Origin of the sequence: Novosphingobium sp., assembly GCF_036733805.1 — a bacterium.
GTDB lineage: Bacteria > Pseudomonadota > Alphaproteobacteria > Sphingomonadales > Sphingomonadaceae > Novosphingobium.
Genome location: NZ_DAIMZT010000007.1, coordinates 1 through 56399 on the forward strand (window position 1 = coordinate 1; position 56399 = coordinate 56399).

A 56399-nucleotide genomic window follows, 5' to 3' on the forward strand; every position below is an offset into this window, starting at 1 on the left:
GCCGATGCGCCGGAGATTGACGGCAACGTTTTCCTGCGCAGCGTCAGCAAGGACGTGCAAGTGGGCCATATCGTGGAAGCGATAGTGGAAGACGCCGATGAGCATGACCTTTTCGGAGTGATAGCCTCCTAATAAGTTTACGGACGGGTCCGCATGGGATTGCAAGATATGCAATTGCGACAAAGTTTTTCGCATTTGCACAATCGAGCCTCGGCGCGCATATGGAGCGGGCCTTTCAGGCATCCTCTCCCAAACACTTCAGGGCTGGTCTTCGGACCAGCCCTTTCTTTTTGCCCGTCGAAGCGCGGATTCGCGCCGGGGCGGGAACCCAGGCCCTTTTCAAAGCATTCCTTAACAGTCGCGTCGATGAAAGGCGCGTTCGGTGCGAGGACCGGGTCGATCGGACATCCCCACCGTCGCCATAAACACACGCATGGGCTGCATGCTCGAATAGGACCCGGTCGATCGCACATGGGACTGCCCATGCCACGGGTGACGTTTCACGTCCGCTGGACGAGGGATCCGCAGCCCGGTGGTAGAATCGCTGGGACCGGTCGCTTGCCCCGGCAATCAGGAGGAGTTCAAGCCATGAACGAACTTCGAAGCACCGCGACAATCAACGGGCATCCCATCCATCCCGTCCTGGTGACGATACCGATCGGCCTGTTCATCGCGGCTTTGGTCAGCGACCTCGCCTTCGTGGCGGATGGTTCCCCGGCTTGGGCTGTCGCTTCGCGATGGCTGCTGGGCGGCGGTCTTACGGGCGCGCTTCTCGCGGCGCTCGCGGGTTTCACAGATTTTCTGGGAAATGCACGCATCCGCGAATTTCGAGACGCCTGGTTGCACATGTTCGCCAATCTGACGGTTGTGGTGATCGAAGCCATCAACCTGGTCCTCCGATTGCTGAACCCGGCCATCACAGGCTCACTGGGCATCGCGCTGTCCGTCGTCGCCGCTCTCTTGTTGCTGTTCAGCGGATGGAAGGGCGGGGAACTGGTCTTCCGCCATGGGGTCGGCCAGATCGAGCGATGATTGCACCGGCGCTGCGAAAGGCATTTTCCTGACAGCGCGGTTCGCATGCGGCATGCAAGGGCAGGCCACCACGCTCAGTCAGTCCCGCCATAAAGCATTTTCCTACAGATATGCGGGCGCGCTATCCTCCAGCCATGTCCCTCACCGCATCGACTCCTATCCGCATACAAACCGCGCCGATGGTCGAAAAACGCATGCGCGAACCGTATGCAGCCGGAGTGGCTATTTTGCTCCTGGACTGTGTAAACTGTGTCAACCGCACGGGTTCGCAATGCGCCTCGGCGCTTCTGCCGGAGGCAGTAATTGCAAGAAATGCAACAGCTATCACTCTTTTCGCGTTTGCGGCATCAGCCTTTCCAAAGCATACGGGGCGGGCCTTTCAGGCATCCTCTCCCAAACTTCTACGGGCTGGCCTTCGGGCCGGCCCTTTCTTTTTGCACGGCGCATCGCCGCTGCGAGCGCGAGGCTCTGGCACGCCAGACGCAATTGTCCTAGCGAGGCTCCATGGCCAGCTCCTCGCGAATCTACACAGCCGCCCTGGTCGTGATCGGCGACGAAATCCTTTCGGGGCGCACTCATGACAGGAATATCGCGCAAGTCGCATCCTGGCTGCAGGTACAGGGCATACGCCTGCGGGAGGTGCGCGTGGTGGCCGATGATACGGCGGCGATCGTGGAAGCCGTAAATACGCTGCGGGCCCGCCACGATTATCTCTTCACGACCGGCGGAATCGGCCCGACTCATGACGATATCACCGTCGACGCCATTGCCGAGGCGCTGCAGGTTCCGGTGATCGTTCATCCAGAGGCTCGCGCGATTCTCGAAAACTATTACCAGACGCGCGGCGGATTGACGGAAGCGCGGCTGCGCATGGCCCGCGCGCCTGCAGGAGCCAGCCTGATTCCGAACCGCTATTCCGGCGCGCCTGGCATACACCATGGCAATGTGTTCATCATGGCGGGCGTGCCTAGCATCACCGCCGGAATGCTCGATGCGCTCTCCGGCCAGCTTGAAGGCGGGGCCATGCTGCTGTCCGAAACGATCGGCTGCTGGGTGGGCGAAAGCGAAGTCGCCGACCTCCTGCGCGAGACGGAACACGCCTTCCACACCTGCCAGATCGGCTCTTATCCGTTCTGGGCAGAAGGCAGAACGGGCGCGAACTTCGTGATCCGATCCGTGGATGCGGACGATCTGGCCGCTTGTGCACGTGCGCTCGTACAAGGGCTCGAAGCGCTGGGCAAACCGGCGGTGGCAGGAGGTATCTGATCGCTTGCCGCTCTTCGCCGGCCTATTTTTCGCCGCCTCGGTCAGTGCGGTTGTTTCTTCCACACCGACTCTTGAAGAATTTGAAGCGGTGCTGCGCCGCCATGACAGCGCGACACGCGCGCTGGAGGAATGGTGCGCGGCCCGCGGCCTTGCCGATCCGGCGCGGATCACGGCAAGCAATCTTGGCGCAGACGACAGGGATATGCCCAGAGATGCTCGGCGCGGTCTCCGGCTGAAGCAGGGCGATACCGTCGCCGTCCGCCATGTGGGGCTGAGTTGCGGGCAGACCGTGCTGTCAGTCGCCTGGAACTGGTATCTGCCTGCGCGCCTCACGCCGCAGATGAATGAGACGCTGCGCTCCGGCAATGCGCCGTTCGGCAAGGTCGTATCCTCGCTGCGCTTCCGGCGTCGGCCGCTGGAGACAATGCGCGGACGCGCGGACATTTGCCCGGACGGCACGATCTCCACGCATCGCGCCGTGCTCGTCCTGCCCGACGGCCGGCCGCTCGCATATCTGGTCGAGTGTTACACGCAGGCGAACTTGCGATCAGGCGATAACCGCCAATAAGAAAGGGCCGGGAAAGTTCTCCTTTCCCGGCCCTTCTCTATTCGGTGCAGTCCTGAAAGGATCAGGCGCCCGCCAGTTCCGCCGTATCGATCTTCAGGCCGGGGCCCATCGACGAGGACAACGTGACTTTGCGGACATACTTGCCCTTGGCGCCCGATGGCTTCGCCTTGACGATGGCATCGACGAAGGCGTTGAAGTTCTTCTGCAGGTCCTCATCAGCGAAGGACATCTTGCCGATACCAGCGTGAATGATGCCCTGCTTTTCGACGCGGAACTCGATCTGGCCGCCCTTGGCGTCCTTCACGGCCTGAGTCACGTTGGGAGTGACGGTGCCGAGCTTCGGGTTCGGCATCAGGCCCTTGGGGCCCAGAACCTTGCCGAGACGGCCGACCACGCCCATCATGTCAGGGGTGGCGATCACGCGGTCGTAATCGAGGTTGCCGGCCTGCATGTCTTCCATGAGATCCTCAGCGCCCACCTTGTCAGCACCGGCCGCAAGAGCCTCTGCGGCCTTGTCGCCCTTGGCGAACACGGCGACGCGCACGGTCTTGCCGGTGCCCGCGGGCAGCGACACCATGCCGCGCACCATCTGATCGGCGTGGCGCGGGTCAACACCCAGGTTCATCGCGATCTCGACAGTCTCGTCGAACTTGGTGGTTTTCAGATCACGCAGGGTCTGCAGCGCTTCATTGACGCCGTAGAGCTTCTGATTGTCGCCCAACTTCTCCGTCAGCGACTTCTGCTTCTTGCTCACCTTGGCCATGGAATCAGCCCTCCACCACTTCAAGGCCCATGGCGCGCGCCGAGCCTTCGATGATCTTCGTTGCGGCCTCGATGTCGTTGGCATTGAGGTCAGCCATCTTCACCTGAGCGATCTCTGCAAGCTGCGAACGCTTGATCGAGCCGGCCTTCACTTTGCCCGGCTCCTTCGAGCCCGACTTGAGGTTGATCGCCTTCTTGATGAGGAAGGTGGCGGGCGGAGTCTTGGTTACGAACGTAAAGCTACGATCCGCATAGACCGTGATGATGGTCGGGATCGGCATGCCGTTTTCAAGTTCCTGCGTGGCGGCATTGAACGCCTTGCAGAATTCCATGATGTTCACGCCGCGCTGACCCAGAGCCGGACCGATCGGTGGGGAGGGAGTCGCCTTGCCTGCAGGGACCTGCAGCTTGATATAACCTTCAATCTTCTTGGCCACGATGGCCTCCTTTCACACTTTCACATCCGCGCTGGCGAATGCTCATGTTAAGCGGTCGAACAGACGCCAAAGCGTCCTCCCGCGCGGGAATCGCACTGGCGGTGCCAGCCCGAAGGCGGCGGCCCTAATCGAATTGGCGAAAAAAGGAAAGCGCGATCGCACCATTTGCTCGCTATTCCCTCCCAGGCCGCTTAAGGCGGCGCACCACTTCAACACGCTTGCCTTGACCGGGGCAGAAAGGCTAACGCGCCTGCCATGGGAATCCTCGGCAAGATCTTCACTTGGTGGAACGGCGCCACTGTCGGCACTTCGCTCTTCAGCGCGATGAACGGCGAACATGTCGGCACGGACGCGCAGAGCAATAAATACTACCGGTCCAAGAAAGTGAAGACCATCGAAGGCTATGAAAAGCGCTGGGTGATTTATGCTGGCGCCAATGATGCCAGCAACGTCCCGGCCGAATGGCATGGCTGGCTGCACCATTCTTATGACGGGGTGCCCGAAAGCCACCTGCCCCCGCCCCGGATCTGGGAAGTGGATTATACGCCCAACGCCACCGGCACCGTGCGCGCCTATCTTCCGCAAGGCGCGCTCGAACGGGGAGGCCGCCGAGCTGCGGCAACCGGCGATTACGAAGCCTGGTCGCCGGACGGCGACAACCTCATCACCTCGCCGGAACGCTGAGGAACGGTCCCGTGAAGCGGGCCTTCGCCTTTTTAACGATGCTCGCCCCGCTGTCGCTGCTGACGGCTTGCGGTCGAGGGGAGCCTCCACCGGAACAGCAGGATACAAGCATTCCCGATGCCATCGCGGGCATGCAGGCCGGGCCGGCTCAGGCCGCGCAGGGGCAGCAGCTCGGCACGCCGAACAAGGACCGAGTGGTCACGCTAGGGGTGCTGAACAAGCGCAATAACCTGACTCAAGACCTGGTCATGAAGCCCGGCGAATCGAAACGTCTGGGCAACCTTGTCGTGAAAGTGGCGACATGCGAAAAAACCTTGCCGTGGGAGCAGCCTCAGGAAGAAGGCGCTTTCGTCCAGGTCTTCGTGGAAGAGCGCAACAGCCCTGCCGAAAAGCTGGCCTGGCACAAGATTTTCTCCGGTTGGCTGTTCAAGAACGCCCCCGCACTCAACGTTGTGGAGCACCCCGTCTACGACGTTTGGGTCAAGGCGTGCGCGATGAATTTCCCAGGAGAAGAGGCAAGCCCGGCCGACGCGGCATCGCCCAAGAGCGCGGCAAAGGCATCCGGCAAGGCCAGCACTCCGCCATCCCCCGCGCCATCGCCGCTGCCTTCCCCCAGCGCCGCCGCCTCCCCTGTGGAGACGCCCCCTGCTGAGGCAGCAAACGGCAGAGACTGAGCCTCCCCCGACCGAGCTGCGCGCAGCAACGCCAGATAGCGCTTCTGAGCGATCTCCACTGCCCCCAAAGACATGAGGTGGGGCGTGATGAACTGGCAATCGAGAAGGACGCCGCCGCCCCGCCGCAGCGCCGCCACCAGCCAGGCAAGTGCCACTTTCGAAGCGTCAGGCACGCGGCTGAACATGCTTTCGCCGCAGAACACGCGATCAAAGCCTACGCCATAAAGCCCGCCCACCAGACGCCGGCGACCGTCAGAACCTTCCTGCCAGCACTCCAGCGAATGGGCCCGCCTCAGACGATGCAAGTTTTCATAACTCGCCTGAATGCGATGGCTGATCCAGCTGCGCCCGTTGTCGTCGCCCTCCTCCTCCGCTTCGACTCCGCGGCGCGGCGCGGCGCATTCGTCCATCACGCGCGAAAATGCCGCATCGCACGTTACGGTAAACCGGCCGCGCCGTAGCGTACGCGCAAGCGAGCGGGACAGCCGAAAGCCGTCGAGCGGCAGGATCGCCCGCAGCCGGGGCTCGACCCAGAATATCTCCGGATCTTCGCGATTGTCCGCCATAGGGAATATCCCGCTGCGGTAAGCGAGCATGAGCATTTCAGGCTCGATCACGTCGGAGGATCGCGGTGCATGCATGCCCACAATGTAGCAGAAGCTGAAGGCTGCGAATATTGTCGGCGTGCCCTTGTAATCCGCTTCATCTCCATTTAGAGGCACCGGCGCCCGCAGGAGTGTAGCTCAGTTGGTAGAGCATCGGTCTCCAAAACCGAGGGCCGCGGGTTCGAATCCTGCCACTCCTGCCAGCTTCCCGATGGTGAATTGGCCCGGTCCGTCCGGGATTGCGACGAGTCGAGAGGACTTGCCTCTGGCGTAAGCCTTGCCAATTGCCTGTGGCGAGCTAGGACGGCCGGGTGGACGCGTCAGGAAAGTCGCGTCCGGTGTCAGCGGGGAAAGATTCAGTCGCTCATGCACGGAACGGCCCAGCCTGAGATAAGCGAACCAGGCGAAGCGCATCGCGGAAAGAATCACGAAGCCTTCTGGCTGGGCATTGTCCTTTCGTGCCTGGCCGCGCTGCCCGCGCTCGTGGCCTGGGCCCCGCAAATGACGGACTATCCGTCGCATCTGGCCGGCTTCAAAGTGATGCTGGATCACGGCTACGATCCCTTCCTGACGCATTACTTCCTGTTCAAATGGGAATGGACCGGCAATCTCGGGGCCGAGATGCTGATGGTTCCCTTGGCGCCGATCTTCGGACTGGAAGGGGCCGGTCGCCTGATCGTCGCCTTGATTCCCTTCCTTACCGGCCTTTCGATCGTGGCGGCGGCCTGGAGCCTGCGTAAACGCATCGGCGTGGGTGCGATCCTGGCTTTCGCGATGATCTGGTCGCCTTCACTCCTGATGGGCTTCCTCAATTATTCGCTTTCGCTGGCCATGGCGCTTTTCGCCTTCGCTCTGTGGGTGCGCATGGAGGCATCGCCGTGGCGGCGCGTGGTGTTCGTGCCGATCAGCTTCGGTGTGTGGCTGTGCCATGTCTCCGGCTGGGGCATCATGGGCGTGCTGATATTCGGCTATGAATGGACGATGCGGCGTGGTTGGCGGGACTGGGTCCCGTTTACCAAGCCCTGGCCACTGGCTTTCCCGCTGGTGCCCATGCTGGCCGGAATGGGCGCCAATTCCAAAGTGTCATACGGAAGCTGGGGCGTTCTCGACTATAAGTGGGGCATACTTTACAAGGCGATGCGCAGTTACGATCGCCCTTTCGACATCGCCTGCCTGTGCGTGGTGCTGGCGGTGATCGCCTTTGCGCTCGTGTCGAAACGCTTCGACGGTCGGGTGGGGTGGGCGGCGCTGATCCTGCTTGTGCTGACAATGATCGTGCCCCGCCAGATTTTCGGCGGCGATTATGCGGACTATCGCCTGAGCACCGCCGCTCTTCTCGTCGCCTGCCTGGCGATCGACTGGCAGGTGCCCCGCTGGGGCCTCGCCGTGGCGAGCCTGCTGTTCACCTCTCGTCTCGCAATGACGACAGTCGCCTGGTATCAGGACGCTCAAACCGCGCGGCAGATGATTACCGCACTCGATCTGGTGCCCGTGGGCTCGCGTATCGCCACAGCTGTCGCCATTCCTCGCACGCAATGGATCTTCGGCCCGTTCGAGCATTTCGGCAGCTATGCCGTGGTCCGCCGCAGCGCCATGGAAAATTCGAACTTCGCCCTGCCTGATGTGCATATGCTGTCCATGCGCGAGACGAAATATCGCTTCAATGACCCGACGCAGCGGATTCTTTACTCGCCCGAACAGCGGATCGACTTGCGCAAGTTCAAGCCCGCGCGCCACGCCGATTACCTTTGGTTCATCGGCAATGTGCGACCGGTGGCGCTGCCCGACGGCGCTCGAATCGTCTACGGCGCGCCCAACTCGTTCCTTGCGCGCCTTCCCGATGCGGTGGACCTTGCAAATCCAGCGGACGGAAGCTAAATCCCCCTTTCCTTCCGACAAGCGGACTTCATCTGCCCCTCCCGGCTCCGGCCGGGGCGGCGATGACCCCTAGCCGGAAACCACGACGTTTTTGCACAGGCATCAGAGATACGAGAGCGACTGACATGGCCAAGATCAATCCCGGCGAGTTCATGCGCCAGGTCCAGGCGGAAACGCGCAAGATCTACTGGCCCTCGCGCCAGGAAACGGTGACGACCGCGATCTTCGTCGGCATCATGACGGTGCTGCTTGCCGTCTTCTTCCTGGGTGTGGACGCGCTGTTCGGCTGGGTCGTCAGTTCGCTGCTGTCGCTCCTCTGATTGCCTGAAAACCGATAAAGAGAGAACCATGGCCCGCTGGTATATCATCCACGCCTATTCCGGTTTCGAGAACAAGGTAAAGGAATCCATCCTCGCCGAGGCAGACCGGATGGGCCTGTCACAGCTTGTTGAGGACGTGCAGGTTCCTTCCGAGACGATCACCGAAGTCAAGCGTGGCAAGAAGGTGCAAGTCGAACGCAAGACCATGCCCGGTTATGTGCTCGCCAAGCTCAACATGAACGACGATATCTATCACCTGGTCAAGAATACACCGAAGGTGACCGGATTTCTCGGTTCGAGCGGCAAGCCGCAGGCAATCAGCGAAACGGAAGCTGCACGCTACTTCGGTGCCGCCGAAGCGGCCGCCGCCGCACCGCGCAAGACCGTCAACATCGATTACGAGATTGGCGATCAGGTTAAAGTGCTCGACGGACCTTTCGCGAGCTTCAACGGTATTGTCGAAGAGCTCGATTTCGACAAAAACCGCGTCAAGGTGTCAGTCTCGATCTTCGGCCGGGCAACGCCGGTGGAGCTTGATTTCGAGCATGTCGAACTCAGCAAATAGTTTATGGCGCCGGGTTTTTCCGGCGCCTGCTTTTTCTAGTCCTGCCTGGTGACCGCTACTCTTGCCAGGGAGGTGGAAATTAGCCCAAGCGCTACCATTCCACCTTGTCACCGGGCTCAATGCCCAATGCCGCTGCGCGGCCCCCATTCAGTTCCAGCACTCCGCTTGCCAGGCCCGCGGCCGGTAGCGGCGTCTCATCGTAAGGCGCGGCATTGGCCGCGATGTTAAGGATGCGATGGTCCGTCCCGACGAAGATGATGTCGAGCGGGATAACCGTGTTCTTCATCCAAAAAGCCGGACGGCGCGGCGGATTTTCCGGGAAGATCATACCTTCGTCAGCGCCCATCTTCGTGCGAAACATCAGGCCCTTTTCCTGCTGCGCATCAGTGGCGGCCACTTCGACCCGGAACGTATGAACCCCGCCGCGCGACCTGATCCTCAGTGGGATGACAGGCAAACCGGATTCCGGGTGCAGCGCAGGTTGCGAGCGGGCAACCGCCTTGCCCGCGGCCTCGGGCGCTCCTCTGGAACATGCCGCCGCAGGAAGCAGCGTCGGCGCGAGCAACACGGCGGCAACGAAAGTCCTGGTCAGGCGCACTCAGTCTTCTCCGAAAGCCGAATCGGCCCATTCTTCAACCGTTTCGGGATCGCTGGCATTGACGATCCAGCGCGCGATGTCGAGCGTATGGCCGGCCCGCAGCATCGCCCCGATCTGTTTTTCACGCATCGGCCGATCCAAAGCCTGCATCGCGAAAGGGCCGAAACGTCGCCGCCGAGCCATGACGAGCGCGGCGCGGCGCTGCGCGCCTTCCAGCGGGCGCATCTGCAGACGTACCTGGTCTTCGATACCTGCCTGACCGAGCGCTTCGCTGACGCGCCGGGCGCCGTAACCCCGTTGCAACAGGCTTCCAGCCTTGAGGCGTGCCCAGACTGCATCGTCGACGTAGCCCAGATCGGCATATCGGTTCACGAGCGCTTCGACCGGCGGAGTCCCTTCTCCCTCCCAGCCCCGTTCCCGCAGCTTACGCCGGAGATAAGCGCCGAGCTTCGCTTGCGTCGTGGCAAAACGCGCGACATAGGCCAGCGCCAGTTCCTCAAGGCGGGCCGACGTAAGAGGGTGCGGATTGCGACGCTTAGCGGACATCTTGCCCTATTCGTGCCACACTCGGCTCAGAATGGGGAGAGTGCGATAAAGAAAGGCGGAAAACAGCTATTCTCGGTTCATGTTAGGGCCGTTAGAGCGGCCTACTCCGCAAACAAAAACGTTATAACAGCAACGGGTTAGATAAAAAATGGCCGACACCATCAGTATGGTGCCGAATTCGGGCGAGGCACTTGCTGCGACGCCGAACGACGATGCTCTGCCCCGTCGTTTCGCCGATTTCGACACGTTCTGCGAGGCGCTCGACTACGCCGCCGCCGGTAAACGCGGATTCAATTTCCATGATCCACGCGGCACCCTGACGCGCGTCTATACCTTCCGTGAACTGCGCGAGGATGCCCTCGCCGCCGCCCACGCGCTGGTTGCACGTGGGGTCAAGCCGGGCGACCGCGTGGCGCTGATCGCCGAAACCGGGCCGGACTTCGCCGCCTTATTCTGTGGCACAGTCTATGCCGGCGCATGGCCGGTGCCGCTGCCGTTGCCCACCAGCTTTGGCGGCAAGGAAAACTATATCGAACAGCTTGCCGTCCAGCTCACCAGCTCGGATCCGGTCATACTCGTCGGTCCGGACGAAATCGCGGAAATGACGGCTTCTGCCGCTTCGCGGCAAGGCTGCGGTCATGCAACCTGGGCCGATTTCGCGGCTAAGGACGCCCCAGCCTGCCAGCTGCCAAAGCCGAGCGCGGACGACATCTGCTATCTTCAGTATTCCAGCGGCTCCACACGCTTTCCGCATGGGGTGGCGGTTACGCACCGCTCGCTTTTATCGAACTTGGCCGCGCATAGCCACGGCATGCAATTGAGGGACGGCGACCGCTGCATTTCGTGGCTCCCTTGGTATCACGATATGGGCCTGGTCGGCTGTTTCCTTTCGTTGATCGCCAACCAGGTATCGGGTGACTATCTCAAGACCGAGGATTTCGCCCGCCGTCCGCTCGCCTGGCTGGATCTGATAACCCGCAACAAAGGCACGTCGATCTCGTACTCGCCGACTTTCGGTTATGATATTTGCGCTCGCCGCATTTCCAGCCTCAGTTCAGTGGCCGATCGCTTCGATCTTTCCCGGTGGCGGCTTGCAGGCAACGGCGCTGACATGATCCGGCCAGACGTAATGCAGAACTTCGTCAACGCCTTTGCCGAGGCGGGTTTCAAGGCAAGCGCCTTCCTGCCCAGCTATGGCCTTGCCGAGGCGACGTTGGCCGTTACCATTATGCCGCCGGGCGAAGGGATCCGCGTCGAACTGGTCGAAGAAGAGCGCCTTTCGGGCAGTCCGCGCGATCTTTCCCGCCCGGCCCGCTATCGCGCCATTGTCAACTGCGGTAAACCGGTGCTGGGGATGGACGTGGTGATCCGGGGCGAGCATGAGGAGACTCTGGGCGATCACAAGATCGGCAAGGTGTGGTGTCGGGGCAGCAGCGTGATGCACTCCTACTTCCGCGATCCCGAAGCGACTGCGGCCTGCATGGTCAACGGATGGCTCGACACCGGCGACATGGGCTACATGGCCGACGGCTACCTGTTTATCGTCGGCCGCGCCAAAGACATGATTATCATCAACGGCAAGAATCACTGGCCGCAGGATATCGAATGGGCTGTCGAACAGCTTCCCGGTTTCAATCATGGTGATATCGCCGCCTTCTCCATTGAAATGGAAAACGGCGAAGAAACACCGGCGGTGCTCGTCCACTGCCGCGTTTCCGATCCGGAGGCCCGTGTGGTCCTGCGCGATCAGATTCGCGACAAGGTACGTTCGATCACCGGCATGAACTGCGTGATCGAACTTGTCCCACCCAAGAGCCTGCCACGCACCAGTTCAGGCAAGCTTAGCCGGGCCAAGGCAAAAAAGCTCTATCTCTCGGGCGAGATCGAGCCGTTCAAGCTGGCGGCCTGAAACAGCGCCGCCAGAAGTGCTTAGATATTGCGGTGGAGTTCCAGGTAATCGCGGGGGATCCTCAAGGCCGCCGCCGCGACCTGGGTTTCTCGCAGAAACATGACCAGCGCGGCGAGCAATAGCACCACTGACGCGAGGAACATCACGGCCGCCGGGATGTGCAGGTCGACACCGAAGATCCCCTGCACGAAGAGGACCGCCACGGTGATGCCGATGGACAGGCCGGAAATCACCAGCACGCGGATCGCCTGAGCGATGATGGCGATACGTCGGTCAACCACGCGGATTTCGAGGACCACCAGGTCATGGGCCTGCCCCTCAGTTTCATTATGCAACCGTTGCAACGCTCGGGCGCGATCCACAACGCGCCCGAGCCGGGTGGAAAGAATGTTGAGGATATTGCCGATCGCCACCAATACGAAAACAGGGGCGAGGGAAAGCTGAATAGTCTGGCCGATCATGTGGCTCTTGTTACCGGAACACGTGCGGTTGCCAATGGGCAGAAAACGCCGTCGGTTCAAATCGCGCAAACTGCGGCCAGAAGGCAAACGCCATTGTCGGCAAATCGCACCGCCCCGATGCTGTCCGCCAGGGCGCAGCTGCCCGGTGCCAGGGCATGGCCGGCGACTTCCACAGGCCCTGTACGCGGAATCACCAAGAGATTGCCGGGATAGCGCGCCGCGATCGCCGCTGACGGAGCGCCTTGAACCTGATCGAGCAAAAACAGGGGACCATTGACGAGAGTATGGGAGCCCCTCTCCGCCACTCGTTTGTGCCATCGCCCCGTCGCGTAAGGCTCACCTTTCGATACCGCCACTCCGTCTTCCAAATGCAACTCTCGCGGGCGGCCGTAGTCATAAAGGCGATATGTGATGTCGCTGTTCTGCTGCACCTCGATCAGACTGACCCCAGCGCCGATAGCGTGCACGGTATTGGCCGGGATATAAAAGAAGTCGCCGGGTGAGATCTCATGCCAGGTCATCAGCGCCTCAATCGAACCGTCGAGCGCGGCTTCGCGCATGGCCTGAGCGGTGATGGGCCGATCGAAACCGATGCCGAGCGTCGCGCCGGGCTCAGCGGCGAGGATCAACCAGCATTCTTCCTTGCCCTGACGGCCGAGGCCCTTCGCCAACGTCTGCGCATCCGAGGGATGAACCTGAACCGAGAGCTTTTCACTGGTGAAGATATATTTGACCAGCAAGTCCGGCAATTGCGCGGGGGGTTCGAACCAGATCTCGCCGATGCGCTGCCCGGCAGGCGCCACGAAAGGAACCGGAAGCGAGTCCTTGCCCCAAGGCTTCTCGACCTGCCGGATCGGCAAAACACCGCTCATCGTCTGCTTCCCTTGGATCCGCGTCCTACTGGTTGACCGCTCCAGAGAGCTTGCCCACCTTCTGCACATCCGAAACGGCGGTAATCATGATGTCGTTCCCGTCTACGACCACGATCACGTCCTCCAGTCCGACCACGGAAACCCGCGGTCCGTCGCTGTCAACCAGAACATTACGGCAATCGACCAGTTCGACCGGGCCCTGGCATCGCACGGCATTGCCGTTCGCATCCCGCGCCAGCGCCAGATGCAAGGCATACCAGTTGCCGATATCCGACCAGTCCATGTCAACCGGAACCATCGCGGCGCGATCAGTATTCTCCATCACCGCGTAATCGACGGAATCGCTGTCCACACCGGCAAAAATTTCGGCGTCGGGATGGAAACGCCGTCCATCGACCGCGCCCTGCGCCACTGCTTTGGCCACCACAGCCGCGATCGCCGGACGGTGCGCCTTCAGTTCATTCAGGAAATCCTTGACACGGAACGCGAAAATCCCGCCATTCCAGGCATAGCCGCCGTCCGCGAGGAATGCCTTCGCCCGCTCCAGGTCCGGCTTTTCAACGAACTGTGCCGTCCGAAAGCCCTTGTCGCCAATAGGTTCCCCTCGTTTGAGATACCCGAAGCCGGTCTCAGGTGCGGTTGCTTCTATCCCGAAGGAGACCAGCCAACCTTCGCGCGCCAATTCGTCGGCGGCGCAGGCCGCTTCAGCGAAAGCCTGCGGATTGCCGATATGATGGTCGCTCGGGCAAACGAGCATGACGGCATCTTCCGGCAGTCGATATGCAGCCAGCGCAATCGCCGCCGCCGTGTTCTTAGCAGCGGGTTCGACAATGACTTGCGCGTCCGCCACATCGCCGAGTTGCTCTTCCACATGCTCGAGGTGTTGGCGACCGGTCACCACCACAGGCGGCGCAAAACCAGCGTGCGTGGGACAGCGGGCCAAAGCCGCCTCGAACAGCGTGCAATCGCCGACCAGGGGCAGGAACGGCTTGGGCTTGCTGGTTCGGCTTCGGGGCCACAGACGCGTACCGCTGCCCCCACACAAGATTACTGGAACGATTTCGGGCATGTCTTCCGCTCAATTGTGCAGGTTTGCCCCGCAAGGTTAATACCGGCAAAATGCTGCATTGCAACGGCAGCTTGGCTCAAATCCGGTGCTGTTCGTACGCTAATAGAACCAACGCTGCCGCCAGCGATAGATGGCTTCACGCGGGCGCCCGGCGGCATCCTTGGCGGCACGGAAGCGGAAACGCCTTGTCGCAAGGTCACAGGTGATCCGATCTGCGGCGGGATCCGGACTGGGTTGGACGACCTGACATCCCGTCACGCGCCCATCCGTTCCGACCGTAAGATCGATCGTGACCGCGGCACCAATCCGGAGATCCCGACTTGCCCTTGGGTAATCCCTGGCAGAGTTGATGTCGCCTTCCATCTTGACCGCCGAACTGCCTATGCCACCGCCCAACCCTGCACCTCCTTCGCCGGCGCCAATGCCCGCGCCCATACCAGAAGCCCCTGTGTTCTTCCCCTCTTCACGCGCACCAGATGCGTTCTCACGCCCGGTGCCAGCGACCGGCGGCGCCTGCGTGGGTTTGATGACGATTTGCGCCAGGGGTGCCTCTTTCATTTGCGGGGTTGCCCTGCGGCCCGGAGGTGCGGCGGCGCCTCTTTCTGCAACGGTCACCGCGGGCGGCAATGACGGCGGCGCAGTCGCCAGTGGCGGCGCGATCGGAACGGTCACGGCGAATGTCTGCGTGACATAGCGGACCACCCCAACCCCGAACTGTGGAGTAAATGCCCGGATGAGCCCGATCATCAGCACGACGTGAAGCAGAACCACAAGGGCCGCAGCCACCCATCGCGTCTCGCAACTGGTCCTGAGATCGGCCTGTGCCATTCCCGATCCATGCCATGCGCCGCTTTGCCAAAGCAACGTTTTCGTCAGCTTTCAGCGAAAGCGTAAGGCTGAGCCGTTCGGAGATAATCATCGGCCAGCACGTCACGTCCGATCGGCGGCACGGCGCGCGCAGTGCAGGCAGTGCGATGACATAGACGGCAAGTGACCCCGATCGGGGTCGTAGCCGCCGTTTTTGGATCGATTCCGGCGGCATATACCAGGTTCCCAACTTGATCGGCAGAGCAGGCCAGTGCCACCGCCCGCAAAACCCGGAGCTGACCGAAGCCAGTCCCACCGCCCGTAACGGTGCGCGCGATGGAAAAGAAGCGTTCGCCGCCTGGCAGTTCCAACCATTGCGTCACGATCTCTTCCGGTCTGCGGAACACCTGATGCAGATTCCACAAGGGACACCCCCCTCCATGAGCCGCAAAAGGAAAGCCCGCTCCATCAAGTCGCTTCGAAACGTTTCCTGCCTCATCCACTCGGATGAAAAAGAAGCCCACCCCTTCCTGGCCCGGCCGCTGCAAGGTGGTAAGCCGATGCGCCACCTGCTCGAAACTGGCGCCGAACAAGCCGCACAGCGCATCAATATCATACCCACGTTGCGCGGCCGCGCGAGCGAACTTGCCGTACGGCATGCGGATCGCCGCCGCGGCGTAGCCCGCCAACGCGCGTATCAGCAAAGTGGAGGTGGCACTCCCCGCAAAGCTTTCTTCGCGCACGATCTGCTTGATGTCGGTACGCATCGCCGCGTGCGCGATATGTGTCGCGATCTGGAAGGCGCGACTTGCGCCGTCGAGCGTGTCGGCAATCAGAAGTTGCTGGTTGTGTCGATCGAACCGTCGCAATGACTCCATCAGGACATCGGGGGGCAGAAAGCGCACGCGCACGCCCTTTGCGGCAAGCCAGTTCACCGCACCTCCGTTCGCTTCAATTTCGGCGGCAAGGTCCTCCGCGCGGCTGTCCAGCGCGTGAAAATAATTGCGGCGGGCGGCAAGGAAGCGCTGCGCCTCACGTACCGGCTCGTTCTCGTCGGCGCCCGGCTCCGCCGTCCGCCGCTCCGCCAAGGCTTGCTGCTCGCGCACATAAGCACCGTGCAGGCGCAGGAGCGCTTCCGATATGCCGGGAAAGCTCATGGCCAGATCAGCAACTTCCAACGCGGGCAGATCGATATCGGCAAAGATCGGATCGCGCAGCACAGCTGCAAGCCGTCGCGCATAGTCCTCACCCTCGTCGCCGGCGATATCGGCGATCTCAAGCCGGTAAGTCCGCGCCAGGCGCAGGAGCATGTCGGCCGTTACCGGCCGTTGATTGCGTTCCAACAGAGCCACGTAGCTGGCCGAGATTTCCAAATCATCAGCCATGGCCTGCTGCGTGAGGCCCAACTCGCGGCGAAGCCGGCGTAGCCGGGGCCCTAGGTAAAGCGGGCGGTTTTCTGCCATGGGCGTTACTCTTGTCTGAAACACACAACTTTACAATGAAATTCTGTAAAGTTTTACAACGCGACTTCGGAAGCCGTTCCGGTGCGGGAAATCAGGAGCTACCTCAGATCCATAGCACAGCAATTTCTTCCGCGAGGGATACGAAACGTGACTTACCAGAGCCAGATTATCGAAGCCGACAAGACCATCGGCAGCGAAGCCACCTGGAATGGCATCGAAGCGGAGTCCGTTGCACGGATGCGGTTGCAGAACCGCTTCCGCACCGGCCTGGACATCGCCCGCTACACCGCACGGATCATGCGTCAGGACATGACCGCGTATGATGCGGATCCGGCCAGCTATACTCAATCGCTCGGCTGCTGGCACGGCTTTATCGGCCAGCAGAAGATGATCTCTATCAAGAAGCACTTCGGCTCCACGAAACGCCGCTACCTCTATCTTTCCGGGTGGATGGTGGCCGCTTTGCGCAGTGAGTTCGGACCGCTGCCCGATCAGTCGATGCACGAGAAGACCAGCGTGTCGGCGTTGATCGAGGAACTCTACACATTCCTGCGTCAAGCCGATGCTCGCGAGTTGGGCATGATGTTCCGCGACCTCGACAAGGCGCGCGTCACCGGGGACGAGATCGAGGTCCAGCGCATCCAACACGCCATCGACAACCATGAAACTCACGTGGTGCCGATCATCGCCGACATCGACGCGGGCTTCGGCAATGCGGAGGCCACTTATCTTCTCGCCAAAAAGTTCATCGAGGCGGGCGCTTGTTGCATCCAGATCGAAAACCAAGTTTCGGACGAGAAACAGTGCGGCCACCAGGACGGGAAGGTCACAGTTCCGCATGAGGATTTCATCGCGAAGATCCGCGCTGTCCGTTACGCCTTCATGGAGCTTGGCGTTGATGAGGGTCTGATCGTTGCCCGCACTGACTCGCTGGGCGCCGGTCTGACCAAACAAATCGCCTTCACCCGCGAAATCGGCGATATCGGCGACCAATACAACAGCTTCCTCGATTGCGACGAAGTGGCTCCGGCTGCCCTCGGCCACGGGGACGTCCTCATCACCCGCAACGGTAAGCTGTTGAAGCCGAAGCGGCTGCCCAGCAACTTGTACCAGTTCCGTCCCGGAACCGGGGAGGACCGTTGCGTGCTCGATTGCATCCAATCGTTGCAGAATGGAGCCGATCTCTTGTGGATCGAAACTGAGAGGCCGCACATCGGCCAGATCGGCGGAATGGTCAGGCGCATTCGCGAGGTGATACCCCACGCCAAGCTGGTTTATAACAACTCACCTAGCTTCAACTGGACACTCAACTTCCGTCAGCAGGTTTTCGATGCCTGGGAAGCGGAAGGCCGTAACATGAGCGCTTACGATCGGGCCAAACTGATGAGCGTCGATTACGACGGCACCGAATTGGCGGCGGAAGCCGACGAACGTATTCGCACTTTCCAAAGGGACGCGGCGCGCGAGGCCGGCATCTTCCATCACCTGATTACCTTGCCGACTTATCACACCACCGCGCTCAGCACGGACAACCTTGCGAAGGAATACTTCGGCGAAGCCGGGATGCTGGGCTACGTCAAGAACGTCCAACGCCAGGAAATCCGTCAGAACATCGCCTGTGTGAAGCATCAGAACATGGCCGGGTCCGACATCGGCGACGATCACAAGGAATACTTTGCCGGCGAGGCCGCCCTGAAGGCGGGCGGCTCCGCGAATACAATGAACCAGTTCGCTGCTTGAACAATCGGGAACACCCAGGATTGCCGACGGGCGCGCTTTTAAACTTTCTAGACTTTCGTTCCGCTCGGCAGACAACCCGCTCCCGGTCCAAAGCACGCGAGCGCAGAAAGGAGACGTCAAAATGAACGCCACCACGACCGAACCAGCCCGCGCCCGCGCGGTGCTTTCCAGCGAGGACTTCAAGCTGCTGCAGGAAGCCGTCTTGTTCTACCTGAAGGCGCATGAGGACGACCCGGTCTCGTCCAAGTATTCCAACCTCTACCATCGCTTGGGTTCGGCCGGCCGTCGCTGACGCATCGCCGGAGAGCTTCTGAGGAAATGCGTGCCCGCCGCGCCACGAATGCGGCGGGCATTAGATCGGCCATCAATGCCGAGGCAGATAGCGACCCAAATCGAAACCATACGTAATCGTACGCTTTTAACACGAGGGCGAGCCTTCCTCTCTGCGCTCATCGGATCAACTGCCTGCAAAAAATCGCAATTTTTGTCTTTGTATTAGCAAGAAAATTAACATTCGGCCCATACCTTACCTAAGTGAGGGCAGGACATGCATCATCCATTGTTTGAAGAGCGATCGGGAAGAGCGGCTGCCGAACAAGTTCGGCAATCGCTGGAGTTTGCGCTTCAAGCGGCCTCGCAGGCGGAGAAACGCCTGCGCGAAGGGATAGAAGCACTTCCGCAAGGCATCGTCTTTCTGGACGAAGAAGGCCGCTATATCCTTTGGAATGAGAAATACGCCGAGATCTATTCCCGGTCAGCAGACCTCCTGAAGCCAGGCGTAAAGCTGATTGACGCTCTTCGCACAGGCTTGGAGCGGGGCGACTATCCAGACGCCACGGGCCGCGAGGAAGAATGGCTGGCCGAGCGCCTTGAGCGGCTGATGGAGCCGGGAACGCGTCACGAGCAATGGCTCTCCAACGGGCGTTGCATCATGATCGAGGAGCGCAAGATCGAGGGATGCGGCACCATCGGCATCCGCGTTGACATTACTGATCTTAAACAAAAAGAGGAAAACTACCGACTGCTTTTCGAGCGTAATCCTCTCCCCATGTTGGTCTACGATGCCAAGAGCGGACTGATCCGTTCCGCGAACGAAGCGGCCAGTGCGTTTTTCGGTTATTCACAAGATCAATTGGCCGGCCTTCCAGCAAGTGTTCTCTTTCCGGAGGTGCTGAAATCGCAAGCTCGGGAGATGTTGGCGGCCGACCATTCCGATACGGACAATTGTTGGAAGATGTTGCGACGGGACGGCTCGTCGATCGAGGCGGTCATCACTACGCGCCTCTCGCAACTCGAGAGCTACGCCGAGACGATCGTTTCAATCTTCGATATTACTGAACGTCGGCGCATTGAGCAGCAATTGACGCATATGGCGCGTCATGACGAATTGACCGGCCTTGCCAACCGAGCCTTTTGCCGCGAGCATCTGCATGAGGCGCTGGATAACGCCGGGCCGGGCGATACCGTGACGATTGCCCTCGTCGATCTTGACCATTTCAAGGCGATCAACGAAACCTACGGATACCGATTCGGCGATTCCCTCCTGACCGAAGCGGCTTCGCGCATGCTCAAAGAAATTCCGCCGGACACGCTGCTGAGCCGGATCGGCGGCGATGAATTTGCGATCGTGTTTCGCCACTCCAGCATCACACAAGCAGAACTGGTCGCCAAGGCGATCATTGGCACGCTGTCCGAACCCTTTTTCGTATGCGGACACGTTATCCATATCGGCGCCACCATCGGCTTGGCATCGTCCCCCCGCGATAGCCGCGATGCCGAAACCCTGGCTCGCTACGCGGACCTAGCCCTCTATACCGCCAAAGGTGAACAACGGGGCACCTGCAGGTCTTTCGAAACGCAGATGAACACGGCTGCACAGGAAAAGAGCCAGCTTGAAAAGGATCTTCGTGTCGGCCTGCGCCAAGGCGAGCTGGAGGTGCATTACCAACCGCTGGTCAACCTCTCGACCGGTGAGATCGAGTGTTACGAAGCACTCCTGCGCTGGAACCACCCCACGCGCGGCTTAGTGCCGCCGGACGTCTTCGTGCAGATTGCGGAGGAAATGGGCCTGATCGACCAGATTGGCCGGTTCGTACTGCACCAGGCATGCACCGACGCCATAGGTTGGCCGCGGCATGTAAAGGTTGCCGTCAATGTTTCTCCACTGCAGTTCCGCAGTGGAAACCTGCTCAGCACTGTTATCAATGCGCTCTCGAGTTCGGGCCTGAGCGCCGATCGGCTTGAATTGGAAATCACGGAAGCCGTGTTGATGGAACAGGGGCCCCGCCCGGCTGCGATCATCCGCAATTTGAGAGCTTTCGGAATAGGCATCTCTCTCGACGACTTCGGAACGGGTTATTCCTCGCTTAGCTATCTGCTCAATTATCCATTCACAAAGATCAAGATCGATAAGTCTTTCATTCGCAACCTGCATAATGAGGCGAGTTCGCGCGCTGTGATCCGCGCGGTGATCGGGCTCGGCAGAAGTCTGGGCCTAACGGTGGCGGCGGAAGGCGTAGAAAATGAAATCGAGCGCGACTATCTGCGCGAGGAAGGCTGCACTCAGGGCCAAGGCTATCTATTCGGCAAACCCAAACCGCCGGGTGGCCTTATCGCGCTTCACAGCCGCGCCGCCTGACAAGGGCGCCAGGGCCTGTTGACCCGGCACGAGAAGCTGCCGAAATGGGCAGGCGAATTTCCAGCCGCCGGTTTCCGGAGCCTCTTCTCATGAAAACCATCGCCACGCTGACGATGAACCCAACGATCGACGTATCGTACGACGTCGCAAAGATGCGTCATACGCACAAGATGCGCACCGACAACGAATGGTATGCCCCCGGCGGAGGTGGCATCAACGTGGCCCGCGTTTTCGTGCGCCTGGGCGGCAACGCGCGATGTTATTACCTCTCGGGCGGCGCGACGGGGCCGGCGCTGGATGGGCTGATCGATCTACACCAGCTTGTCCGCACCCGCATAGCTATCGCAGGCCCAACACGGATCGCTTCCGCTGTTCTCGAACGCGAAACCGCAAAGGAATACCGCTTCACGCCGCAGGGACCTAGAATTGCCGAGCCCGAATGGAGGGAATGTCTTGATCGTCTGGCCGAGACCGATTGCGACATCATGGTGTTAAGCGGATCATTACCTCCCGGTGTGCCAGACGATTTTTATGCCCGCGTCATCCGGATACTGCGCCCCCGCGGGATCGAGATCGTACTGGATAGTTCTGGCGAGGCGCTGGCGCACGGCATCAACGCCGGGTCGCTGCTGCTGGTCAAGCCGAGCCAAGGAGAACTGCAGCAATATGCAGGGCATAAGCTCACCTCGCGAGGGGCGATTAGCAAGGCTGCAATGGCCATTGTCGAAGCAGGCAAGGCACGACTGGTCGCCGTAACTATGGGTGCCGAAGGTGCAGTATTAGCCCGGGAGGAAGGCGCGATATTCCTGTCGGCGTTGAAGATCGATGCAGCCAGCGCCGTGGGCGCCGGCGACAGTTTCACGGCGGGCATGCTTTACCAGCTTTGCCGAGGCGACAACGAGGTGGCGGCGTTCCGCTTCGGCATCGCGGCCGGTTCTGCCGCGGTGCTGCGCGCGGGCACCGGACTCGCGCACCCGGCAGACATCGATAGGCTGCTGAAACTGACCCCGCCACTGTAGCTCAGGATGGATGAAGTGTTGCCGACGGAGCACTTCCCAATCGTGTGAACAACCGCACTTTTCATGCAACCGCAAATGCTGCAATTCTCGCTTTGCCAAACGCGGTTTATGTTGCAAGATGTTCTTGAAAGGTCATCGCGACCTTACCGGCGTTGGGAGAGAGCGCGCCGGGGAACTTCACCCCGGCGCGCCGATCTTCTCGCAATCGCAACACAATTCCGCTGCCACCTTCGCTCTCATTACGCCCGTGATTACGCGAATTTCACAGCAGCCAAATCTCTTTAAATGGATCGTAACGCCAAAACATTGTGCAATGCAACATCGGTTTGTGAATTATTGTGGACTGAAAGTCGGCTAACGGCCGATTCGGGATAGCAACGTTGCGATCAGTCGCCACCTCCGGTAGGACCTGTAGAAAGCGAGTCCCTGTCCTCTCTCCTGCTTATCTTGTGAACCCTCCCTATCTTCCTGCTGCGACCCGGCGGCTCATGTCATTCTTCGTAATGGCTGCGGCGATCATGAATCAGATCGATACCACGATCGCCAACGTCGCGTTGCCATATATCCAGGGAAGCACCTCGGCTTCGCGTGAGCAGATCACCTGGGTGCTCACTTCCTATATCGTAGCATTGGCGATTTTCACGCCACTGACGGGCTGGCTCGCCGGGCGCTTCGGCCGAAAGAGAGTGGTGCTGGTCTCTATATTCTTTTTCACCTTGACCTCCGGCCTGTGCGGCGCAGCGATCAATCTTGACGAGTTGATCGCATTCCGCATCCTTCAGGGCATTGCGGGAGCTGCACTGTTGCCCATGAGTCAAGCCACCCTGCTTGACGCCTATCCGCCTGAAGAGCACGGCAGGACCATGGCCGTATTCGGCCTTGCCGCGATTACTGGACCCTTGGTTGGCCCCCTTGCCGGCGGATGGCTGACCGAACACATGTCATGGCGGTGGTGCTTCTTCATCAATCTCCCGATCGGCATCATGGCCTGGCTCGGTCTTGCCGCAACGATGCCGGAATACCCCGGAAAGCGAGGGACAAGATTGGACTTCCTTGGCTTTGCATTGTTAGCAGTCGGCATCGGCGCACTGCAGCTTTTGTTTGACCGCGGGCAAGTGCAGGACTGGTTTTCCTCTACCGAGGTCTGCATCTATGCCGTGGTGGCGGCCTGCGCATTCTATCTTTTCGTAGTCCATTCGCTGACGACGCAGCACCCTTTCGTCAGCGCAGCCGTATTTGCGGATTGGAACTTCGTAGTGAGTTCGATCGTCGGATTTTTCCTGGGGGTGCTGATCTTCAGCCCTATGGCAATCCTGCCGGAAATGCTCTCAAGCCTGTTTGGCTATCCAATTATGGATGTCGGCTTCGCCCTGGCTCCGCGCGGGTTGGGGGTGATGATCGCGATGTTGGCGATGGGGCAGCTTATCAATCGTGTCGATGCGCGCGTGCTGATCGGCTTCGGCATGCTGCTCTCGTCCTATTCGATGTGGCGTCTCTCGCACATGACATTGCAGTCGAGCAGTTGGATCATCGTCTCCACCGGCGTGATCCAGGGCATTGGATCAAGCTCTATTTTCGTACCGCTCGCCATGATGACCTTCTCCACTCTGCCCGCCCATCTGCGCAATGAGGGCGCCGCCCTCAACACGCTATTGCGCAGTTATGGCGGCGCTGCCGGAATCGCTCTTGTGCAGGTGCTCCTCTATCGCAACGAGGCGCGTGTGCAGTCACGACTTACGGAAGGAGTGCGTCCAGACAATCCAGTGGTCCAATGGGCTATGCCCAATGCTGACTTTTCCCTGCCGTCCTCCGTCGCAGCGATCGAAAACGCGGTGGTCCGGCAGGCGACCATGGTGGCCTATATCGATGCTTTCTGGGCTCTTTCCATCCTAGGGATCGCCGGGTGCGCAATGGTGTTCCTGCTGCGCCGACCAAGCCGCGCCCAGGCGCCCGCGGAACAGATGGTCATTGAGTGACCGGTTCCGACCTGGCGTAGCTTTCAGTTCTTCCTGAACACGACAGAGAGATTATTCGCGGGCATTTCGATCACGCGATCAAGCTCAAGCCCTTCGGAAAGAGCGCAGGCACACACCTCGTCCAGCTCTCGCAGACCCCAGCGTGAATCGCGGCGGCGCAAGTCTTCGTCGAAGATCTGGTTGCTTGGTTCAATCGGGTGGCCGGAACGACGATAGGGACCATAAAGCACGAGCGGTTGGCCGAACGATAACAGACGGCCAGCCTCAGCCATCAGCCCCTCCGTCGCTTCCCAAGGGCTGATGTGGATCATGTTGATGCAAACGATGGCATCCACACCTTGGACCGGCCACGGTCGCTTGCGCGCGTCAATAAGGATTGGTTCCCGCAGATTGGGGAGATCTTCCGCCTCCCGCCACGCAGCGATGGACGCCCGTGCGCCATCATCGGGGTCGCTCGGCTGCCAAGCCAAGTTTGGCAGCGCACGAGCGAAGTGGACGCCGTGCTCACCCGTTCCACTTGCCACTTCCAACACCACGCCCACCGGTGGCAATATCTCGCGCAGCACGGTCAGAAGCGGCTCGCGATTGCGAGTCACCGCAGGCGCGCATCGTCGTTTATCCAGAGCCATAGACGGGGCCTACGCGTCGCTTTTCAATCCCACAAGCTTAGAGCGTCGGCAGAACCGGGCTTCTCGATAGGCACCTCGCACGGCACGTTCCCGGTTTCATCGATGAACCCGGAAAAGCGGCCACGCAGGGCGTCAAGGCTGATCCGGTTCATCTCCACCGCGCTGAAGCCCGCCGCGATGATCGCCGCCAGGGCACGCTGCTTCTGCGCGATTAGATCGATCGCCTGGAGTTCGCGCATATGCCTTGCGGCGAAATGCTCGTCGCGGCACAGCACTTCGCCCAACGCCTCGATCTCGCAACCGAGTTCGCCCAGCACTTCGGCCATCGTCATGAATTTGGGTTCCTGGATCATGCCGATCAGGCCGCGATCGCATGACCTTCGGATGCGCTAAGCGCCTGCAGATCAAGCACCATAACCATGCGATCCTCAATCGCGGCAAGCCCTTCGAGAAACGGTGTCACGTTTTCTTGGCCCGTGGTCGGTGGCGGCTGCAGGTTGTCGGTATCGAGCGCAACGATATCGCTGACGGAGTCGACGATGAGCCCCTGCGACTGGCCATTCACCTGGCATACGATGATGGCGTGACGGGGAGTGGCCTCCGTCGGCGTCCAGCCAAGCCGGGCGGCAAGGTCAATCACCGGCAACACAGTGCCACGCAGATTAACGACACCGGCGACGTAATGCGGCACCCGCGGCATGGGGGTAACCGGAGTCCAGGCGCGGATCTCGCGGATCGCCATGATGTCGAGCGCGAAGATCTGGCCGGCGACTTCGAAGGTGATGAGCTCGCGGTGCATATCCTGAACCTCCTTTGCGGCAATATCAGTGAGCGACGCGGCGCACAGCCGCGACGAGCTTGTCGGTATCGAACGGCTTGACGATCCATCCGGTCGCACCCGCGGCGCGGGCGCGTGCCTTCTTCTCGTCCGAGCTTTCCGTGGTCAGCACGAGGATCGGCCGGTCACGATGGCGGGTGCCGCCGCGCACCTGCTCGATCAGACCGAAGCCGTCGAGGCGCGGCATGTTGATGTCAGTAATGACAACGTCGACTTCATTGACCGCCAGCCATTCAAGGGCCGAAACCCCATCGTCGGCCTGCGAAACTTCAAAGCCGTTGGACGTAAGCGCGTGGTTGAGCAGTGCACGCATGGACGCGCTGTCATCTACGGTGAGAATGCGGGTGCTTTTCGACATCGGGTGCCTCGTTTTATCAGAACAGTTCGACTTCGCCGCGCGGAACCGGGCGGAATGCGGGTTGGGGGATATCCTCGGGCGCGTCCGAGGAAGCGACAGATCGGGCCCGGACCTTGCCCGAAGCGGGACGAAAATCGACACGACGGGCGCTGGTGCCGCCCAGGTCCTCGCGAACCAGTTCTATGCGTTCGCGGAGCAGGAAGCTGCGTGCAAATTCGGCATTGGCAGTGCCGATTTGCTGCATCCCCGCGCGGATGTTCGCACCACCATAGAGGTGCGCACGCAGGCGATCCTTGCGAGCGCCATAGCCCAGCATTTCGTTAATCAGCATTTCCATGAGATAGACGCCGTAATGCACGTCGACTTCGCCCTGAGCGTGGCTGGCGGGGGGCTCAGGCAGAAGAAAATGATTCATCCCGCCCAATTCCACAACGGGATCATAAAGGCAGGTGGCGACGCATGATCCGAGCACAGTGCTCAGTTCCACCTTGGGGCCGGCGCTAACCTTAAACTGCCCCTGCATCACGGTCAGGCGTGTTATGTTGATCGAGCCGAGTTCGAGCGACATGGCGTCAGGCAGCCTTGTTGAGCGCGTGGCGCGCTATGCTGTTGATTGGTGCGACGACACGAGCCGCGCCAAGCGAGATGGCCGCGCGAGGCATGCCAAAGACCGTGCAGGTCGCCTCATCCTGAGCGATGGTGTGAGCGCCGGCCTCACTCATCGCCAACAGCCCCTTCGCACCGTCTTGGCCCATGCCGGTCAGCAATATGCCCACTGCATCCGCTCGGACATATTTCGCCACTGAATGGAATAACGCGTCAACGCTGGGAAGATGGCCCGAAATTCTCTCTCCTTGGCGCAGCTTCGCGTAAAGGATGTCCGCGCCATGGACCATCAGATGACGATCGGCTTCAGCGGCGAGATAGACGTTGCCCGGCTTCAGCGGCATGTCATTGACCGCGACTTGCACTTGCGCCGGGCAGACCTGGTCCAGCGTGCGTGCGATAGCAGCTGCGAAGCGGGGGTTGACATGCTGCACGATTACAGTGGGCGGGCAATCACGCGGAAATTCGCGCAGCAGCACTTGCAGAGCCTCTACCCCGCCAGTTGATGAGCCGATCGCTATCAGCCGCGTATCACGCTTGATCGAGCGGCGGCTTTCCTCCGCCAGCGCCGGTGCAGTGCGTACCGGCTTGTGAAAGCGCACCAGCGCAGCATCGCGGATCAGTTGGGCAAGTTCGCCTCCGTCCTGCAAGGCCAGCTTGCCGGACGGATCATACTTTGAATAGCAATTGACGGCGCCGAGAGCGAGCGCCCGTGCTGTCACCTCATTGCCTTCCTGGGTCGCGCCCGAAACGATGATGACCGGGGTGGGACGCAGCGTCATGATCTTTTCAAGAAAATCAAGCCCGTTCATGCCCGGCATCTCGATATCAAGCGTGACTACGTCTGGGTCGAGCTTTTTTATCAGTTCCCGCCCCTCGGCCGCATTCGATGCGGCGCCAACCACCTCGATGTCGGGCTGCTCACGCAGCCGTGACATCAGGATCGCTCGCATGGTCGGCGAATCGTCGATGATGAGGACACGAACGCTCATGCGGCCCTCCTCCGATAGATCGTGGGACCAACGAGTTGGAAATCGTTGGCAGCTGGTCCGGTCACGCGCTCGGAATGGCCGATGTAAAGGAAACCACTGGGCGTCAGCGCCTCGCAGAACCGTTTGACGAGACGTTCCTGGGTTGGGTTGTCGAAGTAGATCATCACGTTGCGACAAAAGATGAAATCGAACTTGCCCTGGATCGGCCAGTCGCCAAGCAGATTGAGCAGACGAAAGCGTACGATCGAACGCAATGTGTCACTCATCGTCACCTGGCCATTGCTCTCCTTGGTCCAGGCCCGCCGTAAATCCTCGGGCACCGGCTTCAGGTCCGAGGCGGGATAAACCGCATCGCGCGCGCGCGCGACCGCATGAGGTGCGATGTCTGTCGCCAGAACGCGCAGATCGGCGCGCGCCAGGTTAAGACCGGCCGTGCGATCGGGACCGAGCAGGGTCATCAGGATGGACCAGGTTTCCTCGCCGCTGGAGCAACCGGCGGACCATAACCGCACGGGTCGATTGCCCCGCAGCTTCTCGATCACCCGCGGGCGAACCTCCGCACGCAAATGATCGAAATGATGAGCCTCGCGGTAAAAGAACGTATGATTGGTGGTCAGAGCGGCCACCGCCTTGTTCAGTTCGGCACCGTTGGCGCGGATGAGTTCGATGTATCTGGAAAAAGTAATGGTGCCGCTGCTGCGCACAAGCGGCGCCAGACGCGAATATACCAGCATCGCCTTGCCCTGCGGCAGCACGATCCCGGCGGCGTCGTAGATAATCTTCGCGATCTGCGCGAAGTCCGCAGCACTGTAGATGTCCGGGCTTACGCCGGGAACGGTATTTTTCGGGGCGGAGAGTGCGCTCACGCTGCCTGCCTCTCATGAGCGGGTAGCGCACAAGCGACAAGGCCGTCCACATCGACGATCAGCGCTACGCGCCCGTCTCCCAGGATGGTCGCGCCAGCCACGCCTTCCACCGAGCGGAAGTTGGTGGCGAGGCTCTTGATAACGAACTGGCGCTGGTCGCAGATATCGTCCACCAGCAGAGCGGCTTGGCCGGCACTTTCAGTGTCGACGACGATCAACACTCCTTCATCGGGTGTCATCGCGCCGTTAGAAGCGCCAAGCGCATCCCTGAGCGCGATTATTGGGATGAACCGCCCTCGCACATTAAGCATGTGACGGTTGGAACCCAGGCCATGAACATCGCCCTCACCAGGCCGCAGGCTTTCCACCACATGAGCCAACGGCACGACCAGCGTCTGATCGCCCACATCGACGATCATGCCGTCGGAAATGGCCAGAGTGAGCGGCAAAGTCAGGATGAATGCGGTGCCCTTGCCAGGCACGCTCTCGATCGTGATGCGTCCGCCCAGTTCCTTGACGTTCTGGCGCACCACGTCCATGCCGACGCCGCGCCCGGAAATGTTGGAAATAACCTGCGCCGTCGAGAAGCCTGGCGCGAAGATCAAGTTGTCGATCTCTTCCGCGGAAAGCTGCGCATCGGGGCTGACAATACCCTTTTCGATCGCCTTAGCGAGAACCCGTTCGCGGTTAATGCCGGCGCCGTCATCGGCAATGGTGATGAGAATGCGGCCCGAACGATGTTCAGCCGAAAGCGTCAGCGTGCCTTCCGGCGACTTGCCCGCGGCGATGCGATCCTCGGCGCTTTCAATGCCATGATCGACAGCGTTGCGGATAAGGTGCGTAAGCGGCTCGCCAAGACGCTCGATCACGGTCTTGTCGAGTTCAGTGGTTTCACCGAAGACTTGCAGCTTCACATGCTTGCCCGTCGATGCGGCAAGGTCGCGCAGGATGCGCGGCACGCGGCTGAAGACGCTGGCGATCGGCTGTGCGCGGATCGACATGGCGCTTTCCTGAATGTCGCGCGTCAGGCTCTCGAGCAAGCCCAATTCCTCGGTGGCGCTGATGCCTGCGCTATCGAGACGCTGAACCAGCATGGCCTGAGCGATCACCAACTCGCCCACCAGATCGATTAGACGATCAAGCTTGAACAGATCGATCCGGATGGATTGTCCTGCGCCGGCCGGTCCCGCCGGCCCCGATGAGGCCGGTTTTTCATTGGCTTCCGCGCTCTTGGCTGGTGCAGACGTGGAAGGCGGCGGCGTGGCCTTAGCGGGAGATGCTGTCGGCGGGGGCGAAGGTGCAGGAGGCGCGGCGACCGGCGTCACCACGGGCTTGAGAGGCTGCTGTGCCGATCGCCCGGCGGGTTCGATCACTTGAACCGGCGGAACGGCCTGATCTTCACCAAATGCCAATGCGCAATCGTCTCCGATAAAATCGAAGATGTCGCGCACCGCTTCTTCAGATACGCCAGCCGGCATCGCAAAAGTCCAGCCGAGGTAGCCCTGGGCGACGTCGAACATCTCAAGCGACGGAACCTGGCTCACGTCGCAATGAATGCACTCACCGCCCAGGCCGACTATGTCACGCAACATTAGCAGCGGTTCGCTACCGTTGCGCATTGCGCCTGCACGCGGCCGCAGATGGGCTTTCCATCGTTTGCCTTCGACGGACTCCTTTTCCATCGTAGCCGGGGGTGGGGTGAAGCCGGCTGTCAGATCATCAAGCAACGCATCCAGATCGAGACCGAAATCATCGTCGCCCCCGCCTGCGGCGGCGGCTTCGGGCACAGCCGCTGGCGGCGGCTCCGGTTCGGAGGCAGCGGGTGCAGTCACACCCGCATTGGCCGCCATAGACTTTTCCATTTCCGCGATAAGCGCCGCATCATAAGGCGGCTCACCGTCTTCGCGCGCGGCCGTAACATGGTCAGAAAGCGTATCCAACGCGCGCAGCAGGAGGTCTACCAGCTTGCTTTCGATCGGGACCAGTCCTTCGCGCACATCGGAAAGAAGCGTCTCGAAAGTATGCGTATATGCTTGGAGAGCCCCGTAACCGAAAGCGCCTGCACCGCCCTTGATCGAATGAACGCCACGAAACACAGCATTGACGGTGTCGGAATCGTGCGTGCCGGCGTTGCAGGCGGCGAGACCGGCTTCCGCCGCAGCAAGCGATTCCTCACACTCTGCAAAGAATATCTGCTGAATTTCTTCTGGGCTCATAGTTCGTTCTCTTCAAAGAGTTCGCTGGCCAGCCCAGTCAGGCGCGCGGCTTCTTTCAGCGCGGCGGAAGGAGCAATGACGGCGCCTTCTCCGCTACGGCGGGCGGAAACGAGCAGTTGCAGGACGGCCTGGCCGATATGATCGACAGTGGTGCCGTCAATACGAATGGCGCCGTTGCCCAGGGCCGCCACGAGCTCCGGCCAGATCGCTTCGGCGGCCGCGCGGTCGCAGCGGGCTGGCAAGGTAACCGTACTCATCTATATCCCCCGATCATCCTGCGTTGGTTAACGATCCTGCTCAGTGTACCGCTCAAAGCGCTCCCAACACTGGGCGACACGCGACGGCGCCTCTGTCATACGCGGTCGGAAGAGCAGAAAAATACTTTGCTATTCCGTACATTTAACCAATCTCTTTCGTTCAAAATCACATTGCCGCCCGATCTTCGGCGCAAGCCATGGGTTCGGTTCTAGACGGTGCGATGCCAACGCGACGTTTGCCGGGAACTCCGGCGAAGTGCGTAGTGTGGTTAAGGAAATTAATCGCAGCCTCGGTGATACCTCGCAGCCCATATTCGAGCGGTGACAATAGAAGGGTCCAATTCTCATGCATGAAGCCCGCGTCCTGGTAGTCGACGATTCAGCCGCCATGCGAGCGCTGTTCTGTGACGTGCTGGAGCAGACCAAGAACGTCCGTGTTGTCGGCACTGCGGCGAATGCGGCTGAGGCCCGCGAGCAGATCGCAGAGCTCATGCCCAACGTCGTTACTCTCGACGTCGAAATGCCGGGAATGAGCGGGATAGAGTTTCTCGAGGAAATCATGACAACCAACCCGCTGCCAGTGGTCATGCTTTCCAGCCTTACGCAAAGCGGCACCGAAACATCGCTCAAGGCGTTCGAACTAGGCGCGGTCGAATGCTTTCCCAAGCCGCTCAAGGCGACGCCCGAACAATTCGCCAAAACTGTGGGCAAACTAGGCAAGATCGTTCTGGCCGCCGCCAACTCCAACGTACGCGACAAGCCGCGCCACCGTGGGGGCAAAGCCGAAGGCGAAGGCAATGGCCCCGCCTATTCGCCGAACGGCAAGATCGCGGCGTTCAGCACCTCGATGGGCGGCGTCGATGCCCTAACCGAGGTTCTCGGTCGTTACCCCGCGAATTGCCCCCCCACCGTAGTCATCCTGCAGACCGAGCCGGCACTGGCGGAAATGTTCATCGCACGGGCAAACAAGGACTTCGCCTGCAATGTAGCAGCGGTCGTGGATGGCGCGGAGCTGACCGCCGGGACGGTGCATATCGCTTTTGATCCCAGCAAACACGTGATCGTGGAACCCGGTATTCCCGCCAAACTCCGCATGGTCGAGCGCGATCCGGTGGAGGGTTTCCGCCCTTCGGCCACACTGCTGTTCGGTTCACTCTCGCGCGCCGGGATGGCCACCATCGGCGCGGTCCTCACCGGCATGGGCGAAGATGGGGCCAAGGGTCTGAAGTTGCTTCAGGCCGCTGGATTTCGCACTCTCGCGCAGGATCGTACAACAGCTACGGTTCCTCAGGCGCCTGCGGCCGCCGTCGAAGCAGGCGCCGTCGATGCCGAGCTCAAGCTGGAAGACCTGGCGGCAGACATTCTCGCGAGTTGCGGGGTATCCGGCTAGCATGATGTCGATCGGCCCGCTTCGAACCGAAACGGATCTTATCCTGTAGTCATTCGGCGACGATACGATCAGTGCCCCATCGTGGGCGCCACATCTCTGGGTGGACGCGGAGCCAGCCAGATGGTCGTCGCCGCAATAAGCAGCGCCGCTGCTGCCAACGCGAAGAGATGCGTAGTGGCTTGAGTCATTCCCTGCTGAGTGACCATCTGGGCAATAGCTCCGCGGGCCTGCTCGGCTGATAGACCACCCTGCTGAAGGGCTGTTGACGCGGCTTGCGAACCATTCAGGGTGCCGGCCATTTCCGCGCTGTCGGAGCGCGCCATGTTGTCCCAGACGGTGGCGACGATCGCTGTGGCGACTGCGCCGGCCAGCGTCCGGCCGAAATTGGCAATTCCCGCCGCGGAAGCGGTCTCCTCCGATCTCACGGCCGAAAGACTTATGGTCGTGAGCGGCACCATGAAGAGGGCCACTCCCAACCCTTGGAGCAGTTGCGGATAAGAGAATTGCCAGAATGTGGAGTCAGTCGACCACCAAGTCCGCATCACCGCGCAAAAAGCGAGCCACGCTATTCCCACAAAGACCAAGGCGCGCGGGTCGAAACGGTGCATCAGCTGCGGCACGAGCGGCGACATGACAAGCGCCAGCATCCCGGAAAAAGCCATCACAAAACCAGCCTGCGTCGCAGTGTAGCCCATCGATATCTGCAGGAATTGAGGAATTACCACTACGGAGGCAAAGTAAGTGCCAAAGGCGACCATCAGGGCGAGTGTCGCAGCCGTGTAGCCCCGGTGACGGAACACCTTGAGGTCGACAATCGGATGTTCCTCGGTCAACTCCCATATCAGGAAGGCGCAGAAGAAGATCGCCGCTGTCGCCGCCAGCATGATGATTTTGGTGGAGCTGAACCAGTCCTCTTCACGTCCAAGGTCAAGCATCATTTGAAATGCTCCGACCCAGATCACCAGCAGAATAAGCCCCACGAAATCCACCGGAAGTTTCATGGTTGGCGTTTCGGCGTTGCGAAAAAGGGCGACGGTTGCAGCAAAGATGACCACGGCAATCGGGACGTTGATGTAGAAGATCCATTGCCATGACCAGTTGTCACTGATTGCGCCACCCAGAATGGGGCCGCAAATCGGCGCGGTAACTATAGTCATCGCCCACAGCGCCATTGCCCGGGAATGCATATGCCGAGGAAAGATGCGCAGGAGCAGTGTCTGGGTCAGCGGCATCAATGGCCCACCGCATAGGCCCTGACCAAGCCGAAACACGACCAGCATGTCTAGGGTTCGCGAAACCCCACAGAGGGCCGAAAACAGGCCGAACCCGGCCAGCGAAAACAGAAAGGTACGCAGGGCGCCGAAACGGCCCGCTAGCCATCCGGTCAAAGGAACGCAAATCGCTTCGGCCACGGCATAGGAAGTGATGACCCAGGTCGCACTCTGTGTCGAAACGGCTAGACCACCAGCAATGTGCGGGATCGACACATTGGCGATTGTCGTATCAAGCACGACGACAAAGTTCGCCATCGCCAGGACGATCCCGGCCAGGAGCAGGCGTCCGCCAGAAAGGACAGTACGCTCCTGGCCTGTGTCAGTCTCCTCCGAAAGGGCATTGTCAGAGGAAGCCATCACTTTTTGCTCGTGAGATCGATCTTGGCTTCCATCGACAGGCCGATGCGTAAGGGGTGCTGCTTCAACTCCTGAGGATCAAGTTCTATACGCACGGGCAGGCGCTGGACCACCTTGATCCAGTTTCCCGTCGCGTTCTGTGCCGGGATCAGGGAAAAGGCAGCGCCGGTGCCGCCGGCGAAGCCGACCACCTTGCCGTGGAAAACGACGTCGTACCCATAGAAATCGGAAGTAAGCTTCGCACTTTGGCCGCTGCGAACCTTGCCAAGCTGATCTTCCTTGAAATTGGCATCCACATAAAGCTGATCGACGGGGACGATCGACATTGCCGCCTGCCCGTTTTCCACCTTTTGTCCAACCTGGATCGTGCGCCGAGCGACCACTCCATCAATCGGGGCCCGGATGACGGTGCGCGCAAGCGCCAGCTTGGCGTTCTCCACCTGGGCCTTGGCCAGCAGCACTTGCGGCGCAGTTTCGCTGTTGGCGCCCCGTATCAGCGCCCGCGATGCCTCTTGCTGCCGGCGCGCACTGACGGAGCTGGCGCGAGCGGAAGCAAGCCCGGCCTGCGCCTCGTGTTCAGCCGCCTGCGCAGATGACAAAGCCTCCCGGGCCGCCGTCAGCTCTTCCGCCGACACCGCGCCGCTTCCCGCCAGCGAAGCGCGACGGTTGTAATCGGTCTGAGCCTTCACCAATGCGGCCTGCGCGGAAGCCAACTTAGCCTGCACGGCGCCGATCTGAGTGGTGCTGGCATCAGCGGCGGCGCCAAGGGCATCGCTGTTGGCAAGCGATTGGCCGAAGTTACGCTTTGCATAGTCAAGCTGCGCTTGTGCCTGCGCCAAAGCGATGCGCTGATCCGCATCCTCAAGCCGGAACAGGATCTGTCCTCGCCTGACAGGTTGAGTGTCAGTGACAAACACCTCGATCACTCTGCCGGAAGTAAGAGGGGTCACTTCGGCCGTTTCGCCTGCGACGTAGGCATTGTCCGTAGAGACCGAAAGGCTGGCGATGAACATCTCGTAAAGGAAATATATCCCTACTATCACGACGACCGCGAGCCCCAGCCCGAGCAACAAGGGCCAGCGATTCTTCTTGTCGATCACGGCTCCCGAACCATCGGCCCCGGCATTGCTGTGCATGTTTGGCGTTTCGGCAGGTTGTTCCTGCGCGTCATCATTCATTGCCAGGGGCCTTCTTGCTGGAATTGTCTGCAAACCCGCCGCCCAACGCACGCTTGAGCGCGACGTCCAAGGCCAAAGTGCGGAAATGAGCATCGACAGCCACCTGCCGCGCGTTAAGCGCGTCAGTCTGCGCCGTCAGCGCATCGAGATGGTTGGTCAGGCCGGCGCGGTAGCGCTTCACGGCGAGGTCATAGCCGGCAAGCGAAGTGCGCGCTGCCTGCGCCGCGTCGCGCTCTTGCACAGCGGCAGCGTCGCGACTGACCAATGCATCGGCAACCTCCTGCAGCGCACTTACCACCGTTGCATTGTAGTCAGCGACCGCAGCGTCGTAGGCGCCTCTCGCCTGCGTGAAATTGCCCTTGAGCCTCCCGCCCTGAAAGATCGGAAGGGTCAGCGCGGCCCCGGCATTGCCGTAAGTCGAGCCGCTTTCGATTAGATTCGATATCCCAAGTGAAGTGAGACCAATCAAACCCCTAAGCGAAATGTCCGGCAGGAATTGAGCCTTGGCGATGTCGATCCGGGCAGATGTCCCTTCCACTCGCAGCCGCGCGGCCACGATGTCGGGCCGGCGACCAGCCAGCCCGATGCCGGCGTCCATTGGCAGGTCGCTTTCGGAGAGAGAGCGAAGTGCAGGAGGGGTGATCGTCAGTCCACGGTCCGGGCCCGCGCCCAGCAGAGCGGCAATGGCGTGACGGCGTAGGAGGACCTGCTCTTCATTGGCTGAAAGCGCCGCACGCGCCGAAGCTGCGGCCGCTTCTGATCGGCGCAGCGGCGCTTCACTTTCGAGCCCGGCCTTTGATCGTTGGCGGGTAAGATCAACCAGTTCGGCGTGTGCCCTGCTGGCGTCCGCCAGGGACTCGCCCCGCTCGATCAGCCGGGCCAGATCGAAATACGACGAGACGACATTGCTTGAAAGGATCAGTTCGGCCTGCCGTGCATCCGCTTCCGCCGCCGCTTCCTCCGATGTTGCGACGGCCAGCAACTTACGGTTCTTGCCCCATAGGTCGAGATCGAAATCGCCCGACAACGCCAAGGTCCCGGTACTTTTCCAGCCGTGCGGTACGAAATTGGCTGGGATGCCGTTATTATAACTCTGCTTCGTGACTCCTCCCGAGACCTGCCCGTCGATCGACGGCAGCAGGGCCGCTCTGGCCGCTTCCGCCGCGCCGCGCGCCTGCAGAATGCGCGCCTGAGCGGTGGCCAAGCTCGGCGAACCGGCCAACGCCTCATCCACCAGTGCATCAAGCTGTGGATCGCCATAAATGCGCCACCAGCGCTCCTCAGGCCAGTTCCGAGCCGGGCTGACGGATGACAGCGATTTTCCGGACGCCAGCATCGCGGGTGCATGCATCTGCGGATGCGGCCCCAGATCTGGAGTAGCGCACGCGGACAAACAGATGGTTGCCGTCAATAGCGAAAACGCCACGACTCGAGCGCGGAAATGTGTACCCATCAGTACATTTTCATCGAGAGGCCGGTTGTTTCTGTCAATGAAAAAGCGTACTATATGGTACGCATATGAAAAGCCAGATGGGAAAGAGGGAACTGAACAAGGCGCGAAAGCGTGCAGCGATCATTGTTATCGCCACGCGCTCGTTCCTCGAACGGGGTTATGCGGCAACTACGATGTCCGCCATAGCCGAAGAACTCGGCGGATCGAAAGCGACCTTGTGGGCGCACTTTTGTTCCAAGCAAGAACTGTTGGCCGCGGTGATCGACCAGCAAGTCGAAACCTTCTCCCGCGACATCGACGTTGTGCTGACTGTAAAGTCGTTTTCCCTGCCCGCGCTGCGCCGCGTATGCGCTCGCTATTTGGAATGCCTTCTCAGCGATAGCGCGATACGGTTGTTCCGCTTCGTAGTTGCGGAAGGCGCACGATTCCCGGAAATCGCGGAGATGTTCCAAGCGCGCGGCCCTGCGAAGATCCGCATGCGCATTATCGAATTTTACGCGACCAGGTTCTCCGAGCCGGAAGCGAGGATGCTGACCTCGCTAACCACAGCAACAATATCGGGGTATCGCGCAGAAATCGTTCAGCGCCCCATTCGACCGACGAAAGCGGAACAGGACGCTTTCGTGGATGGCCTGATCGAATTGATCGCAAGTTGGGCGGACAAGCGGCCCTAATAGCCCTGCTTTAACTCACACTACATCGTGAAAGCGCATCGCGGACCCGCATTTTAGCTGCCCCCAGGGGGTCGGTTTCGCCCAGCATCGCGAAGGTGCCGTTCAGCGCGAAGAAACAGTGGCCATGGACACAGGCCAGCAGCGAAGGCGCCAACGCTGGTGCCTTTGCCGCAGAATCCGATGGCAGCACTGCCGCAACTTCACGTACGATCACGCCGGTAATGGCGGACACCTTCTCCCGATAGCTATCCGAGGGGGGGGCACCGTCGGGCAGGCGAAAATCGTAAAGCGCGGTCCAAGCGTGGCGGTGGCTGAGTGCAAAATCGAAATAAGCATCAATCGCCGCGTCGAGCCGGCCCGCTTCCCGTCCCTCCAGCCGCCGTTCAAGGAATGCCAACCAGATGTCGAGCGTGCGCCCGTTAAGCGCCAGCATGAGCGCGTCGTAGGAGCCGAAGACGTTGTAGACTGTTCCGATCGAATAGCCGATCCGCTTGGCCACTTCGCGTGCCGAGAAGCGGGCGAAACCCACTTCGGACAAATGCTTGTGGCCCGCCTCCAGAAGCAGTTCACGCAGTTCGTCGCGCGAGTGGTCTGAACGCCGCCCCATTCCTTCTCGTCTCCTTTTTCGCGATCCCTCTGGCAAAGAAATTAAACGCTGTCTATTTTTTTAATTGAACAATGTATATTTCCGTGAGACTTAAAGAATCCCGAGACAACGATTCACGGCCGTTGCCGCCTGGAAAAGGTCAGCGCACAAGCTAAGGAAGCGGGGTCAAGGGAAAGTAACTAAGTCTCAACGGGCACGGGGGAATATCGTGGCGGCACCTGATTTTTCACTATTGGCCAAGCGACGTTTCGCGCCAATGTTCGCGGTCCAATTTCTCGGCGCCTTTAACGACAATCTGCTCAAATATGCGATGCTCCTGCTCGCCAATTACGGCATCCTGCGGGGCTCTCCGGAAAGGGCCGACATGCTTTCCGTGATTGCCACCGGCCTGTTCACCTTGCCTTATTTCCTTTTTTCGGCATTGGCCGGGCAAGTTGCGGATCGCATTGACAAGGCCAGACTGGTACGTTGGGTCAAGCTGGCCGAAGTGGGAATCATGGGCCTGGCGCTGATCGGCTTCGCTTGGGAATCGATCGCGCTGCTGCTTGCCAGCCTGTTCCTGATGGGGCTGCACTCCACGGTTTTCGGCCCAGTCAAATATTCAATCCTGCCGCAGCATCTGGCCGAGCATGAAGTCATGGGCGGCACCGGCCTGATCGAGGCGGGCACTTTTCTCGCAATCTTGAGTGGACAATTGCTCGCCGGACAGGTCCAGCCGTGGGAGGCCGGAGTTGTCGCCACCGGTCTTGCGGCAGTGGGCTATTTCGTAGCGTTGGCAATTCCCGCTGCCCCACCAAGCCGTCGCGGCCATCCCATCGATTGGAACATCGCGCGTGGCACCTGGCACGTGCTGGCCACCGCGCACCGTGGCCGCGGCGTCTGGCTCGCGGTGTTGGGAATAAGCTGGTTCTTCACCGCCGGCGCAGTGCTCCTGACCGAGTTCGTGCCTCTCGTATCGGACACTCTGAGCGCACGAAAAGAGGTGGCGACCTTGTTCCTGGTGATCTTCTCAGTGACGATCGCGCTGGGCTCAATGACGGTCAACCGGCTGCTCAGCGGCCAGATTTCGGCCAAATACGTGCCGGCAAGCGCATTGACCCTGGCCGCCGGTCTGATCGACCTCTCGTTTTCGACCGTGCTCTTCACGGTCAAGACGCTTGATGCGACCATCGCACAATTCCTTGCAACTCCCGGTTCATGGCGGATCGTGGCGGATCTGGTGGTCATCGCCTTTTCGGGGGGCATGTTCATAGTTCCGCTTTACGCGATCCTTCAGGTTCGTTCCCCCGCTGAGGAACGTTCACAAGTAATCGCGGCCAACAATATTCTGAATGCAGGAATGACAGTGCTCGCGGTCGGCGTGGTCGCGATGCTCCTGTCGACGGGCGCCAGCGTGCCGCAGGTAATCGGCGTGTTGGGTCTGGCCACCCTTCTCGTCGCGACGGCCTCTATCTGGCTCTTGCCCGAAACCCTGTTCAAGGCCGTGATCCGGCTTGTGCTCTCAGTGCTCTACCGGGTGGAAGTCACCGGCATCGAAAACATGCCCAAGCCCGGCGAACGCGCGGTCGTGGTGGTCAATCATCTCTCTTACCTCGACGGCGTGCTGCTTGGCGCGTTTCTGCCGGGCAAGCCGACTTTTGCCGTCCATACCAGCATCGCGCGAAGCTGGTGGATACAGCCCTTCTTGAAGCTTTTCCGCGCCTTTCCCGTCGATCCCACCAACCCGATGTCAGCCAAGGCGATGGTACGCACCGTGCGCGAAGGCAATACCTTGGTGATCTTCCCGGAAGGCCGCATCACGGTGACCGGCGCGCTGATGAAAGTATTCGACGGCCCCGGCATGGTCGCTGACAAGGCCGATGCCCCCATCGTCCCTGTCCGCTTGAATGGACCGCAATACTCTCCCTTGTCACGCCTCAAAGGCAAAGTGCGCACGCGCTGGTTTCCGAAGGTGACGATCGACGTCCTGCCTCAGCGGCGCTTCGCAGTCGAAGGTGATATGTCTGCGCGCGAACGCCGCGCCATCGCGGGGCGCCGTCTCTACGACGAGATGAGTGCGATGATCTTCCTCACCACGGACACGAACCGCACGTTGTTCACGGCGCTGTGCGAGGCGCGTGCGATCCATGGTGGCAACGCCAAAGTGATAGAGGACATCACGCGCCAGCCCCTCTGCTACAATCGCCTAATCCTTGGGGCGGAGCTTCTCGGTGAACGTCTGGCCTATCGCACGCGCCCGGCCGAGCCGGTGGGTCTGCTGCTACCTAACATCAACGGCGTCGCGATTACCTTCTTCGCATTGCAGGTGGAAGGACGCGTACCGGCGATGCTGAACTTTTCCGCTGGGCTGAACAATCTGATTTCGGCCTGCGATACCGCCCGCATCCAACTTATCGTCACTGCCCGCGCTTTCGTCGAGCAGACCAGGCTGTACGACACGATCACCGCGATGGAAGCGACCGGACGGACAGTGCTTTATCTGGAAGACATGGCGCAGGAGATCCGGACCGGCACCAAACTCTGGCACCTGCTGCTTCGGAACGGTGCGCAAGAACGCCATCGCAGACGCAAGATCTCTCCCGATGCACCTGCGGCCATCCTGTTCACCAGCGGATCGGAAGGGACGCCCAAAGGCGTCGTCCTGACGCATCGCAACCTGCTGTCAAACTGCGCGCAGCTTGCGGCTCGGATCGATTTCAATCCCAGTGACGTGGTGCTGAACGCACTGCCGATGTTCCATTCCTTCGGCCTTACCGGCGGCGCCCTGCTGCCTATCCTCAACGGTATCCGCACCGTGCTCTATCCCAGCCCGCTGCATTATCGCATCGTTCCCGCATTAGCTTATGATTGCAACGCCACGATCCTGTTCGGCACTGATACCTTCCTTTCTGGCTACGCGCGCATGGCTCACGGTTATGACTTCTATTCCGTGCGCTACATTTTCGCCGGCGCAGAGAGGGTACGCGAGGAGACCCGGCGGACTTACGCTGAAAAGTTCGGTTTGCGCATCCTGGAAGGCTATGGCGCTACGGAATGCGCTCCAGTGATCGCGGTCAACACGCCGATGCATTATCATGCCGGCACGGTAGGCCGCCTGCTCCCAGCCATGGAGGCGCGTCTGGAGGCGGTGCCTGGCATTGCCGCCGGCGGCCGCCTGCATGTCAGAGGACCGAATGTCATGGCCGGCTATCTGTTGGCGGATGATCCCGGCCTATTGCAACCACCGGCCGAGGGCTGGCACGATACCGGCGACATCGTCACCATCGATGATGCCGGCTTCATCACCATCCGTGGCCGTGCGAAGCGCTTTGCCAAGATCGGCGGCGAGATGGTCTCGCTGCCTGCCGTGGAAGGCCATGCGGCTCAGGTCTGGCCCGAAGCCGAGCATGCGGTGGTCACGCGCCCCGATACGAGGAAGGGCGAACAATTGGTGCTGTTCACGACGGCCGCCGGAGCGGACCCCAAAACCTTGCTGGAGTGGGGCCGCTCTCACGGCGTCACTGAACTGATGTTGCCGCGTGATATCCGTGTACTGAACGCATTGCCGGTCCTGAGCACCGGAAAGCTGGATTACGGGACACTTGGGGAGATGGCCAAGGGCTGATAGGCAGAGATCATGCCGAACACCCCTATTCTCGTCGTCACTACTGGCGGCACCATCGACAAGCAGTACTTCGACGCCCTTTCCGAATACCGGATCGGCGAAAGCGTGATCGAGAAACTGCTGAAGATCTCGCGCGTCACTCATCCCTTCCGGGTGATCGAACTGATGCGCAAAGACAGCCTGGAACTTACGGACGAGGACCGCGCGCTTATCAAGATGACTGTAGCCGCTGCGCCGGAGACAAGGATCGTGGTCACACATGGTACTGATACCATGACGGAGACGGCGAAAGTGCTGGCGGAAATCGAGGGCAAGACCATCGTGCTGTGCGGCGCTCTTGCGCCGGCGCGATTCGCCGAGAGTGATGCGCCGTTCAACCTGGGCATGGCCTTCGCGTGCTGCCAGACCGCGGCGCCCGGCGTTTGGATCACCATGAACGGATCGGTGTTTGAGGGTTTGAAGGTGAAGAAGGATCGCGCCGCCGGTAAGTTTGCAGAAATTTAATCGCCACAATCGTTTGCCCGACCAAAAAAGGCTGAGAATCGGTCGCACCTAGGTAAACATTCGGAAACCTATTTTCGCTATCCGCAAAGATCGCTGCGTTATCTCTCGCAGTGACAGGTAGTGGCCCCATAGTCCCCCGCTTCCCTCGGGCTTGCTACCTGTCTGCCATCAGGCACCCGCTTTACCGGCGGGTGGTCCGAAGGAGGGAGATACGGTGACGCTCGCAGCTCATCCCACCACCCAGATGCACGCCGTGCTGCAACATGCGCCGATCGGCGCGGTGATCGTCGATACGGCCGGTATGGTATCCTGGTTCAACGCCGCAGCCGCCGAAACCCTTGGCGAACCCAATGCCGCCACCCTGCGGCATTCGCTGATCTATGCGCGGTTGAGCGAAAGCGAAGCGGAAAATCTGCGCCAGTTGCTGGAGCAGCATTTCGCGGCCCCCATCGATACCCGCACACGGCAGATCGGGCTGATCGCTGCCGACGGCACGGCGCAAGTCGTCGAACTGACCGTTGCGCCGGTTCCCAATGAATACGGGCGCTACGCCGTCCTTTACATCCAGAGTCTGACTCGTCAGGTCACCGCCGAGCGGCGCTTCGTCCAGATATTCGAGAACCTGCCGCTTGGCCTGATCGTCGTCGACGGTCGCCAGCGCATCGTTCAGACCAACGCTTCGCTCAAAGCCATCTTCGGCTATGCCGCCGAGGAACTCGTGGGCCAGCCGCTCGACATGCTGCTGCCTGACAGATATCGCGACGCGCATGGCCGGCATTTCGTCGGCTACACAGCGGCCCCAAGTTCGCGCATGATGGGATCGGGACGCGACCTGACGGGCCTGCACCGTTCCGGCCAGGAGATTCCGGTCGAGATCGCGCTAAGCAAGCTGGAGGCCACTAACCAACCGCTGTTCCTGGCGATCGTCACGGACATTTCGGGCCGAAAACGCTCCGAAAGCGCGCTGCAGCAGACCAATGCACAGCTTGAGGAGTTCACTTACGTCGCCAGCCACGATCTGCGCAGCCCCTTGCGGGGCATCGGCGACCTGGTCACCTGGATCCGCGAAGACATCGGCGAGGATAATCTGACCACAGATGTCCGTCACAATTTCGACCGCATAGCGCTGCGCATCAGCCGCTGCGAACAAATGATCGACGATCTGCTGAGTTATGCCCGCGCGGGTGTGCGCGACATGCATATGGAGCGTCTCGATCCGCGCGAACTGATTGAGGAAGCGATGTCCATGGCCATGATACCGGACAGCTTCTCCGTCGAGATTGACATAGCGGGCGGAACGCTCACCGCGCCGCGCGCTCCTCTCTCCACGTCATTGCGCAATCTGATCGCCAATGCCGCCAAGCATCATGGCGACCGATCGGGACGCATTCGCGTGGCCATGCGCGAAGAAGGGCGCTTCTCGGTGTTCTCGGTGGAAGACGACGGCAAGGGCGTTGCGGCCGGCAATGAGGAACGCATCTTCAAGCTCTTTCACCGCGCCTCGCCGGGCACGGAGGGTGACGGCGTCGGCCTAGCCTTTACCCGGCGCATGATTAACGCACATGGCGGAATGGTGACCGTCCAGGGCCACGGCCCGCTCGGCGGTGCACAATTCGAGATTCACTGGCCTCGGATCCTATTGCGGGAGTTCGACGATGAATGACGCGCGCACCCTTCTTGACTGCACTGTATTGCTGGTCGACGACGACGACGTTGCGCTGGAAGGCGTGCTTCGCAGCTTTCGCAAGCACGACGTCCCCTGCCGGACCCTGACCGCCGGCGACGGTGCTGAGGCCCTGGCGATCCTGCGCGGATCGCATCCGGGCAAGCGCCTGGAAACGCCGGTAATCGTGCTCCTTGATATCAACATGCCGGGGATGGACGGTTTCCAGTTCCTGGAGGCGATACGAGGCGATCAGCGGCTGCGACGCACCGTAGTCTTCATTCTCAGCACCTCATCGCGCGATCAGGATCGCTACCGCGCCTATGACGAACAGGTTGCCGGCTACATGGTCAAATCCGCTGTCGGCCCTCAGTTCTCCCTGCTCGCCGACTTCATTCGGAAATACGCCCACACCCAGAAACTTCCCTAATCCTGCAAGGAGCCCCCCACCATGCGGAACGGTAAAAACGAAATCTTTGCCCTGATCGTCGACGATGACGATGTCGACCGCGAACGCCTGGCGCGGATGCTAGAGCATTGTCCGCGCCCGATCCATGTGACTGAGGCGGCGTCGCAATCCGAAGCGCTGGATCTGATACGGCGCCCGGCTTCGCATTTCGATATCGTCTTCCTCGACTTCGGGCTGGAGGACGGTGATGGCCGTGATCTAGTGCCGACCATCCACGGCGAAGTCGATCCCGACTGCCCTATCGTCGCGGTCACCGGCTTCACTGATGAGTTGATCGCCGCCGCTTCAATCAAATCGGGCATGACCGAGTTCCTTACCAAGCGCTCGCTCTCGCCCGAACGGGTTGCCGCCTCGGTTGAGGAAGGCATCGCCTGGCGCAAATACCGGCAGGATTTGCGGCGCGCCGAAGAGGAATTGACGCACCGCAGCCTTCACGATCCGTTGACTGACCTGCCTAATCGCACGCTGCTGGTCGATCGCCTCGGCCAAAGCTGCGCCCGCGCCAAGCGCAGTGGCGATCCCTTCGCGGTCGTGATGATCGACCTCGATCATTTCAAAGAGATCAACGACAATTTCGGCCATGCCGCGGGTGACGCGGTGCTGATCGCCATAGCCCGGCGGCTGCGCGCGAACTTGCGAGAAGTTGACACTGTCGCCCGCTTAGGCGGGGATGAGTTCGCCTTGCTGCTGCAGAACATCTCCACGCATGAAGCCGCAAGGACGATGGCGGCAAAACTGAACGACCTGATCGAGCAACCAATCGTCCATGAAGGCCATATGCTGCATGTCGGGTGTTCGATGGGATTTGCGCTGTGTCCGCTCTTCGGCTTTTCGCCGGCCGGTCTGCTTTCCGTGGCGGACGACGCCATGTACCAGGCCAAGCGCGGCCTGGACAAGGCAGTGGTAGCGCAGAGCGGTGGACTGCGGGCAGCGGCTCCGTTCGATCGCACCGGCATGCTGGTGGAGCTGGAGGAAGCGCTGGGTGAACGCACCCTGCAATGGCACTGGCAACCTAAGATCGACCTGCGTGACGGCCGCGTGCTGGGTTTCGAAGCGCTGGTGCGCTGGCGCGATCCGCGTGGCAACGCCATTCCAGCCGATCATTTGATCCACGCCATCGAGCAATCGCCCTTGCTGGAGGATTTCACATACCTCAGCCTGGAGACCGTTCTAGGGCAGTTTTCCGCGCTTCGCGATGATCTGGGCGAGGCCGCGATCTCCGTCAACATCTCGGCCAGCATGCTCGAACGCTCTGGCTTCGTAAGCAAGGTCGCCGAGTGCATCGAACGCGCGGGGGTCGATCCCGCACGCGTTACGCTGGAACTGACCGAAACCGCGCTGATCGCAAATCCAAGCCAGGCCAAGCGCGTGATCGAACAGCTTCATGAGCGGCGGATCGGACTTTCGATCGACGATTTCGGCGCAGGCTTCACCGCGTTCGGATACCTGCGGGAATTTGCCATCAGCGAGATCAAGATCGACCGCTCCTATATCCGGCGCTTCACCGAAAGCCGGTTCGATCAATCGCTGGTGAGTTCCCTTGTAGTGCTCTGCGAAAGCCTGGGCATTCCCTTGGTGGCTGAAGGCGTAGAAGACGCCCATACCCAGGATATACTGGTATCGCTCGGCTGCCATGCGGGCCAGGGCTATGGCATCTGCCGGCCCATTCCTTACGAGGACGTGCCTCTGTGGATCAGGGGCTGGAAGCGCGATCATCTCCTTACTGCGGCGTGAAGATCGAGCAGGGCACCTTCGTCCTATTCCCGCATTTCATCGTTGGATCGCCTCGGCCTGCCTTTCCCGCCGCACTTTCCAGATCGGTTCATCCGGCGTTGTGAGGACAAGTGATAGCATTGCCGCTATGTTTCGCGATCCATGCTGGAGGAGAACAAAAGGATGAAAAAGACCCTGCTCGTGCTGGCCATGGCCGCTGCGGCGCTGCCGGCCGCTCCGGCTCTTGCCGATCCACCGCCATGGGCCCCCGCTTATGGCAAACGCGCTCACGACAATGATTACGACCGCTATCGCGACCGGGTTTACGACGCGAACGGCCGCTACCTTCGTCCGCGTCCGCTCAGCCGCGATTCCTATGTCTGGCGCGGGCGCGACGGCCGCTATTATTGCCGGCGCGACAATGGCACCACCGGGCTTATCATCGGCGCCGGCGTGGGCGCCCTGGCAGGTCACGAGATCGCCGGCCGTGGCGACCGCACGCTGGGCGCCCTGCTGGGCGGCGCAGTGGGTGGCCTTATCGGCCGGGAGATTGATCGCGGCGAATTGCGCTGCCGGTAAGTTGAACTTTGAGCGATGTAAAAAGGCGCGCCGTTCCTCGAAACGGCGCGCCAGGTATAGCCATTGGGCGTTAAGCTGCCGCCCTGACGGGCTAGCGCTTAGAAATAGAAGCGCAGCGCCGTCGAGATCGTACGGCCGTAAAGCGTCTGCGCTAACGTCACTCCGTTGGCCGGCATTGACGCCGCCGACACATCCGTCAGCGCTTTCACGTCAAACAGATTGTTGACATTGAAGGACAGTTCGACCCGCTCGATGGGACGGATCTGCACGAAAGCGCCCACCGTCGTATAAGCCGGCATTTTGAGTTCGTTGATGTCCTGGGTATAACTGCTGGTCGTACCGATCACGTCTGCGCCGATGGTGAACCGTTCAGTGTCATACTGCGGCATGATCTGGTAAATCAACGCTGCCTGGTGACGCGGCTTGTTGCCAACCAGTGCCGGATTCTCCGCCGCCGTGATCTTGGCGTTGGTCACCGTAGCGTTCCCCGTCAGGTTGAAATGCCCGCGACGGATGCCTCCCTCAATCTCCCCGCCGTACGCCCGATATCCGCGGGAAACGAGCTGCTGGGTGGTGAACCCGTTTGCGTCAGGCTGCAATTGCGTGTTGGTCTCGCGGACTTTGGCCCAGAAACCGGTGAGATTGAAGAACACGCCGTTGTTGCGATACTTCAGGCCCACTTCCGCCTGCTTCACGGGATCATAACCCGCCTTCTTGTTGAGCAGGCTGCCATCGACCCGGCTGATCGCGGGCGAGAACAGCAAGCGTTCCGCCCCGGCGCGAGCGCCCCGGCTATAACGTGCAAACGACGACAGGGATTCCGACCAGCGATAGTTCGTGCTGAAGGAATAGGAGACATAGTGATAGCGGTAATTGACCGGCATATCACGACTGAACGGTACGAACGCAAAGGTCCTTTCGGCGTCGGAGATGATCCCGTCACCGTTGATATCGATGGTCTGCATGTCAGTCGGCCCGTTCGCGCGTATCGTGCCCTCGACCTTTCCCGTGTCCACACGCACGGAGGCGCCCAGCGCCAGCTTGCCGCGGTGAAAATTGACCGAGCCGTACGGGGCAATCACCGTGTAGTCGACATCGCGGCTGACGTGAGAGCCGACGGGGCCGGCAAAGTCGAGAAAGCCGCCTTGGGTCACAGACTTTCCATCGGCCTTTACCACATCGAACAGCGCTGAGCCTCCATCGCCGCGAACGTCTTGAAGAGCGTCGGCCACCGCTTGATCGGAATGAAACTCCTGTCGTGAGGTGTAGAGGCCGGCAGTGGTCGTGAGATCGCCGCCTCCGAAATTCCACACCCGCCCGACGCGAAGGTCATTTGTAAAATTGTTAGCGCTGCGGAACTTGATGTGGATGGGGTTGGTCAGGACCGCGATGCCGTTGCCGTTGATTGTTGTCGGATTGGTGATGTTCTGGCCTTTCAGCGGCCCACTGGCATAGACAAGGCTTCCGCCAGGAGCACCGGCAAGTGCGGGCGCGGTGATTATGGGACCGATAGCAATGGGGAAAAGGAAAGACGCATCCGCCGACTGGTCGGCATAACGCATGCGTTCGGAGATCGACCATTCACCGATGGAGAATTTGGTTTCGAGCCCGAACGCCTTGGACAGCGCGTGAAGGCCGTCATGCACGTTGAACTGCGTCAGCCGATTGTTTTCATCCATCACCGGACTATCGGCGATGTAGCGAGACAACAGACTGTCGCTATTGGCCGAGAAGCCAGTCAAATCGTGATAGTGCGGATCGGAGTTCGTTCCGGTGACGCTGATCGGCGTACCCAGATACATCGCGTTGCGATCGTCGAGGACCTTGCCGTAAAAGCGGATGTAGCCGCCGGTGAAGTCCTTCGTCACGTTGAATTTGATCTGACCGCCGCGATCCGCGGTGTAACCGATGTGACGCGGTCCATTGCCTTCGCGATAGAAGCCACCGACATGAAAGCGCACCGTGTCGCTGAGATGACCGCCGTAATCGAAATCGCTGCGATAGCCTTCGTAATTCAGACCCGCGCTCGCCATAATCGATCCCCCCTCGACCTCTCCGGTCTTGGAGATCAGATTGATGACTCCGCCCGGCGCGTTCGAAGCGAACGTCGAGGCTGAACCGCCACGGATCGATTCAATCTGATCGACGTTGAGATCGGCGCGCGTGAAAGTGTCGGCGGTCAGGGCCAGGAAATCCCCGAACTCCAGAACCGGGAGACCATCTTCCTGAAGCTGAAGATATTTCGCGCCGCTGGAAACCAGCGGCAGGCCGCGAATGGTATAGCTACCGTTGGTCGTGCCAACGCCGGCCTCGGACCGGACCCCAGGGATATTGCGGAACAGTTCGGATAATGACGTCGGCGCGATCCGGGTGATGTCGCCTTCCAGCAAGGAACTGGTCGAGGTCGCGCTATCCAGACGATCGCGGGCACGGGCTACACCCGTCGCGATCATGCCGCTGTCATCCTGCGGCGCACGGCTGGCTTCCCAGGCAGTGAGCCTGTCTCCATCCTTGCTTTCGTCAGCATACGCGGGAACCGCAAGCGCCGAAATGGCTGCGCCGCAAAGAGCGGCAATCGAAACACGCAATTTCATAGGAAATGAAGGCCCTTCATTTTTGATGCCGCGGGCCTCATCGCGTCAGATGATTAACATGTGTTACATTCCCGTCTCCGCGTTCATCCGTGGATTGGGACGTCGCAGAAGGAAAATTCCATAAAAACAATACGCAAAAGTGCACCTCCAACCGCTTCGTCGCGCACCGCCGCCCTTTCGGCTTATTTTTTTTGCGCTGTGCCATTGTTCATCTGCGGTTGAGGATCAATGAACGAAACGAGGACTCAGAGATCACATCGACCACAGAAAGGATCAGGGTTCTCCCATGCGTAAAGCCATTATCGCCGCCGCCGTCGCGGCTCTCACCCTCCCTGCCGCTGTTACGGTTTCCACACCCGCGGAAGCCCGTCACCACGGACGCGATTATCACCGGACAGACAATGGCATCCGCTACTGGCGCGGCAACGACGGCCGCTATTACTGCCGCAAGTCGAACGGCACCACCGGCCTGCTGATCGGGGGTGTGGCGGGCGCATTGGTCGGCCGCGCGATCGACACACGGGGCGACCGTGCCACCGGCACTATTCTTGGCGCTGCTGCCGGCGCTCTGCTGGGCCGCGAGGTGGATCGCAACAATTCGCGTCCGCGCTGCGACTGAGCAAGCCTTCCCTCCATGCAAGAGCGCCGCTCCACCTGAGCGGCGCTCCTTGTCCCTTTCCACGTCAATCCCGCCATCAGTGCGTGGGGCCTTTCCTCAACGGCCGCGCTATGCTCCAATGCACAAATGCTTGATTTGACCTTCCTTGCGGAAGCCGTTCGCGAGCCTGCGCGAAAACCGGCCCGCGAAATCGGGCGCCAGCCGCAATGACGGCCCCTGCCGTGCTGGTCACCGGGGGCGCCAAGCGCATCGGGGCGGCGATCACGCGCGCTTTCGCGCAAGCGGGCTGGCACGTTGTCATTCACTACGGGAAATCGCGCGCGCAGGCGGAGGCATTGGCCGCCGAATTGCCCTCTGCCGAAATCGTCGCATGCGAACTTGGCGATTGGAACGAAGGACCGGCCATGGCAAAAGCCTTGGCCGCACGGCTGAAGGACTGGCGTGTCCTGGTCAATTGCGCCGGGGTGTTCGATCTCGATACTGCCCAGGACCTGGCTCCGGCCATATTCGAAAAGGCCATGCAGGTGAATGCAGCGACGCCCGCCCGCCTCGGCCAAACATTTCTCGCGCACGCCCGCAGTTCGACGGGGCGGCGGTTGATCCATGTCACGGACCAGAAGCTGCGCAATCCCAATCCGGATTTTTTCTCGTATACCATGAGCAAGCATGCGCTGGCCGCGACGATCCCGATGCTGTCGATGGCCCGGATGGACAGTCGGGACCGGGTCTACGGCATCGCGCCGGGGGCCATTCTGGCCAGTCACGACCAGACCGAGGCGGAAACGGAAATCTCGCACCGGATGAACCTCCTCGCCCGCAAGACCACACCGCAGGACATCGCCGAAGCGGCGCTTTTTCTGGCGGGCGGCTGGCTGGCCAGCGGGGAAACGCTTTACGTCGATTCGGGACAACATCTGATGGCCCAGGACCGCGACGTGCTGTTCCTGGCTCGGCAGTGACCGGTCCGATGGCTTTGCTGCGGCTGAGCCGCCCACTACCCGGCAATATTCCGGAAACACTAAGAGAACCGCCTCTCCGGCTTGGTTCCTGACCGAATCTGAATTGGAAGGACGAACGCGGATGTACAAGACACTGCTCGAACGGTTTCTCGGCAAGGTCATACGCAAGGGCGTTCTGGAGGTGACCTTCGCGGACGGAACGCAGCGCCGGTTCGGCCTGCCCGCTCCCGGTTTTCCCGAAGTCGCCGTGCGCTTCACCAGCGCCGCCGCTCAACGCAAGATCGTGCACGATACCAGCCTGGGCGCGGGCGAGGCGTTCATGGACGGCGAACTTGTGATCGAACGCGGCGACGTGATGGAGATGGCCGCCCTGCTGCGGGGGAACAGCCCGTGGGACCGCGAGCGCGATATGCGCGAGGGGTCCGGGTTGGCCGAGTTTTTCGATCGCGCGGCAACGGTGGTCGACGGCATTAACCGGGCCGCTCGCGCCAAGAAGAACATCGCGCATCACTATGACATCGGCAACGACCTTTACACGCTGTTCCTCGATCGCGATCACATGCAATACAGCTGCGCTTATTGGCCGCATGACGACATGACGCTGGAGCAGGCGCAGGAGGCCAAGCTTGCGCACATCGCGGCCAAACTGGCCCTGGCTCCCGATCAGCGCGTGTTGGATATCGGCTGTGGCTGGGGCGGCATGGCGATCTACATCGCCCGCAAGGTCGGCGCTGAAGTGCTCGGCATTACCCTAAGCGAGGAGCAGCTTGCGCTGGCCCGTGAACGTGCGCAAGCCGCCGGCGTGGCTGACCGCGTTCGCTTCGAGCTGGTCGATTACCGCGATCTGGCGGCGCGCGGCGAAACCTTTGACCGGATCGTTTCGGTCGGGATGTTCGAGCATGTCGGGCAGGCCCAGTTCAAGCGCTTCTTCCGCGACTGCGCGGCCCTGCTGACGCATGACGGCGTCATGCTGCTGCACACCATCGGCCGGATGGGCAGCCCCGGATCGACGGACGCTTTCACTCGCAAATATATCTTTCCCGGCGGCTATATTCCCGCACTTAGCGAGACCGTGGCCGCCGGTGAGCAATCGCGCCTCATTGCTGCTGATGTCGAGAACCTGCGCCTGCATTACGCCAGGACGCTGCGCGAATGGTACAAGCGCTGCACCGTGCAAAAGCACGCGATCGTCGCGCTTTACGGAGAGCGGTTCTACCGCATGTGGATCTTCTATCTGGCCGGCGCCACCGCGGCTTTCGAAAGCGGCAGCATGTGCAATTACCAGATCCAGTATGTCCGCAACCGCCGCGCCCTTCCCCTTTCTCGAGATTATATGGCAGAGCGCGAAACGGAGCTGCTCTCCGCCCAGCCGCATCCCGCCATTGCGAAGTAGCCCCCGCGCTGTTAGGCGCGCGTCCCGAATCCAAGGGAGCATGTAGAGCCCATGTCCGACATCAAGAAGGTCGTCCTCGCCTATTCGGGCGGTCTCGATACCAGCGTCATCCTCAAGTGGCTGCAGGTCACTTACAATTGCGAGGTCGTCACTTTCACCGCCGATCTTGGCCAGGGCGAGGAGCTTGAGCCGGCGCGCGCCAAGGCCCGCCTGATGGGCCTGCCGGACAGCAATATCTATATCGACGACTTGCGCGAAGAGTTCGTGCGCGATTTCGTCTTCCCGATGATGCGCGCCAATGCCCGGTATGAAGGGGATTATCTGCTCGGCACCTCGATCGCCCGCCCGCTCATTTCCAAGCGCTTGATCGAGATCGCGCATGAAACCGGCGCGGACGCGGTCGCGCACGGCGCCACCGGCAAAGGCAATGACCAGGTCCGCTTCGAACTTTCGGCCTACGCGCTCGATCCCAATATCAAGGTCATCGCGCCATGGCGCGAGTGGGACCTGGCCAGCCGCACCGCCCTGATCGCCTGGGCCGAAGCGCACCAGATCCCGGTGCCGAAGGACAAGCGCGGCGAAAGCCCCTTTTCCACGGACGCGAATCTCCTGCACACATCTTCCGAAGGCAAAGTGCTGGAGGACCCGTGGGAGGAAACGCCGGATTATGTCTATTCGCGCACCGTCAATCCCGAGGATGCGCCCGATCAGGCCGAATACATCACTCTTGATTTCGAAAAGGGTGACGGGGTGGCCCTCAACGGTCAAGCGATGTCCCCCGCCACTTTACTCGCCGCGCTTAACGAACTGGGCCGTAAGCACGGCATCGGCCGGCTGGACCTTGTCGAGAACCGCTTCGTCGGCATGAAGAGCCGCGGCATGTACGAAACGCCGGGCGGCGCCATTTATGCCGTGGCGCATCGGGGCATCGAACAGATCACGCTTGATCGCGGCGCTGCGCATCTCAAGGATGAGCTGATGCCCAAATACGCGGAACTGATCTACAACGGCTTCTGGTTCGCGCCTGAGCGAGAGATGCTGCAGGCCGCGATCGACCATTCGCAAAGCCGCGTGAACGGCACCGTCCGGTTGAAGCTCTATAAGGGCCTCGCCTCGGTGGTCGGCCGCAAGAGCCCGGATTCGCTCTACTCCGAACGCCATGTCACCTTCGAGGACGATGCCGGCGCTTACGACCAGAAGGACGCCGCCGGCTTCATCAAGCTGAACGCCCTGCGCCTTCGCTTGCTGGCGCAAAGGGACAGGTAATCCAGCCAAGGGGAACGCGGGCAATCGTTAATATCCACCGCGTTTCGTTAACTTCTCACGGCGGTCCGTTGCCTTGGCGCGACGGACCGCTGCCCGGTTGAGTCCACAAAGGCACGCTGTGCCTGTAGGAGTCCCCGCCATCGTCAACAGCGAAGCGAGGCAGGTTTTGGCATTTCGGCGCACCGGTTTCCTGGCTGCTTTTGTTGTGGCCGCGACCCTGCCCGTGGCAGGCCCCGCAAGCGCCGAACCGGACGTAATCCAGATTCCCACCGCCACCGCCGCCGCTGTTTCCCAGGCCGCAGCTCCTCAGCTCTCCACCGATCCCCTTACTGCGCCCACTGTGATTGCGCCCATTGTGGACACCCGCCGGTTCGCATCGATCGGCAGCGGCATGGCCAGCTTCTATGGCCGCGAAATGGCCGGCGCCCGCACGGCAAGCGGCCAGCGCTTCGATCCGAACGGCCTTACCGCCGCGCACCGCACTCTGCCGTTCGGCACGCATGTGCAAGTCACCAATCCCCGCACGGGCGATTCAGTGATCGTCACCATCAATGATCGCGGTCCTTTCCATTCAAACCGCGTGATAGACCTCAGCGAAGCCGCCGCCCGCCAGATCGGCATTGCCCGCAGCGGCAGCGGCGTGGTGCAATTGGCAGTGCTTTCGCCCGATAACTGAGCCTCACGCTCCAGCCGCCTGGTGTTTCCGATCTTTCAGGGAAAGGTCGGCCGGCGCGGTGGTGGGAGGGGTGGGGGGAGGGCCGCGCCGGCCTTCATACGCAATAACAGCAAAGCCGGCGTTCCGTTCCCATGCTCTATCCGCGTTCGCCCAGCCGTGCCCTGCCTTCGACAAGGCGACAGGTTGACACGGTTTACACAGTCCAGAGGCAATAGCAGCGGCTGAGGTAAAAACAGGGCCGGAGCCAAAAGCACCGGCCAGCGGTAAAAGCGCGGGACGCCCCGCCAACGATTTGTATTCGGCCGGCGGAAGGTCCCCGCCCTCCCCTTCGCCGCGATCGTCCTTCCTGCCGCTCCCGGAGTGAGGCAGATCATCAGAGCCGGACGAGGCTGCCAGCGCCCGATCCACACGCTCGAAAGCACTTGCCTGCCATTTGTCCCAATCGCGCAGGAATCCCGTGCGACGGCCATCATAATCGGGTTCGGGCTCGTCCTCCTTCGCAGCCTCCAGATTGACGTAAGCCTCGTGCCATTCCTCATACTCTTCGTTGCAGGCGAGAGTGGCCGCGGAATCGGCAAATTCCTCGCGAGCGAGCGGCAGCACCGGATCGGGCTCCTTGGGAAAGGGAGAAGCGCGGAAAAGCGCCGGCTCCGGCCGCTCACCCGTCAACAGCGCCAGCACCTCATCAAAACGTTCGGCCTGCTCGCCCGCGATCGTCTCATTCAGTGCATCGAGCCGCGCCAGATGCGCCAGCAGCAACCGGGAATCATAGCGCCGCCGCACGCCCACCAGTTCGCCCCGGAACCAAACCTCCTCCTCCACACCGTCCAGCGCGCGCGTGGCGAGCACATCCTCCACTTCCACACGGGCGAGCACTAGCGCGGCCTGCCATCCTTGCGCAAACACCCCATCGCGCCGCCGCTGCATATAGGCGGACTGCCGGCTCATCCCCACCCGCGCCGCCGCCGCGCGCACATCGCCCTTTTCGGAGAGGTGATGGAGAAACCGCACCTTGCGGTCCGCATCCCAGCCATGGCTGAAGACAGGCGGCCTTGAAGCAGGATCGCGCGGATCGACAGGATCGGACATGGTTCACCTCCACTTGCAAAGCAACAGGACCGGCGCACATCGCGGGCCGGCGTGAACCGAGGTACTTATGCCATATCGGGGGCTGTAGGAAAGTTTGTTCTTGATGTGTTCAAGTCCGTCCCGGAGCGGGGAGATTGGGACACTTTACCGCACCCTCACCACTTGCCCCCAGCCTTCTCAATCCCCTTGAGCAACGCGGTTGGACGCGGTGCGGTTCTTGCCGGAATTGCGGGGCAAATCGAGCAAGCCAAGTTCTGCCCTGCGCTGAGCGATCCGTGCGCCAAGTTCGGCCATGTCAATGATGGTCCCGGCTTCAGTCGATGATGTCTTCGACGTCATAGCTGCCCGCCGTTTCCTCTGCGATACGCCGTGCCATGTAGTCCTGATCGAACCCTTCGCACGGGCGAACAAGGCCACCGTCCCTTCAGGCGTCCACTTCGCGACCGAAGGCCAACGCGGAACGCCCATCGGCCCCGCCCAGCCATCATCTGATGTTACGTGGATTCCGTGGACGTTTCTTCCATGATCATAAATGCATGGAGCATGCAACCGCTTGAGCGCTTGAGCGATAACGTTCGGAAAATCCGAAAGGACCGTGGGCTATCGCAAGAACAGCTTGCGCTCCAAGCCGACATAGACCGCTCCTACATCAGTCAACTCGAACGCGACACACGCAATGTCGCCTTTGAGAACATCCTGAAAATTGCCCGCGCCCTTGGCGTTTCCCTCAGCCATTTAGTGGAAGGTATAGAGTGAAGCCGAACGTGTTGTTTCGCGGCCAGGGCCATGGGTTTTGGGCGATTGTGAAATATGTTTCGGAACAAGCCGGTTACACGGTTCGACGAACCAAGGGCAATCCGGTCTCCCGTCTCAAAGTTCTTAAACCGGATGAAATTAGACATACGCTTGAAAAATGCGATATAGATCACGGTGCGATCTCTGAAGAAGAATATTCCCTCGCGTCCAGATATTTACACTACCGTGCAGATATTTTGACGCACGAAGTCGAGCCGGCGTTAATGAACAGGGAGCAGGCCCGGCAATGCTTTTTTGAGCTTAAAGAGCGCATTAATCCGAAGCATCCCATTCCGATGAACCGCCAAAAGGGGAACAAACGCCATGAAGCCTACCTGGCCGCAATGGTCGGGATGCTTGCGGAGGAGGTGTTCGGCCCCACCAATCTCGTCAATGATTCGCAGAAGCTGGCGATCATCACCGAAGATGGTTCGCTCAAAGGCATCTTTTCCCGGCGCTTTGACGGCGCGGTTCCGGATACACGCGATCCTATCGCCATTTGGGAAATCAAGGAATACTACGGCACGACGACCTTTGGAAGTCGGGTGGCTGACGGCGTTTACGAGACTTTACTCGATGGCCACGAGATCAATGCCTTCGAAGCGGCATTCAGCAGAAAGATCTTGCATTATCTTTTCGTGGATGACAGATTTACTTGGTGGGATTGCGGAAAATCTTACTTATGTCGCCTTATTGACATACTCCATACAGGACATGTGGACGAGATATTCTTTGGGCGACAGGTCATCACGCAGTGGCCCGAAACCCTGAAGGAGTTGCAAACAAATCCAGTGCTGCACGACCTGCATCATGGGAAAGCAGAAGCCGGTCCTTGACATGTTCGTCCATGACATCAAGGCCCTCACGCCAGAAGCGCTTCAGCATCGAGCCA

Annotated in this window: 56 protein-coding genes, 1 tRNA gene and 1 pseudogene (1 of these 58 running past the window's edge); 31 read left to right on the forward strand and 27 right to left on the reverse strand. The window is 60.7% G+C overall.

The genetic code is table 11. The annotated features are described in order from the left end of the window. From V7D69_RS03310 to V7D69_RS03325, 4 genes are all read left to right on the forward strand, one after another. Positions 1 to 132 (forward strand): hypothetical protein (locus V7D69_RS03310; protein WP_333605082.1); only part of this gene is annotated, 132 nt, incomplete at its 5' end. A gap of 456 nt (positions 133 to 588) precedes the next feature. Continuing rightward, complete coding sequence (locus tag V7D69_RS03315) at positions 589 to 1032, forward strand: DUF2231 domain-containing protein (protein ID WP_333605059.1); 444 nt, start codon at positions 589 to 591, stop codon at positions 1030 to 1032. Positions 1033 to 1536: 504 nt separating this feature from the next. Next, positions 1537 to 2298, forward strand: a complete 762-nt coding sequence (locus V7D69_RS03320; RefSeq protein WP_333605060.1) for a competence/damage-inducible protein A — start codon at positions 1537 to 1539, stop codon at positions 2296 to 2298. Positions 2299 to 2302: 4 nt separating this feature from the next. Then, positions 2303 to 2866: a hypothetical protein gene (locus V7D69_RS03325; protein ID WP_324061204.1), complete on the forward strand. Its 564-nt coding sequence runs from the start codon at positions 2303 to 2305 to the stop codon at positions 2864 to 2866. Positions 2867 to 2927: 61 nt separating this feature from the next. On the opposite strand, the gene rplA is transcribed toward V7D69_RS03325, so the two are convergent. Continuing rightward, positions 2928 to 3629 carry a 50S ribosomal protein L1 gene (gene rplA, locus V7D69_RS03330; RefSeq protein ID WP_324061203.1) on the reverse strand — a complete coding sequence of 234 codons (702 nt, stop codon included), beginning with the start codon at positions 3627 to 3629 and terminating at the stop codon, positions 2928 to 2930. Between the two features lie 4 nt (positions 3630 to 3633). After that, positions 3634 to 4065, reverse strand: a complete 432-nt coding sequence (gene rplK / locus V7D69_RS03335; RefSeq protein ID WP_324061202.1) for a 50S ribosomal protein L11 — start codon at positions 4063 to 4065, stop codon at positions 3634 to 3636. Positions 4066 to 4320: 255 nt separating this feature from the next. Here rplK and V7D69_RS03340 point away from each other — a divergent pair, with 255 nt between their 5' ends. Both V7D69_RS03340 and V7D69_RS03345 read left to right on the forward strand, forming a co-directional pair. After that, a complete protein-coding gene (locus tag V7D69_RS03340; protein ID WP_324061201.1) occupies positions 4321 to 4749 on the forward strand; it encodes an NADH:ubiquinone oxidoreductase subunit NDUFA12 in 429 nt (142 codons plus the stop codon). Between the two features lie 248 nt (positions 4750 to 4997). Then, positions 4998 to 5180: pseudogene (locus V7D69_RS03345) on the forward strand (DUF2155 domain-containing protein); the annotation flags it as partial. 35 nt (positions 5181 to 5215) lie between these two features. On the opposite strand, the gene aat reads toward V7D69_RS03345, so the two are convergent. Continuing rightward, the gene (gene aat, locus V7D69_RS03350) at positions 5216 to 6064 is read right to left on the reverse strand and encodes a leucyl/phenylalanyl-tRNA--protein transferase (RefSeq protein ID WP_324061206.1); all 849 of its coding nucleotides are present in this window, start codon (positions 6062 to 6064) and stop codon (positions 5216 to 5218) included. A 91-nt stretch (positions 6065 to 6155) separates the two neighbouring features. On the opposite strand from aat, the gene V7D69_RS03355 reads away from it, so the two are divergent. The 4 genes from V7D69_RS03355 (at position 6156) to nusG (ending at position 8791) form a co-directional block, all read left to right on the forward strand. Beyond that, positions 6156 to 6231 (forward strand) — tRNA-Trp (locus V7D69_RS03355). 163 nt (positions 6232 to 6394) lie between these two features. Continuing rightward, positions 6395 to 7906 carry a hypothetical protein gene (locus tag V7D69_RS03360; protein WP_333605061.1) on the forward strand — a complete coding sequence of 504 codons (1512 nt, stop codon included), beginning with the start codon at positions 6395 to 6397 and terminating at the stop codon, positions 7904 to 7906. A gap of 125 nt (positions 7907 to 8031) precedes the next feature. Continuing rightward, positions 8032 to 8226: a preprotein translocase subunit SecE gene (gene secE, locus V7D69_RS03365; protein WP_324061199.1), complete on the forward strand. Its 195-nt coding sequence runs from the start codon at positions 8032 to 8034 to the stop codon at positions 8224 to 8226. A gap of 28 nt (positions 8227 to 8254) precedes the next feature. After that, entirely contained in the window at positions 8255 to 8791 is a 537-nt protein-coding gene (gene nusG / locus V7D69_RS03370; protein ID WP_333605062.1) for a transcription termination/antitermination protein NusG, read from the forward strand. Between the two features lie 91 nt (positions 8792 to 8882). On the opposite strand, the gene V7D69_RS03375 is transcribed toward nusG, so the two are convergent. Next, positions 8883 to 9389 (reverse strand): DUF192 domain-containing protein, encoded by a 507-nt coding sequence (locus V7D69_RS03375; RefSeq protein WP_324061197.1) that lies wholly within the window; start codon positions 9387 to 9389, stop codon positions 8883 to 8885. Then, entirely contained in the window at positions 9390 to 9935 is a 546-nt protein-coding gene (locus V7D69_RS03380; protein WP_324061196.1) for a regulatory protein RecX, read from the reverse strand. It abuts the gene before it with no gap. Between the two features lie 148 nt (positions 9936 to 10083). Between V7D69_RS03380 and V7D69_RS03385 the strand changes: the two genes are divergently transcribed. Continuing rightward, entirely contained in the window at positions 10084 to 11844 is a 1761-nt protein-coding gene (locus tag V7D69_RS03385) for a fatty acyl-AMP ligase (protein ID WP_333605063.1), read from the forward strand. Positions 11845 to 11864: 20 nt separating this feature from the next. Here the strand turns inward: V7D69_RS03385 and V7D69_RS03390 are convergent, their stop codons facing one another. The 5 genes from V7D69_RS03390 to V7D69_RS03410 form a co-directional block, all read right to left on the reverse strand. Further along, positions 11865 to 12305, reverse strand: a complete 441-nt coding sequence (locus V7D69_RS03390; RefSeq protein ID WP_324061381.1) for a DUF2721 domain-containing protein — start codon at positions 12303 to 12305, stop codon at positions 11865 to 11867. Positions 12306 to 12361: 56 nt separating this feature from the next. Next, positions 12362 to 13177 (reverse strand): class I mannose-6-phosphate isomerase, encoded by an 816-nt coding sequence (locus V7D69_RS03395; RefSeq protein WP_333605064.1) that lies wholly within the window; start codon positions 13175 to 13177, stop codon positions 12362 to 12364. Between the two features lie 25 nt (positions 13178 to 13202). Further along, positions 13203 to 14246 carry a mannose-1-phosphate guanylyltransferase gene (locus V7D69_RS03400; protein WP_333605065.1) on the reverse strand — a complete coding sequence of 348 codons (1044 nt, stop codon included), beginning with the start codon at positions 14244 to 14246 and terminating at the stop codon, positions 13203 to 13205. A gap of 99 nt (positions 14247 to 14345) precedes the next feature. After that, positions 14346 to 15074 carry a TonB family protein gene (locus V7D69_RS03405; RefSeq protein ID WP_324061375.1) on the reverse strand — a complete coding sequence of 243 codons (729 nt, stop codon included), beginning with the start codon at positions 15072 to 15074 and terminating at the stop codon, positions 14346 to 14348. A 44-nt stretch (positions 15075 to 15118) separates the two neighbouring features. Then, entirely contained in the window at positions 15119 to 16516 is a 1398-nt protein-coding gene (locus V7D69_RS03410) for a helix-turn-helix domain-containing protein (RefSeq protein ID WP_324061373.1), read from the reverse strand. Positions 16517 to 16663: 147 nt separating this feature from the next. Between V7D69_RS03410 and V7D69_RS03415 the strand changes: the two genes are divergently transcribed. The 5 genes from V7D69_RS03415 to V7D69_RS03435 all read left to right on the forward strand — a co-directional run bounded on the left by V7D69_RS03415 (position 16664) and on the right by V7D69_RS03435 (position 23889). Continuing rightward, positions 16664 to 18256, forward strand: a complete 1593-nt coding sequence (locus V7D69_RS03415) for an isocitrate lyase (RefSeq protein WP_333605066.1) — start codon at positions 16664 to 16666, stop codon at positions 18254 to 18256. Positions 18257 to 18377: 121 nt separating this feature from the next. Then, complete coding sequence (locus tag V7D69_RS03420; protein WP_324061369.1) at positions 18378 to 18548, forward strand: hypothetical protein; 171 nt, start codon at positions 18378 to 18380, stop codon at positions 18546 to 18548. Between the two features lie 255 nt (positions 18549 to 18803). Next, entirely contained in the window at positions 18804 to 20894 is a 2091-nt protein-coding gene (locus V7D69_RS03425) for a putative bifunctional diguanylate cyclase/phosphodiesterase (RefSeq protein WP_324061367.1), read from the forward strand. An 89-nt stretch (positions 20895 to 20983) separates the two neighbouring features. Further along, the gene (locus tag V7D69_RS03430) at positions 20984 to 21913 is read left to right on the forward strand and encodes a 1-phosphofructokinase family hexose kinase (RefSeq protein ID WP_324061366.1); all 930 of its coding nucleotides are present in this window, start codon (positions 20984 to 20986) and stop codon (positions 21911 to 21913) included. Positions 21914 to 22401: 488 nt separating this feature from the next. Further along, a complete protein-coding gene (locus tag V7D69_RS03435; RefSeq protein ID WP_324061364.1) occupies positions 22402 to 23889 on the forward strand; it encodes a DHA2 family efflux MFS transporter permease subunit in 1488 nt (495 codons plus the stop codon). A 23-nt stretch (positions 23890 to 23912) separates the two neighbouring features. On the opposite strand, the gene V7D69_RS03440 is transcribed toward V7D69_RS03435, so the two are convergent. Genes V7D69_RS03440 through V7D69_RS03480 form a run of 9 tightly spaced genes read right to left on the reverse strand, consistent with a single transcriptional unit; the run spans position 23913 to position 30651 of the window. Next, positions 23913 to 24518 carry a DUF938 domain-containing protein gene (locus V7D69_RS03440; RefSeq protein ID WP_324061362.1) on the reverse strand — a complete coding sequence of 202 codons (606 nt, stop codon included), beginning with the start codon at positions 24516 to 24518 and terminating at the stop codon, positions 23913 to 23915. A gap of 23 nt (positions 24519 to 24541) precedes the next feature. Next, the gene (locus V7D69_RS03445) at positions 24542 to 24850 is read right to left on the reverse strand and encodes a hypothetical protein (RefSeq protein WP_324061360.1); all 309 of its coding nucleotides are present in this window, start codon (positions 24848 to 24850) and stop codon (positions 24542 to 24544) included. A 26-nt stretch (positions 24851 to 24876) separates the two neighbouring features. Further along, positions 24877 to 25317, reverse strand: a complete 441-nt coding sequence (locus V7D69_RS03450) for a chemotaxis protein CheW (RefSeq protein ID WP_324061358.1) — start codon at positions 25315 to 25317, stop codon at positions 24877 to 24879. A gap of 25 nt (positions 25318 to 25342) precedes the next feature. Next, the gene (locus V7D69_RS03455; RefSeq protein WP_324061356.1) at positions 25343 to 25714 is read right to left on the reverse strand and encodes a response regulator; all 372 of its coding nucleotides are present in this window, start codon (positions 25712 to 25714) and stop codon (positions 25343 to 25345) included. Positions 25715 to 25730: 16 nt separating this feature from the next. After that, entirely contained in the window at positions 25731 to 26282 is a 552-nt protein-coding gene (locus V7D69_RS03460; protein WP_324061354.1) for a chemotaxis protein CheD, read from the reverse strand. Positions 26283 to 26286: 4 nt separating this feature from the next. Further along, complete coding sequence (locus V7D69_RS03465; protein ID WP_324061352.1) at positions 26287 to 27312, reverse strand: protein-glutamate methylesterase/protein-glutamine glutaminase; 1026 nt, start codon at positions 27310 to 27312, stop codon at positions 26287 to 26289. Further along, complete coding sequence (locus V7D69_RS03470) at positions 27309 to 28178, reverse strand: CheR family methyltransferase (protein ID WP_324061350.1); 870 nt, start codon at positions 28176 to 28178, stop codon at positions 27309 to 27311. Before V7D69_RS03470 ends, V7D69_RS03465 begins: the two co-directional genes overlap by 4 nt. Beyond that, the gene (locus V7D69_RS03475; RefSeq protein ID WP_333605067.1) at positions 28175 to 30394 is read right to left on the reverse strand and encodes a chemotaxis protein CheA; all 2220 of its coding nucleotides are present in this window, start codon (positions 30392 to 30394) and stop codon (positions 28175 to 28177) included. The genes V7D69_RS03470 and V7D69_RS03475 overlap by 4 nt, the downstream gene beginning before the upstream one ends. After that, a complete protein-coding gene (locus V7D69_RS03480) occupies positions 30391 to 30651 on the reverse strand; it encodes an STAS domain-containing protein (RefSeq protein WP_324061346.1) in 261 nt (86 codons plus the stop codon). The genes V7D69_RS03475 and V7D69_RS03480 overlap by 4 nt, the downstream gene beginning before the upstream one ends. A 346-nt stretch (positions 30652 to 30997) precedes the next feature. Here V7D69_RS03480 and V7D69_RS03485 point away from each other — a divergent pair, with 346 nt between their 5' ends. Beyond that, positions 30998 to 32041 (forward strand): chemotaxis protein CheB, encoded by a 1044-nt coding sequence (locus V7D69_RS03485; RefSeq protein WP_333605068.1) that lies wholly within the window; start codon positions 30998 to 31000, stop codon positions 32039 to 32041. A 68-nt stretch (positions 32042 to 32109) separates the two neighbouring features. Here V7D69_RS03485 and V7D69_RS03490 read toward each other — a convergent pair whose 3' ends face one another. From V7D69_RS03490 to V7D69_RS03500, 3 genes are read right to left on the reverse strand one after another with little or no spacing between them, the layout of a single operon-like run. Further along, positions 32110 to 33672 carry a DHA2 family efflux MFS transporter permease subunit gene (locus tag V7D69_RS03490; protein ID WP_324061344.1) on the reverse strand — a complete coding sequence of 521 codons (1563 nt, stop codon included), beginning with the start codon at positions 33670 to 33672 and terminating at the stop codon, positions 32110 to 32112. Next, positions 33672 to 34850 carry an HlyD family secretion protein gene (locus V7D69_RS03495; RefSeq protein WP_333605069.1) on the reverse strand — a complete coding sequence of 393 codons (1179 nt, stop codon included), beginning with the start codon at positions 34848 to 34850 and terminating at the stop codon, positions 33672 to 33674. Before V7D69_RS03495 ends, V7D69_RS03490 begins: the two co-directional genes overlap by 1 nt. After that, positions 34843 to 36303, reverse strand: coding sequence for an efflux transporter outer membrane subunit (locus V7D69_RS03500; protein WP_333605070.1), 1461 nt, complete (start codon positions 36301 to 36303; stop codon positions 34843 to 34845). The genes V7D69_RS03495 and V7D69_RS03500 overlap by 8 nt, the downstream gene beginning before the upstream one ends. Before the next feature lie 77 nt (positions 36304 to 36380). Between V7D69_RS03500 and V7D69_RS03505 the strand changes: the two genes are divergently transcribed. After that, positions 36381 to 36977, forward strand: coding sequence for a TetR/AcrR family transcriptional regulator (locus V7D69_RS03505; protein WP_324061341.1), 597 nt, complete (start codon positions 36381 to 36383; stop codon positions 36975 to 36977). 10 nt (positions 36978 to 36987) lie between these two features. On the opposite strand, the gene V7D69_RS03510 is transcribed toward V7D69_RS03505, so the two are convergent. Continuing rightward, positions 36988 to 37584: a TetR/AcrR family transcriptional regulator gene (locus tag V7D69_RS03510; protein WP_324061340.1), complete on the reverse strand. Its 597-nt coding sequence runs from the start codon at positions 37582 to 37584 to the stop codon at positions 36988 to 36990. A 208-nt stretch (positions 37585 to 37792) separates the two neighbouring features. On the opposite strand from V7D69_RS03510, the gene V7D69_RS03515 reads away from it, so the two are divergent. The 6 genes from V7D69_RS03515 (at position 37793) to V7D69_RS03540 (ending at position 46116) form a co-directional block, all read left to right on the forward strand. Further along, positions 37793 to 41188: an acyl-[ACP]--phospholipid O-acyltransferase gene (locus V7D69_RS03515; protein WP_333605071.1), complete on the forward strand. Its 3396-nt coding sequence runs from the start codon at positions 37793 to 37795 to the stop codon at positions 41186 to 41188. Positions 41189 to 41200: 12 nt separating this feature from the next. After that, positions 41201 to 41692 carry an asparaginase domain-containing protein gene (locus V7D69_RS03520; protein WP_324061338.1) on the forward strand — a complete coding sequence of 164 codons (492 nt, stop codon included), beginning with the start codon at positions 41201 to 41203 and terminating at the stop codon, positions 41690 to 41692. 214 nt (positions 41693 to 41906) lie between these two features. Next, entirely contained in the window at positions 41907 to 43355 is a 1449-nt protein-coding gene (locus V7D69_RS03525; RefSeq protein ID WP_324061337.1) for a sensor histidine kinase, read from the forward strand. Beyond that, the gene (locus V7D69_RS03530) at positions 43348 to 43785 is read left to right on the forward strand and encodes a response regulator (RefSeq protein WP_324061336.1); all 438 of its coding nucleotides are present in this window, start codon (positions 43348 to 43350) and stop codon (positions 43783 to 43785) included. The genes V7D69_RS03525 and V7D69_RS03530 overlap by 8 nt, the downstream gene beginning before the upstream one ends. A gap of 21 nt (positions 43786 to 43806) precedes the next feature. After that, a complete protein-coding gene (locus tag V7D69_RS03535) occupies positions 43807 to 45558 on the forward strand; it encodes a putative bifunctional diguanylate cyclase/phosphodiesterase (RefSeq protein WP_324061335.1) in 1752 nt (583 codons plus the stop codon). A 162-nt stretch (positions 45559 to 45720) separates the two neighbouring features. After that, positions 45721 to 46116: a glycine zipper 2TM domain-containing protein gene (locus V7D69_RS03540; protein WP_324061334.1), complete on the forward strand. Its 396-nt coding sequence runs from the start codon at positions 45721 to 45723 to the stop codon at positions 46114 to 46116. A gap of 98 nt (positions 46117 to 46214) precedes the next feature. On the opposite strand, the gene V7D69_RS03545 is transcribed toward V7D69_RS03540, so the two are convergent. Further along, entirely contained in the window at positions 46215 to 48710 is a 2496-nt protein-coding gene (locus V7D69_RS03545; protein WP_333605072.1) for a TonB-dependent receptor domain-containing protein, read from the reverse strand. Positions 48711 to 48996: 286 nt separating this feature from the next. Here V7D69_RS03545 and V7D69_RS03550 point away from each other — a divergent pair, with 286 nt between their 5' ends. The 5 genes from V7D69_RS03550 to V7D69_RS03570 all read left to right on the forward strand — a co-directional run bounded on the left by V7D69_RS03550 (position 48997) and on the right by V7D69_RS03570 (position 53623). Next, complete coding sequence (locus V7D69_RS03550; protein WP_324061332.1) at positions 48997 to 49329, forward strand: glycine zipper 2TM domain-containing protein; 333 nt, start codon at positions 48997 to 48999, stop codon at positions 49327 to 49329. Positions 49330 to 49535: 206 nt separating this feature from the next. After that, positions 49536 to 50288, forward strand: a complete 753-nt coding sequence (locus tag V7D69_RS03555) for an SDR family oxidoreductase (protein WP_324061331.1) — start codon at positions 49536 to 49538, stop codon at positions 50286 to 50288. 121 nt (positions 50289 to 50409) lie between these two features. Further along, positions 50410 to 51681 carry a cyclopropane-fatty-acyl-phospholipid synthase family protein gene (locus V7D69_RS03560; RefSeq protein ID WP_333605073.1) on the forward strand — a complete coding sequence of 424 codons (1272 nt, stop codon included), beginning with the start codon at positions 50410 to 50412 and terminating at the stop codon, positions 51679 to 51681. A gap of 51 nt (positions 51682 to 51732) precedes the next feature. Beyond that, a complete protein-coding gene (locus V7D69_RS03565) occupies positions 51733 to 52947 on the forward strand; it encodes an argininosuccinate synthase (RefSeq protein WP_324061329.1) in 1215 nt (404 codons plus the stop codon). 118 nt (positions 52948 to 53065) lie between these two features. Next, positions 53066 to 53623 carry a septal ring lytic transglycosylase RlpA family protein gene (locus tag V7D69_RS03570; RefSeq protein ID WP_324061328.1) on the forward strand — a complete coding sequence of 186 codons (558 nt, stop codon included), beginning with the start codon at positions 53066 to 53068 and terminating at the stop codon, positions 53621 to 53623. Positions 53624 to 53626: 3 nt separating this feature from the next. On the opposite strand, the gene V7D69_RS03575 is transcribed toward V7D69_RS03570, so the two are convergent. Beyond that, a complete protein-coding gene (locus tag V7D69_RS03575) occupies positions 53627 to 54712 on the reverse strand; it encodes a hypothetical protein (RefSeq protein WP_333605074.1) in 1086 nt (361 codons plus the stop codon). A 177-nt stretch (positions 54713 to 54889) separates the two neighbouring features. After that, positions 54890 to 55051 (reverse strand): hypothetical protein, encoded by a 162-nt coding sequence (locus V7D69_RS03580; RefSeq protein WP_324061326.1) that lies wholly within the window; start codon positions 55049 to 55051, stop codon positions 54890 to 54892. Between the two features lie 204 nt (positions 55052 to 55255). Between V7D69_RS03580 and V7D69_RS03585 the strand changes: the two genes are divergently transcribed. After that, positions 55256 to 55468, forward strand: a complete 213-nt coding sequence (locus V7D69_RS03585; protein ID WP_324061325.1) for a helix-turn-helix domain-containing protein — start codon at positions 55256 to 55258, stop codon at positions 55466 to 55468. Continuing rightward, entirely contained in the window at positions 55465 to 56343 is an 879-nt protein-coding gene (locus V7D69_RS03590) for a DUF7687 domain-containing protein (RefSeq protein ID WP_333605075.1), read from the forward strand. Before V7D69_RS03585 ends, V7D69_RS03590 begins: the two co-directional genes overlap by 4 nt. Here the strand turns inward: V7D69_RS03590 and V7D69_RS03595 are convergent. Next, positions 56255 to 56399 carry the 3' portion of a DNA adenine methylase gene (locus tag V7D69_RS03595; protein WP_333605076.1) on the reverse strand. It continues 740 nt past the right edge of the window, so the window shows 145 of its 885 coding nt (coding positions 741-885); the start codon falls outside the window, past its right edge; it ends in the stop codon at positions 56255 to 56257. The two genes, V7D69_RS03590 and V7D69_RS03595, sit on opposite strands and share 89 nt — an antisense overlap.

Coding starts and splice junctions, on each gene's coding strand:
- V7D69_RS03360 (WP_333605061.1), top strand. CDS start 6,395: ATGCACGGAACGGCCCAGCCTGAGATAAGCGAACCAGGCGAAGCGCAT.
- secE (WP_324061199.1), top strand. CDS start 8,032: ATGGCCAAGATCAATCCCGGCGAGTTCATGCGCCAGGTCCAGGCGGAA.
- V7D69_RS03380 (WP_324061196.1), bottom strand. CDS start 9,935: ATGTCCGCTAAGCGTCGCAATCCGCACCCTCTTACGTCGGCCCGCCTT.
- V7D69_RS03475 (WP_333605067.1), bottom strand. CDS start 30,394: ATGAGCCCAGAAGAAATTCAGCAGATATTCTTTGCAGAGTGTGAGGAA.
- V7D69_RS03435 (WP_324061364.1), top strand. CDS start 22,402: ATGTCATTCTTCGTAATGGCTGCGGCGATCATGAATCAGATCGATACC.
- V7D69_RS03500 (WP_333605070.1), bottom strand. CDS start 36,303: ATGGGTACACATTTCCGCGCTCGAGTCGTGGCGTTTTCGCTATTGACG.
- V7D69_RS03420 (WP_324061369.1), top strand. CDS start 18,378: ATGAACGCCACCACGACCGAACCAGCCCGCGCCCGCGCGGTGCTTTCC.
- V7D69_RS03510 (WP_324061340.1), bottom strand. CDS start 37,584: ATGGGGCGGCGTTCAGACCACTCGCGCGACGAACTGCGTGAACTGCTT.
- V7D69_RS03465 (WP_324061352.1), bottom strand. CDS start 27,312: ATGAGCGTTCGTGTCCTCATCATCGACGATTCGCCGACCATGCGAGCG.
- V7D69_RS03520 (WP_324061338.1), top strand. CDS start 41,201: ATGCCGAACACCCCTATTCTCGTCGTCACTACTGGCGGCACCATCGAC.
- V7D69_RS03550 (WP_324061332.1), top strand. CDS start 48,997: ATGCGTAAAGCCATTATCGCCGCCGCCGTCGCGGCTCTCACCCTCCCT.
- V7D69_RS03320 (WP_333605060.1), top strand. CDS start 1,537: ATGGCCAGCTCCTCGCGAATCTACACAGCCGCCCTGGTCGTGATCGGC.
- V7D69_RS03315 (WP_333605059.1), top strand. CDS start 589: ATGAACGAACTTCGAAGCACCGCGACAATCAACGGGCATCCCATCCAT.
- aat (WP_324061206.1), bottom strand. CDS start 6,064: ATGCATGCACCGCGATCCTCCGACGTGATCGAGCCTGAAATGCTCATG.
- V7D69_RS03460 (WP_324061354.1), bottom strand. CDS start 26,282: ATGTCGCTCGAACTCGGCTCGATCAACATAACACGCCTGACCGTGATG.
- V7D69_RS03485 (WP_333605068.1), top strand. CDS start 30,998: ATGCATGAAGCCCGCGTCCTGGTAGTCGACGATTCAGCCGCCATGCGA.
- V7D69_RS03450 (WP_324061358.1), bottom strand. CDS start 25,317: ATGCACCGCGAGCTCATCACCTTCGAAGTCGCCGGCCAGATCTTCGCG.
- V7D69_RS03535 (WP_324061335.1), top strand. CDS start 43,807: ATGCGGAACGGTAAAAACGAAATCTTTGCCCTGATCGTCGACGATGAC.
- V7D69_RS03410 (WP_324061373.1), bottom strand. CDS start 16,516: ATGGCAGAAAACCGCCCGCTTTACCTAGGGCCCCGGCTACGCCGGCTT.
- V7D69_RS03560 (WP_333605073.1), top strand. CDS start 50,410: ATGTACAAGACACTGCTCGAACGGTTTCTCGGCAAGGTCATACGCAAG.
- V7D69_RS03455 (WP_324061356.1), bottom strand. CDS start 25,714: ATGTCGAAAAGCACCCGCATTCTCACCGTAGATGACAGCGCGTCCATG.
- V7D69_RS03490 (WP_324061344.1), bottom strand. CDS start 33,672: ATGGCTTCCTCTGACAATGCCCTTTCGGAGGAGACTGACACAGGCCAG.
- V7D69_RS03405 (WP_324061375.1), bottom strand. CDS start 15,074: ATGGCACAGGCCGATCTCAGGACCAGTTGCGAGACGCGATGGGTGGCT.
- V7D69_RS03440 (WP_324061362.1), bottom strand. CDS start 24,518: ATGGCTCTGGATAAACGACGATGCGCGCCTGCGGTGACTCGCAATCGC.
- V7D69_RS03580 (WP_324061326.1), bottom strand. CDS start 55,051: ATGACGTCGAAGACATCATCGACTGAAGCCGGGACCATCATTGACATG.
- V7D69_RS03385 (WP_333605063.1), top strand. CDS start 10,084: ATGGCCGACACCATCAGTATGGTGCCGAATTCGGGCGAGGCACTTGCT.
- V7D69_RS03540 (WP_324061334.1), top strand. CDS start 45,721: ATGAAAAAGACCCTGCTCGTGCTGGCCATGGCCGCTGCGGCGCTGCCG.
- V7D69_RS03575 (WP_333605074.1), bottom strand. CDS start 54,712: ATGTCCGATCCTGTCGATCCGCGCGATCCTGCTTCAAGGCCGCCTGTC.
- V7D69_RS03565 (WP_324061329.1), top strand. CDS start 51,733: ATGTCCGACATCAAGAAGGTCGTCCTCGCCTATTCGGGCGGTCTCGAT.
- V7D69_RS03530 (WP_324061336.1), top strand. CDS start 43,348: ATGAATGACGCGCGCACCCTTCTTGACTGCACTGTATTGCTGGTCGAC.
- V7D69_RS03395 (WP_333605064.1), bottom strand. CDS start 13,177: ATGAGCGGTGTTTTGCCGATCCGGCAGGTCGAGAAGCCTTGGGGCAAG.
- V7D69_RS03495 (WP_333605069.1), bottom strand. CDS start 34,850: ATGAATGATGACGCGCAGGAACAACCTGCCGAAACGCCAAACATGCAC.
- rplA (WP_324061203.1), bottom strand. CDS start 3,629: ATGGCCAAGGTGAGCAAGAAGCAGAAGTCGCTGACGGAGAAGTTGGGC.
- V7D69_RS03555 (WP_324061331.1), top strand. CDS start 49,536: ATGACGGCCCCTGCCGTGCTGGTCACCGGGGGCGCCAAGCGCATCGGG.
- V7D69_RS03340 (WP_324061201.1), top strand. CDS start 4,321: ATGGGAATCCTCGGCAAGATCTTCACTTGGTGGAACGGCGCCACTGTC.
- V7D69_RS03390 (WP_324061381.1), bottom strand. CDS start 12,305: ATGATCGGCCAGACTATTCAGCTTTCCCTCGCCCCTGTTTTCGTATTG.
- V7D69_RS03585 (WP_324061325.1), top strand. CDS start 55,256: ATGCAACCGCTTGAGCGCTTGAGCGATAACGTTCGGAAAATCCGAAAG.
- V7D69_RS03425 (WP_324061367.1), top strand. CDS start 18,804: ATGCATCATCCATTGTTTGAAGAGCGATCGGGAAGAGCGGCTGCCGAA.
- V7D69_RS03505 (WP_324061341.1), top strand. CDS start 36,381: ATGGGAAAGAGGGAACTGAACAAGGCGCGAAAGCGTGCAGCGATCATT.
- V7D69_RS03445 (WP_324061360.1), bottom strand. CDS start 24,850: ATGACGATGGCCGAAGTGCTGGGCGAACTCGGTTGCGAGATCGAGGCG.
- V7D69_RS03480 (WP_324061346.1), bottom strand. CDS start 30,651: ATGAGTACGGTTACCTTGCCAGCCCGCTGCGACCGCGCGGCCGCCGAA.
- V7D69_RS03545 (WP_333605072.1), bottom strand. CDS start 48,710: ATGAAATTGCGTGTTTCGATTGCCGCTCTTTGCGGCGCAGCCATTTCG.
- V7D69_RS03400 (WP_333605065.1), bottom strand. CDS start 14,246: ATGCCCGAAATCGTTCCAGTAATCTTGTGTGGGGGCAGCGGTACGCGT.
- V7D69_RS03430 (WP_324061366.1), top strand. CDS start 20,984: ATGAAAACCATCGCCACGCTGACGATGAACCCAACGATCGACGTATCG.
- nusG (WP_333605062.1), top strand. CDS start 8,255: ATGGCCCGCTGGTATATCATCCACGCCTATTCCGGTTTCGAGAACAAG.